Raw genomic sequence first — 57,671 nt, forward strand, 5'->3', positions numbered from 1 at the left:
CCTCTTCCCCTTCCTCTTCTTCCTCCCGCTCCGCTTCCCCGCCTGGGTGGTGCTGCTCTTCTGGTTCGCCCTCCAGTGGCTGGCCGCCCAACGCGACCCGGCCGGCCCCGGCGTCGCCTACCTCGCCCACGTCATCGGCTTCGCCCTCGGCTTCCTCTACGCATGGGCCCGCCACCGGCCCGCTACTGTGGAGTCCACCAGGGGGAATGCACCGGCGACCGAGGGAGAGAGCCAGCCGTGATCACGTCGATCGTGCTCATCAGGACCAGCGTGGACCAGATCCCGGAGATCGCCGAGCAGATCGCCGCGCTCGAAGGGGTCAGCGAGGTGTACTCGGTCACCGGCGCCCACGACCTCATCGCGATGGTCCGCGTCGCCGCCCACGACGACCTCGCCGACGTCATCCCCGGCCGCATCAGCAAGGTCCCCGGCGTGGCCTCCACCGAGACGCATATTGCGTTCCGCACGTATTCGCAGCATGACCTGGAGGCGGCGTTCGCGATCGGTTTGGACGCCTAGCGCCTGCGGCGGGCCTGCCGTTGTCTTTCGGCTTTCCCGCCGTTGGGGTTGTTCGCGGTTCGCCTGCGGCGGGCCAGTCGCTATGTCTTTCGGCTTTCCCACCGTCGGGGTTGTTCGCCGTTGCGCCTGCGGCGGGCGTGGGCTGTCGGGAGCGGGGGCCCTCCTGCGGACTCCGTCCTCCGGAGGGCCCCCTCCCGTGAGTGGGTGGAAAGAGGCCGGTGGGGGCGCGCCACCGTCTTTTCCCCACCCACAAACGGAAGGGGCCGGACCGCAGGACGGAGTCCGGAGGTCCGGCACCGCAGCCGAACAGCGCCGCAGGCGAACCACACTCCGCAGGCGAATCCGGTGCGCCGCCCAGCAGCGCGCGGACCAGCGGGTGCGCGCAGAAGAGCCCATCGCGTACGCCGATGCCGTACCGCGCGGACAGCGCCCCCGCGAGGTCCCCGCTGTCCCAGCCGTCGACGACGAAGGACAGCACGCCCACGCGGTGCGCGTCGTCGCCGAAGAGGGAGAGGACGCGGACCTCGGGGATCTCCGCGAGGCCGGTCCGGACGCGGGCGATGAGTTCCTGTTCGCGGGCGACGACCGTGTCGAAGCCCGCGTCCGTGAGCGCCCGGCACGCGGAGGCGATCGCGTAGGCGCCGATGACGTTGGGCGAACCGGCCTCGTGCCGGGCGGCGGTGGTGTGCCAGGCGACATCGACGCCGCCGTCGGGACGGCGCGCGACGGTACGGCTGGCGCCGCCCCCGGCCAGGTACGGGTCGGCCGCCTGCAACCAGTCGGCGCGACCGGCCAGCACACCGGAGCCGAACGGCGCGTACAGCTTGTGGCCGGAGAACGCGACCCAGTCCACGTCGAGCGCGGCGAGGTGGACGGGCTGGTGCGGCACCAGTTGGGCGGCGTCCAGCACGATCCGCGCCCCGTGGGCGTGGGCCGCCGCGGCCAGCTCCTTGACCGGCCAGATCTCGCCGGTGACGTTGGACGCGCCGGTCACACAGACCAGGGCGGGCCCGTAGGGGTCGCGGGCGGCGAGCGCCTTCTCCAGGGTGTCGACGGCCTGGCGGGGGGTGCGCGGCGCGTCGAGGTAGGTGACGTCGACGCCGTCGCGCTGCTCCCACGGCAGCAGCGCGGCGTGGTGCTCGGTCTCGAAGACGAAGACCCGGGTGGCCTCCGGCAGCGCGGCGGCCAGCAGGTTGAGCGAGTCGGTGGTGGAGCGGGTGAAGATCACCTGGTCGTCGTCGCGGCAGCCGAGGAAGTCGGCGACGGTGGCGCGGGCGTTCTCGAAGAGGTCGGTGGAGAGCTGCGAGAGGTACCCGGCGCCGCGGTGCACGCTGCCGTAGTACGGCGCGTAGGCGGCCACGTCGTCCCAGACCCGCTGGAGCGCGGGGGCGCTCGCCGCGTAGTCGAGGGCCGCGTAACCGATCTCGCCGCCGGCGGCCAGCGGCACCTGGACATCCCGCCCCAGAACGTTCAACTCATCACAAAGGGGGCGGTCAGCGGCAACGGTGGAGACAGACATGGCGAACTCCCGTGAGAGAAAGGCGAATTCACCGCACGCGGGCAGCCAGAAGCGCGGAGGGGCGCGGCGGAATTCGGCAGGAAAAAGCAGCGGCGGAGCGCTGTATTACTTCAGAAAGCGAAAAGCTGGAGAGGGGGCCGGAAGAGCCCTATCGCATTCGCTGGTTCACGGAAGTTCTCCCTCTGAGGACCAGGATCCCTGGCGAGGGATCCGCGCTTGCCGCAGACCTCGCTGCCTGCGGCCTGGTCATCACCCGGGGCACCCCGCCACGGAAGGAGGGTTGCCGGACAGCGGGCCGGGGCCTGTGTCGCTGTCACTCGTGACCTGCGCAGCATCATGCCATATGCACGGAACGGCGCAAGCCCGGTCCGGTTGATGAGATCAAAAGGACCGGGCCTGCCCGGAATTCCGCCGTAACGGCCCTGCGACGCCCGGACGTTACCGACCGCCGCCCCACCGTTCAGGCGTTGCTGGCCGCCGCCCAGCGCTCCAGCGCCCGCTTGGCCGCGCCGGAGTCGATGGACTCCGCCGCCCGCTCCATACCGGCCCGGATCTGCTCGGTCAGCGGCGCCCCGGTCGGCGCGAGCGCGGCGAGCGCCGCCGCGGAGTTCAGCAGCACCGCCTCACGGACCGGACCCTGCTCCCCGTCCAGCAGCCGCCGCGCCACCTCGGCGTTGTACGCCGCGTCGGCGCCGCGCAGCGCCTCCACCGGGACCAGCGGGATTCCGACGTCCCGCGGGTCGAAGGTCTCCTCCCGCACCGCGCCGTCCCGCACGATCCACACCCGCGACGTCGCCGTCGTCGTCAGCTCGTCCAGCCCGTCGTCGCCGCGGAAGACCAGCGCGGACGAGCCGCGCTCGGCGAGCACCCCGGCGAGGATCGGCGCCATCCGCGCATCGGCGACACCGGTCGCCTGCGCCTGCACCCGCGCCGGGTTGGTGAGCGGCCCCAGCACGTTGAACGTGGTCCGGATGCCGAGCTGCCCGCGCGCGGTGGCGACATGGCGCAGCGCCGGGTGGAAGGTGACCGCGAAGCAGAACGTGATGCCCGCCTCCTCGGCGACCTCCACCACCCGCCGCGGCGAGAGGTTCAGCCGGACGCCGAGCTTCTCCAGGACGTCGGAGGAGCCGCTCGCCGAGGACGCGGCGCGGTTGCCGTGCTTGATCACCTTCGCGCCCGTACCGGCCACCACGATCGAGGACATCGTGGAGATGTTGACGGTCTTGGCGCCGTCGCCGCCGGTGCCGACGATGTCCACACCGGGGCCCGGCACCTCGATCAGCCGGGCGTGCGCGTACATCGCGCGGACCAGCCCGGAGATCTCCGCGACGGTCTCGCCCTTGGCCCGCAGCGCCACCGCGAACCCGGCGATCTGCGCGTCGGTCGCCTCACCCCGCATGATCCGGTCCATCGCCCAGGCGGTGTCGTCCGCGGCGAGGTCCCGGCCGTCCAGCAGGGCGTTCAGGACGCCCGGCCAGGTGTGGGCCGCCACGCTGTCGCCGCCTGCCGGGGTCGCAACGTTCATGGTCCACACTCCTGGTTCGTGCCTGCGTATGGGGCAAACCCTATCGAGCCCCGGACATGCCGGAGGGCCCCGTCCGGGATGGGGCATCCCCTGCTCGACCGGAGTCGAGAGCTCGGGGAAGGACGGGGCCCTCTGGGTGGCGTCACCACCGCCGTGCGCACACGGCGGCTCGGTGATCAGTGGTGGCCGTGGCCGCTGCTGATCTCCTTGTACTCCTCGACGGTCGGCTTCGGGATGACGTTGTCCTCACCGTCGTACGCCTTCGAGAGCTTGGCACGCAGCTTCTGCGACCGCGTGGCCTTGCGCTCGACGCCGTTCTCGTCGACCTCGGCCGCCAGCTCCAGCGGAGCGGGCTGCTCGTGCTGGGTGAGGACGTGCAGCTGCTCCTGCGAGAGCGGCTCGTGGACCTCGACGAACTCACCGTGCGGCAGGCGCTTGATGATGCCCGACTCGCGGCCGTGCAGCACCTTGTCCTTGTCGCGGCGCTGCAGACCCAGGCAGATCCGCTTGGTGGCGATGAACGCCAGCACCGGACCGACGAAGAACGCGATCCGCACGAACCAGGTGATCGAGTTGATCGACAGGTGGAAGTGGGTCGCCCACAGGTCGTTACCGCCACCGATCAGCATCACGAAGTACGCGACCAGCCAGGCCACACCGAAGCCGGTACGGGTCGGGGCGTTGCGCGGACGGTCCAGGATGTGGTGCTCGCGCTTGTCACCCCGCACCCAGGACTCGATGAACGGGTAGACCGCGATGGCCACCAGCACCAGCGGGAAGATCAGGATCGGGATGAGCACACCGAAGTTGATGGTGTGACCCCAGAAGTCCCACTCCCAGCCCGGCATCACTCGGACGAGACCCTCGGCGAAGCCCATGTACCAGTCGGGCTGGGCGCCGGTGGACACCTGGTCCGGGCGGTACGGGCCGATGGCCCACACCGGGTTGATGCTCGCGACGGCCGCGATGACCGAGATGACACCGAAGACCAGGAAGAAGAAGCCTCCGGCCTTGGCCATGTAGACCGGCAGCAGCGGCATGCCGACGACGTTCTTGTTGGTCTTACCGGCACCCGGGAACTGCGTGTGCTTGTGGTAGAAGACCAGGATCAGGTGGGCCACCAGCAGACCGAGCATGATGCCCGGCAGCAGCAGCACGTGCACCGTGAAGAACCTCGGGATGATGTCGTGCCCCGGGAACTCCCCGCCGAAGATGAACATCTGCAGGTACGAGCCGACCAGCGGCATCGCCAGGATGACACCCTCGATGAACCGCACACCGGTACCGGAGAGCAGGTCGTCGGGGAGGGAGTAGCCGGTGAAGCCGGTGAACATGCCCAGCACCAGCAGCAGGAAGCCGAACAGCCAGTTGACCTCGCGCGGCTTGCGGAAGGCGCCGGTGAAGAACACCCGCATCATGTGGACCATCATGCCGGCGAGGAAGATCAGCGCCGCCCAGTGGTGGATCTGCCGGATCAGCAGACCACCGCGGACGTCGAAGCTGATGTTCAGCGTCGACTCGAACGCCTGGGTCATCCGGATCCCGTGCATCGGCACGTAGGTGCCGTGGTAGACGACCTCGGCCATGCTCGGGTGGAAGAACAGCGTCAGATAGACACCGGTCAGGATGATGATGATGAAGCTGTAGAGGCAGATCTCACCCAGCATGAAGGACCAGTGGTCCGGGAAGATCTTGCGCATGTTGGACTTGGCGAGGCTGTAGATGCCCAGCCGGCCGTCCGCCCAGTCGGCGATCCGCTCGCCCCGCGGCGCCTGGCCGCGGCGCGCGGTGGTCGCGCTCGTCTCGTTACTCATCCGCGCTCCCAGAAGCTCGGGCCGACGGGCTCCGCGAAGTCGCTGACGGCTTCGAGGTAGCCGTCCTTCACCGTGATGTGCAGCTGCGGAAGCGCGTGGCCCGCGGGGCCGAAGATCACGCGACCGCCGTCGGACAGGTCGAAGGTGGACTGGTGACACGGGCAGAGCACGTGGTGCGTCTGCTGCTCGTACAGGCTGATCGGGCAACCGACGTGGGTGCAGATCTTCGAGTACGCCACGATGCCCTCGTGCGACCACTCAAGTTCCTGCTTGTCCTTGATGTTCTGCGGCTGGATCCGCACGAGCATCAGGGCGTCCTTGGCGATCTTGGTGTTGAACTCCTCGTCGTCCTCCTCCAGGCCCTCGGGCTTGGCGAACGTCAGGGAGCCGACCGCGATGTCCTCGGGACGCAGCGGGAGGTTGGTGGACTGGTTGACCAGGCGGATGCCCTTCTTCCAGCCCGTGCCGCGCAGCTTCTTCTCGGGCAGCGGCCCGAGGTCACGCAGCAGGACGACGCCGGAGAGCGGCACCAGGGCCAGCGCGCCGAACATCGTGTTACGGATCAGCTTGCGGCGGCCGAAGCCGGACTCCTTCGCACCCTGCGCGAAGTCGGCGAGCACCTTGGCCTTGACCTCGGGCTCCGCCTCGATCGGGTGCCGGTCGTCGGCGATCTCCTCGTCCGACATCAGCGTGCGGGCCCAGTGGACCGCACCGGCGCCGATGGCGAAGAGGGCGATACCCAGGGTCAGACCCAGGGAGAAGTTCAGCGCGCTGATGTGCCCGATCGGCCAGATAAAGACGATCTTGTCGATCGGGAAGATCACATACGACGCGATGAACGCGACCGTCGCGAGCATCGACAGGAGGAAGAAGTACGCCACCACGCGCTCGGAGCGCCGGGCGGCCTTCTCGTCGATGTCCTGGATGCGGTGCTCGTGCGCGGGCAGACCCGGGTCGGCGAAGGGGTTGTCCGCCTTCACCGGCGCACTGTCGTGAGCGGTGCGCTCACTCGGAAGGGATTCTTCTGGCACGTCTGCGTGTCGTCCAGTCTCACTCATGACTTCTTGGCCTTCGTAGTCCGGGCAGCGACCCAGATGGCGACCGCGACCAGCGCGCCCAGGCCGAAGATGTAGCCGAAGAGACCCTCACTGACCGGACCGAGACCACCGAGGTCCAGGCCACCGGGGCTCGCGGTGTCATCGCCGTTGACGGCGCCGAGGTACGCGACGATGTCCTTCTTGTTCTCCGAGGACAGCGTGCCGTCACCGAAGGAGGGCATGTTCTGCGGGCCGGTCTGCATGGCCTCGTAGATGTGCTTCGGGTCCACGCCCTCGAGCGTCGGTGCGAACTTGCCGTTGGTCAGGGCGCCGCCCTTGCCGGTGAAGTTGTGGCACTGCGCGCAGTTGGTGCGGAACAGCTCGCCACCCTTGCCGACGTCGGCACCGTCCGGGCTGTACTGGTCCTTGCCGGGCACGGCGGGGCCGGCGCCCAGCGACGCGACGTACGCCGCCAGCTGGTCGGTCTGCGCCTGGTTGTAGATGGGCGTCTTCCGCGGCACCTGGGCGCCGGGCTGCTGGGCCGGCATACGGCCGGTGCCCACCTGGAAGTCGACGGCTGCGGCGCCGACACCGACCAGGCTCGGGCCGTCGGACGAGCCCTGACCGCCGGTGCCGTGGCAGCTGGCGCAGCCGACGGCGTAGAGCTTCTTGCCCTCCTTGATGGCAAGAGACTGGGCGGTGTCATCGGCCTGAGCCTTGTCCGCCGGCGCGAACGCGGCGTACAGCCCCCCAGTGACCGCCAGCGCGAAGAGTAGGACGACGAGCGCCGCCAGCGGATGGCGCCGTCGTGCGGAGAGCTTTTTCACGGATTACCCCGGTGTCAGGATCTTCTGCGTCGATGCTTTGGCTATGTCTGTCTGAACTGCGGTTTCCCGGTCGGGACCGGTTACCGGATCAGGTAGATCGTGGCGAAGAGGCCGATCCAGACGACATCGACGAAGTGCCAGTAGTAGGACACGACGATGGCCGCGGTGGCCTGTTCGTGGGTGAACCTCTTGGCCGCGTACGTCCTGCCCAGAACCAGCAGGAAGGCGATCAGACCGCCCGTCACGTGCAAGCCGTGGAAGCCGGTGGTCAGGTAGAACACCGAGCCGTAGGGGCCGGACGAGAGCGAGAGGCCCTCTTCCTTGACCAGTTCGGTGTACTCGAAGACCTGACCGCCGATGAAGATCGCGCCCATGATGAACGTGATCACGAACCACGTGCGGAGCTTCTTGACGTCGCCGCGCTCCGCCGCGAAAACACCGAGCTGGCAGGTCAGCGAGCTGAGCACCAGGATCGTCGTGTTCGTCGCGGAGAACGGAAGGTTCAGCGCATCGGAGGTTTCCTTCCAATACTCGGCACCGGTCACCGATCGAAGGGTGAAGTACATCGCGAAGAGGGCCGCGAAGAACATCAGCTCGGAACTCAGCCAGATGATGGTTCCGACGCTGGTGAGATTCGGTCGATTGACCGACGGGTGCGCGTGCCCGGTTTCTACTGTCGTTGCTGTCGCCACGACCGACATTATGTCGGTCGCTTATCCCGCCCTCACTCCGGGGGGTGCCGTTCGGTGTGTCAAGGCCGTATGCCCTGCTCGTACGGGGCTCTTCCGGCTTCGCCCGAAGGGGGGAAACGCGGGGGTCGGGAGCGGCTCGGTGCCGTACCGTGGCCAGTCCTGACGGGCCGTCGGACGGATCTTGGTGGCGTCCGCACCCTCCTGTCCGCGGGCCCTGCGGGAGTAGCATCCGAGCCCTACCTACGGTGGGGGCGTTCCCTGCACAGGTGCCCGTCCCGGTCCGTACCGCTTCGAAGCGTGGAGGAACGATGCAGGCGACTGCCACGGTGCTGGTCTACAGCGACAACGCCACCACCCGCGAGCAGGTGAGGCTGGCCGCCGGGCGCCGTCCCGCGGCCGATGTCCCGCCGGTGGAGATCCTGGAGTGCGCGACCCTGCCCGCCGTCCTGGAGGCGCTGGAGCAGGGCGGTGTCGACGTCTGCGTCCTGGACGGCGAGACCGCACCGGCCGGCGGGATGGGCGTGTGCCGGCAGATCAAGGACGAGATCTACGACTGCCCGCCGGTGCTGCTGCTCATCGGGCGCCCGCAGGACGCCTGGCTGGCCACCTGGAGCCGCGCGGACGCGGCGGTGACGCATCCGGTGGACCCGGTGGCGTTCGCCGACTCACTCGCCGCCCTGCTGCGCGGACGGGTGCTCGCACGCAGCTGAGCGGCCCGCTGAGGCGTCCTCAGACCTCGGGGCGCAGCCGGGCCGCGTCGGCGGGCTCCCGCTGCCGCTCGGCCGCCCCTGTGGTGGCGGCGCCGTTCTTGAGGGCGCTGCCCTCGCGCCACTCCTGCCAGGGCATGTTCCAGTCCCCGAAGCCGTTGCCGAAGGGCGCCATGGTGTCGCCGCCGCTGTTGACGACCTTCACGATGTCGCCGACGCGCACGGTGTTGAAGAACCACTGGGCGTCGCCGGTGGACATGCCCGTGCAGCCGTGGCTGACGTTGGCCGCGCCCTGGGATCCCACGGACCAGGGCGCGGCGTGCACGTACTCGCCGCTGGTGGTGACCCGGGTCGCCCAGTAGACGGGCAGGTCGTAGGAGTCCGAACTGCCCTCGGGGATGCCGATGCTGCCGCTGGTCATCCGGACGAAGCTCTCCTTGGCGAGGACGACCTTGACGCCGTTGCGGGTGTCGAAGCCGGGCTTGCCGGTGGTGACGGGCAGTGTGTTGACCCGTCGGCCGTTGCGCAGCACCGTCATGGTGTGCGAGGAGGCGTCGGTGACGGCGACGACCTCGTCGCCGGTGGTGAGCTTCACGGGCTTGGCGGGGCCGCCGTAGAGGCCCTTGGAGATCTTCAGGCCCTCCAGGTTGCTGTGCACCTCGATGGCGGCGTGCGCGGGCCAGTACTCCTTGGGGCGGAAGTGCAGGGTCTTGCCGTCGACCCAGTACCAGGAGCCCTGGACGCGGGGCGTGGAGTCGACCTTGAGGGCGCTCTCGACGACCGCGCGTGCCTGTGGGTCCTTGACGTCCCGGCTGAGCTTGGCGGTGACCGGCTGGCCGACGCCGTACTCGCCGCTGTCCGGGCCGAAGGTGACCTGGAGGCGGTCGCCGCCGCCCTTGGTGGCGACGTGGAGCGTCTTGCTGCCGGGGTTGCCGTCCTCGTCCTCGGTGCTGATCTGCACCGTGTAGCGGACACCGGCGGCGAGCGGCACGGTGGTCCGCCAGTGCTTGCCGTCGGCGGTCAGTTCGCCGCGGATGGAACGGCCGGAGGCGTCGGTCGCGGTCACGTCGGTGAGGCGCGCCTCGTCGTCCTTGACGGACACTTCGAGCGGCTTGTTGGGGTCCGCCGTCCGTGTCCCGTCCGGAGTGTTGGACGTGATCTGGTCGGCCGCGTCGTAGGGGTTTGCGGAGAGCGCTTCCGACGACGAGCCCCCGCACGCGGTGGCGGACACCGCGAGGGGCACGAGCAGGAGGCCGCAGCTCAGCACCGTCCGGGTTCGGGGTCTGGGACTCATGTACCAAAAATATGGAGAAATCCCGGGAGCGGCGCGCTGGAGGACTGCAAACGGGGCGGGCCCGGACACCAGTTGAGGTGTCCGGGCCCGCCCTTCACGGCGTGAGGGCCGTGGTCACTGCGTGCGGTTCTCGCCGCGGTAGTACTCGAAGACCCAACCGAACAGGCCGATGAGGATGACCGGTGCCGAGAAGTAGATCAGCCACCAGCCGAAGCAGACGCCCAGGAAGGTGAGGGCGCCACCGACGGCCAGCGAGAGCGGCTGCCAGCTGTGCGGGCTGAAGAAGCCCAGTTCGCCCGCGTCGTCCGCGACCTCGGCGTTCTCGTTGTCCTGCGCACCCGCGTCGACCCGCCGGGCCGTGAAGGCCAGGTAGTAGCCGATCATGATGCAGAGGCCGAACGCGAGGAACAGCGCGGTGGTGCCCGCCGGCTCCTTCGACCAGACGCCATAGACGATCGCGATGGCGAGGACGAAGACGGAGAGCCAGATGAACATCTTGCCCTGGATCTTCACTTGCCAGCCTCCTTGCCGCCGGCGAGGGCCTTGTCATCCGCCGAACCGTGGCCGTTCTGGAGGGCGTCCAGCGCGGCGATCTCCGGGTGGTGCAGGTCGAACGCCGGGGATTCGGACCGGATACGCGGCAGCGTGAGGAAGTTGTGCCGCGGCGGCGGGCAGGAGGTCGCCCACTCCAGGGAGCGGCCGTAGCCCCACGGGTCGTCGACCTCGACCTTCTTGCCGTACTTGGCGGTCTTCCAGACGTTGTAGAAGAACGGCAGGATCGACAGGCCGAGCAGGAAGGACGCGATCGTCGAGATCGTGTTCAGCGTCGTGAAGCCGTCGGCCGCGAGGTAGTCCGCGTAACGACGCGGCATGCCCTCGACACCCAGCCAGTGCTGCACGAGGAACGTGCCGTGGAAGCCCACGAACAGCGTCCAGAACGTGATCTTGCCGAGGCGCTCGTCCAGCATCTTGCCGGTGAACTTCGGCCACCAGAAGTGGAATCCGGAGAACATCGCGAAGACGACCGTACCGAAGATGACGTAGTGGCGAAGGAGAGCGAGCCCTTCCACATCGTGCCGATCCAGTTGAAGAACTTCACACCGGTCGGGACCGCGATGAGGAATGTCATGAAGGAGAAGAACGGCAATAGCACGCCGCCCGTCACATACATGTGGTGCGCCCAGACCGTCACCGAAAGACCGGCGATGGAAATCGTCGCGGCGATCAGACCGATGTAACCGAACATCGGCTTCCGGGAGAAGACCGGAATGACCTCGGAAATGATGCCGAAGAACGGCAACGCGATGATGTACACCTCGGGATGCACCGGTCAGCAGGACGTTCCAGGTGAAGATCGGCATGCGGAACATCGTCATGCCGGGGGCGCGCATGCAGATGATCGTGGTGATGAAGTTGACCGAACCGAGGATCGTGCCGAAGCCGGAGAAGGCCAGACCCATGATCCACATGTCGGCGCCGACACCCGGCGACCGGACGACACCGGAGAGCGGGGAGTAGGCGAACCAGCCGAAGTCGGCCGCACCCTGCGGGGTGAGGAACCCGGCCACCGCGATCAGCGAGCCGAAGAGGTACAGCCAGTACGCGAACATGTTCAGCCGCGGGAACGCCACGTCGGGCGCGCCGATCTGCAGCGGCATGATCCAGTTGGCGAATCCGGCGAACAGCGGCGTCGCGAACATCAGCAGCATGATCGTGCCGTGCATCGTGAACGCCTGGTCGTGCCGATCGTCTTGTGGTCGGTGGTGGTGAGCCACTTGACCACGGCGATGCCTGGTTGCTTCTTGCGTACGGGCGGTGCTGCCGGAGCCGAATCGGCGGCGGCACCCTGGGATTCGTTGAGGATGCTCACTTGGTCTTGGTCTCCGCGTTCCTGGCGTGATCCGTCTGGTCCTCGCCTGACGGCAGGTAGCCGGTCTGGCCCTTCTTCGCCAGGTCCTTCAGGTGCTCCCGGTACTTGTCGGGGGAGACGACCTTGACGTTGAAGAGCATCCGGGAGTGGTCGACGCCGCAGAGCTCGGCGCACTTGCCCAGGAAGGTGCCCTCCTTGTTGGGGGTCACCTCGAAGGCGTTGGTGTGGCCCGGGATGACGTCCATCTTCATCAGGAAGGGCACCACCCAGAAGGAGTGGCTGACGTCACGCGAGGTCAGGATGAACTGGACCTTCTCGCCCTTGGGGAGCCAGAGCGTCGGGCCCGGGTTACCGGTCTCGGGGTCCCGGCTGGCGGGGGTGCCCGAGTCGTGGACGCCGTCGGCGCCCGCCGGGAAGCCCTTCTTCATCCGGTCAGGAATCGCCTTGAGCTGTTCCTGGTCGCTCTTGCTCGCGACGGTGGACTTGTTGCCGTCCACGTCCTCGATGTAGTTGAACGCCCAGCTCCACTGGAAGCCCACCACGTTGATGACGTGCTGGGGCTTCTTGGACGTCTTGAGGAGTTCACTCTCATCGCGCGCGGTGAAGTAGAAGAGCACCGCGATGATGATGAACGGAACGATCGTGTACAACGCCTCGATCGGCATGTTGTACCGGGTCTGTGCGGGGACCTCCACCTTGGTCCGGCTGCGGCGGTGGAAGATCACGCTCCAAATGATCAGACCCCAGACCAGCACGCCCGTTGCGAGGGCGGCGGCCCAGGAGCCTTGCCAAAGAGAGAGGATCCGCGGCGCCTCGTCCGTGACGGGCGTCGGCATACCGAGGCGGGGGAAGTCCTTTGATGTGCAACCAGTCGCGGTCGCCAGGACCAGGCCCGCAGCAAGCACCTGCGGCAGCTTCCGCCGCATCGGGCGCCGCGACGAGCGGTCGGAGCCGTTGGGACTCACGTAGCGCCTTCCCGAGAGTCTCGCCCGCGAGACCGGCTGCGGCCGTCTCGCTGGTCGGTCGCCGGCCCTGGCGCGGGCAGGGGTTTGGATGTTTATGCGGACCAAACCCTACTGGACGCTATTTGAGGGTGCGCGGGGAGGGTGCCCAACGCGGCGCGTCACTCCCCGAAGGGGTGGTTCCCGCAGGTCCGCGGCCTCCGTTCCGCCCCCGAATACCCGCCTTTCCGCGGCTTCTGACGCCTCGCCCGGGGCGGGCCGCCGGGAGCCGTGCGGCCGCCCGCCGGGGCGCCCCGGCGGTCCTCTACCGTCTCGTACGTGCCCTACTTCGACGCCGCCTCCGCCGCCCCGCTGCATCCCGTCGCCCGGGAGGCGCTGCTCGCCTCGCTGGACGAGGGCTGGGCCGATCCGGCCCGGCTGCACCGGGAGGGGCGGCGGGCGCGGCTGCTGCTGGACGCCGCGCGGGAGGCGGCGGCGGAGGCGGTGGGGTGCCGGGCCGACGAGCTGGTTTTCACCCCTTCGGGTACGCATGCGGTGCATTCGGGGATCTCCGGCGTGCTGGCGGGGCGGCGGCGGGCCGGGCGGCGGCTGGTGCACTCCGCCGTGGAGCACTCCTGTGTCCTGCATGCGGCGGAGGTCCATGCGGCGGACGGCGGGTCGGTGGCGGCGGTGGGGTGCGACCGGGGCGGGCGGGTCGCGGCGGACGGGTTCGCGGCGGCGCTGACGCCGGACACCGCGCTGGCGGCGTTGCAGTCCGCCAACCACGAGGTGGGGACGGAGCAGCCGGTGGCCGAGGTGGCCGAGGCGTGTGCGGCGGCGGGGGTGCCGCTGCTGGTGGATGCGGCGCAGTCGCTGCCGTGGGGGCCGGTGGCGGGTCCGTGGTCGGTGCTGGCGGGCAGTGCGCACAAGTGGGGCGGGCCGCCCGGGGTGGGGCTGCTGGTGGTGCGGAAGGGGACGCGGTTCGCGCCGCGGGGTCCGGTCGACGAGCGGGAGGCGGGCCGCTCCCCCGGTTTCGAGAACATCCCGGCGATCGTGGCGGCGGCCGCGTCGCTGCGGGCGGTGCGGGCGGAGGCGGCGGCGGAGTCCGGGCGGTTGCGGGGGCTGGTGGCGCGGATCCGGGAGCGGGTGGCGGCGGTGGTGCCGGATGTGGAGGTGGTGGGCGATCCGGAGCGGCGGCTGCCGCATCTGGTGACGTTCTCCTGTCTGTACGTGGACGGCGAGTCGCTGTTGTACGCGCTGGACCGGGCCGGGTTCTCGGTGTCGTCCGGTTCGTCGTGCACCTCCAGCACGTTGACGCCGAGCCATGTGCTCAAGGCGATGGGGGTGCTGTCGGAGGGGAACGTGCGGGTGTCGCTGCCGCCCGGGACCGGGGCGGACGCGGTGGAGCGGTTCCTGGAGGTGCTGCCGGGGGCGGTGCGCGAGGTCCGGGCGGCGCTCGGTGCGCCGGGGGCGGGCGCGGCGGCGCCTGCGGGCGGGGCGACCGGGGCGCTGGTGGTGGACGCGCTGGGCGAGCGGTGTCCGGTGCCGGTGATCGAGCTGGCGAAGGCGGTCGAACGGGTGCCGGTGGGCGCCACGGTGACGGTCCGGTCGGACGACGAGGTGGCGGCGCTGGACATCCCCGCCTGGTGCTGGACGCAGGGTCAGGAGTACGTCGGTGAGCGTCCGCTGGAAGGGGAACGCGGCGCCGCGTACGTGGTGCGGCGCCGCGTCTAGGCGGACGGGCCGGGCGGCCGTGCCCTGCGCCGGGGGCGGGGCACGGACCGCGGGCGGGTCCCGGTGCGGGGTCTCCCCCAGGCCGGTCAGGCCAGGTGCTGCTGGATCTCGGCGGCGGCCTCGTGGCCGTACGCCTTGGTGAAGCGGTCCATGAAGTGGCTGCGGTGCAGCTCGTACTCCTGGGTGCCGACGGTCTCGATGACGAGGGTGGCGAGCATGCAGCCGACCTGGGCGGCGCGCTCCGGGCCGACGCCCCAGGAGAGGCCGGAGAGGAAACCGGCGCGGAAGGCGTCGCCGACGCCGGTCGGGTCGGCCTTGGTGTTCTCCTCGGGCGTGCCGACCTCGATGACGGGCTCGCCGACGCGCTCGATGCGGACGCCGTTGGCGCCGAGGGTGGTGACGCGGGTGCCGACCTTGGCGAGGATCTCCTCGTCGCTCCAGCCGGTCTTGGACTCGATGAGGCCCTTCTCGTACTTGTTGGAGAAGAGGTAGGCGGCGCCCTCCATGAGGGTGCGGATGGCCTCGCCGTCCATGCGGGCGATCTGCTGGGAGAAGTCCGCGCCGAACGGGATCCCGCGGGTACGGCACTCCTCGGTGTGGCGGATCATCGCCTCGGGGTCGTCCGCGCCGATGACGACGAGGTCGAGGCCGCCGACGCGCTCGGCGACGGTGTGCAGCTCGATGAGGCGGGCCTCGCTCATGGCGCCGGTGTAGAAGGAGCCGATCTGGTTGTGGTCGGCGTCGGTGGTGCAGACGAAGCGGGCGGTGTGCAGCACCTCGGAGATGCGGACCGAGCGGGTGTCGACGCCGTGGCGGTCGAGCCAGGCGCGGTAGTCGTCGAAGTCGTTGCCCGCGGCGCCGACCAGGATCGGCGCGGTGCCGAGCTGGCCCATGCCGAAGCAGATGTTGGCGGCGACCCCGCCGCGCCGGACGTCGAGCTCGTCGACGAGGAAGGAGAGGGAGACCGTGTGCAGCTGATCGGCGACCAGCTGGTCGGCGAAGCGGCCGGGGAAGGTCATCAGGTGGTCGGTGGCGATGGAGCCGGTGACTGCGATACGCACGGCTGCTACTCCTGCGGAGGCGTAGGGAGGGGCGGGCGTTGCACCACGCTACCCGGTTCCCCGGGACCTCTCCCACCTGCCGAAACTACCGCATAGTAGGGCTTTCCCGACTGACACCGGATGCGTACGGTTCCCCTATGACCAAGCATGTGAACCGCCTCACACCCCCGGCCCGGCCCGCGGGCGCCGCCGAGCCCGAATCGCTGGACCAGCTGCGCGGTGACTGCGCGCGGATGGCGCCGCGCTGGCGGTCGGCGCACCGCACTCCCCCGGCGCCGGACCGCGCCGCCGAGCTGCACGGCGTTCGGGTGTCCCCGGCGTCGGCGGCGCTGGTGGACGGGATGTCGGAGTACAGCGACTGAGACCGGGTAGGGCCGGGCCTGGACGGCCGGGCGCCCGCCGCGGGCCGGTGGGCCCCGGGCGCCTTGGCGTGTGCGGTCGGCACCGCCCGCCGCACCGGCCCCGGGGGAACCGCCCGTGCGCCCGTGCCGTCCCAAGGGTGTCCTCCGTGCGGAGGGCGGCACGACGGACGGATGGCGGAGCCGAAGGAGCGATGCGGTGAACAGCGAGGACACCACCCCCGAGGCGGTAGCAGCCACGCGGTCGCGGCGGAGCCGGGTCGCGGTCGTCTCGGTGGCCGCGGCGGTGCTGCTGGCCGGTGGCGGGGCCGCGTACTGGGCCTCGGCCGCCGGTGACGACGGGGGGCACGGCAGTGCGGGCGGGCCGCCGCCGCTGGTGCTCGACGGGTACCAGGGGCGCGGGCAGATCGCCGCCGGTGAGCCCAATCCGCAGGGCGCGGCGTACCGCGCGGTGAAGGCGCTGCCGGACGGGCCCGGTTCGGCGCCGGTGTACCGGCCGCACGGCACGGTCACGCCGGAGGCGGTGAAGCGGCTGGCGAAGGCGTTGGATGTGGCCGGAAAGGTCCGGTCGGAGGGCACCAGTTGGAAGGTGGGCGGGCCGACGCGGGACGGCCGGGGCCCGGTGCTCCAGGTGACCAAGACCGGTTCCGGCGCCTGGACGTACTCCGCGTACGGCACCCCCGGCGGCACCAACTGCGCACTGCCCGCCTCCCCCAAGAGCGGGGCGGACGGCGCGTCGGAGCAGCCGGGGTGTCCGTCGTACCGGGGTGGGCCGGACGCGGCGACGCGGGACGACGGCAGCGGTGCGGGCGCGGTGTCGCAGCAGCGGGCGGAGCGGGCGGTGCGGCCGGTGCTGGTGGCGCTGGGCCAGTCCGACGCCCGGTTGGACGCGCACGGGCTGTCGGGGGCGGTGCGGACGGTGCGGGCCGATCCGGTGCTCGGCGGGTTGCCGACGTACGGCTGGCAGAGCGATCTCCAGGTCGGTGCGGACGGCCGGGTGGTCGGTGGCAGCGGGCAGTTGGCGCGGCCGGTGAAGGGGGCGGAGTATCCGGTGCTGAGCGCGGACCGGACGCTGACGCGGCTCAACTCCCGCGACGGGAGCCACACCCCGGGCGACTGCCGGTCGTCGGAGGCGGCGCCGGGGAAGTCCGGCGGGATCGCGCCGTGCGAGCCCGCGCCGACGCGGGCGCAGCAGCCGGCCGAGGTGACCGGCGCGGTCTTCGGGCTGTCGGTGCAGTACGTCTCGGGCGGTCAGGCGCTGGTGCCGTCGTGGCTGTTCACGGTGGTGCAGCCGGGTGCGGGTGACGGTCCGGACGCGACGGCGACGGTGGCGCACCCGGCGGTGCAGCCGCAGTATCTGACGCATCCCGGCGACGGTCCGGCGAAGGGGTCCGGCTCGCCGTCCGGGGAGCCGGGCGCGATGGCGCTGGAGTCGTACGCGGTCTCCGACGGTGGCCGGAAGGTGACGCTGCACTTCTGGGGCGGGGTGTGCAGCACCTACACGGTGCGGGCGCACGAGTCGGCGAAGGCGGTGCGGACGGAGATCACCGGCAGGGAGAAGAAGCCGGGCCAGGTCTGCGTGAAGAGCGCGAAGGAGTTCACCCGGACCGTGACGCTGGAGAAGCCACTGGACGGCCGGAAGGTGATCGACGCCTCTACGGGTGAGCCGGTACCGGCGCGGTAGGGCGCGGCGGTCCGGACCCGGAGACGCCGGAGGGCGGCACCCGTGTGGGGTGCCGCCCTCCGGCGTCTGTCGTCCCGCAGCCGGTCAGCTGAAGGAGTCGCCGCAGGCGCAGGAGCCGGTGGCGTTGGGGTTGTCGATCGTGAAGCCCTGCTTCTCGATGGTGTCGACGAAGTCGATCGAGGCGCCGCCCAGGTACGGGGCGCTCATCCGGTCGGTGACGACCTTGACGCCGTCGAAGTCCTTGACCACGTCGCCGTCGAGCGAGCGCTCGTCGAAGAAGAGCTGGTAGCGCAGACCGGAGCAACCGCCGGGCTGCACGGCGACCCGCAGCGCGAGGTCGTCGCGGCCCTCCTGGTCCAGCAGGGCCTTCACCTTCGACGCGGCCGCGTCGGACAGGATGATGCCGTCACTGACGGCGGCCTTCTCGTCCTGAACGCTCATCTACATCTCTCCCGGGTTGTACGGACCGCTTGTCAACGGATGCAACCAACTGCAACCGGCGTCGTCCCGGATTAATTCCGGCTGCACGCGTGGTGGGTCGGGCCCCTCCGGGCCGTCCCGGCCGGGCTCCGCTGACCTTCCTCTCCTCATGCTCGCACACCTGAGCACGGGGCCGCTGTGACGCCCGGGGAACGGCGGGTACGGATGCGTCACATCGACACTATGGCCATCGTCAAAGTGACGTGAAGCGGATATGATAGATAACGTCAAATAGACGAAAAGGGTCCCGGCGGCACCTCCGCCGAGGCCCCCGGTGCGGCCCCGCCGCGCCCGCCGAGGAGAAGAGAGGGTGCGTGTCGTGACCACCGCCCAGCCCCTGGACGTAACGCCGACCCCGCTGGCGCTGCTGCTGCTCGGCCGCGAGGCCGACCCGAAGAGCGAGCGCGGCGTGGAGTGTCCCGGCGATCTGCCGGCCCCCTCCGACCCGGATCTGGTCGCCCGGGCCCGCGCGGCCAAGGAGGCGCTCGGGGACAAGGTGTTCGTGCTGGGCCACCATTACCAGCGCGACGAGGTCATCGAGTTCGCCGATGTCACCGGCGACTCCTTCAAGCTCGCGCGGGATGCCGCCGCCCGGCCGGACGCCGAGTACATCGTCTTCTGCGGTGTGCACTTCATGGCGGAGTCCGCCGACATCCTCACCGGCGACGACCAGCGGGTGATCCTGCCGGACCTGGCGGCCGGGTGCTCGATGGCCGACATGGCCACCGCCGAGCAGGTCGCGGAGTGCTGGGACGTCCTGACCGAGGCGGGCGTGGCCGAGCGGACCGTGCCGGTGTCGTACATGAACTCCTCCGCCGACATCAAGGCGTTCACCGGGAAGCACGGCGGGACGATCTGCACCTCGTCCAACGCGCGGCGGGCCCTGGAGTGGGCCTTCGGCCAGGGGCAGCAGGTGCTCTTCCTCCCCGATCAGCACCTCGGCCGGAACACCGCCGTCCGTGACCTCGGCATGTCCCTGGAGGACTGCGTCGTCTACAACCCGCACAGGCCGAACGGCGGGCTGACCGCCGAGGAGCTGCGGACGGCGAAGATGATCCTGTGGCGCGGCCACTGCTCGGTGCACGGGCGGTTCTCGCTGGAGTCGGTGAACGACGTCCGCGCCCGCATACCCGGCGTGAACGTCCTGGTCCACCCCGAGTGCAAGCACGAGGTGGTGGCCGCCGCGGACCAGGTCGGGTCGACGGAGTACATCATCAAGGCGCTGGAGGCGGCCCCGGCCGGTTCGAAGTGGGCGATCGGCACCGAGCTGAACCTCGTCCGCCGCCTCGCGAACCGCTTCGCCCCCGAGGGCAAGGAGATCGTCTTCCTCGACCGGACGGTGTGCTTCTGCTCGACGATGAACCGCATCGACCTGCCGCACCTCGTCTGGGCGCTGGAGTCGCTGGTCGCCGGGAAGACCGTCAACCGCATCGAGGTCGACAAGGAGACCGAGCACTTCGCCAAGCTGGCGCTGGAGCGGATGCTGGCGCTGCCGTAGCCGCCACCGCGCCCGACGGGGCCGCGTCCGCCCGGATCCCGGGTGGGCGCGGCCCCGTCCGCCGTCGGGCCCCGCCCGTCCGGGGCGCGCTCCGGGTCACCCGCCTCCGTCCGGGCCCCCGGTGAGAGCGCCGGGCGCCGGGAGGGGCAAGGGCCTGTCCCTCTTCCTCTTTCGCGGCGGGGTACGGGAGGCTCGTGGCCCGGGCAGGTCGGGGCCGACGGGGCATCGGGGCGAGGAGGCGGACGTGGACGGTACGGCGGACGGCGGGGACTGGTATGTGGACGGCCGGTGCACCAACTGCGATGTGGCGCGGCAGCTCGCGCCGGAGCTGATCGAGGAGATCGGCCGCCGGTCGGAGGTGGTGCGCCAGCCGCGCGACGCGGCGGAGGAACGGCAGCTGCACGCGGTGGCGTTCGCCTGTCCGACGCGGTCGGTGCGGCGGCGCGGCGGGCGGGTGGCGGCGGAGCGGGACCCGTTCCCGCTGCGGCTGGACGACACGGTGAGCCTGTGCGGGCACAACTCGCCGCACACCGCGGGCGCCAACGCCTATCTGCTGCGGCGGCCCGGCGGGACCCAGCTGATGATCGACACCCCGCGGTTCGCCGAGCCGCTGGCCGCCCGCTTCGAGGCGGACGGGCCGGTGACCGATGTCCTGCTCACCCACCGGGACCACGCCGCGCACGGCCGCCGCTACGCCGACCGGTTCGGGGCCCGGCTCTGGATCCACGAGGGCGATCTGGACGCCTCGCCCGACGCGGACCGGGTGCTGCGCGGCACCGACCCGGTGACGGTCGCCGACGGGGTGGTCGCCCATCCGCTGCCCGGCCACACCCGCGGCAGCGTCCTCTACGTCGCGGACGAGCGGTACTGCTTCAGCGGCGACAGCTTCTTCTGGTCGCGGACCACCCGCGATCTCGAAATCGCCGAGAGCGTCACCTGGTACTCCGTCACGGAGCTGGCCGCCTCGCTGGCCCGCACCGCCGGGCGGCTGCGGTTCTCCTGGCTGCTCCCCGGGCACGGCGACCGCAGGCATCTGCCGGAGGCGGAGATGGCCCGGCGGCTGCGGGAGCTGACCGACCGGGCGCAGCGGATGGAGCCGCGACCGGTGGACTTCACGGCGCTGCGCTGGTGAGCGCGGACGCGTGGGGGCGCGCCGCCCGTCCGCCGGGCGCCGCCTGACAGGCCGCGGCCCCCGCGACCGCCGGATGCGGTCGCGGGGGCTGCGGTGTGTCGGACCGTGCGGTGGCCGTCAGACCCCCGCGGGCTCCGGCTCCCGGTCCGCCTCCGGGGTCGCGGTCGGGTTCCCGCCCTTGCGGGCCCGCTTGTCCGCCTTCTTCTGCGCCCGGCGCTCCTTGCGCAGCTCGATGATCGCGTAGAGCGTCGGGACGAGGAGGAGGGTGAGCAGGGTGGAGGTGATCAGACCGCCGATCACGACCACCGCGAGCGGCTGCGAGATGAAGCCGCCGTCGCCGGTGAGCGAGAGCGCCATCGGCAGCAGCGCCATGATCGTGGCGAGCGCGGTCATCAGGATCGGGCGGAGGCGGTGGCGGCCACCCTCGATGACCGCCTCGACGACGCCGTAGCCCTGTGCCCGGTACTGGTTGATCAGGTCGATCAGCACGATCGCGTTGGTGACGACGATGCCGATGAGCATCAGCATGCCGATCATCGCCGGGACGCCCATCGGGGTGCCGGTGATCACCAGCAGACCGAGCGCGCCGGTGGCGGCGAACGGGATCGAGATCAGCAGGATCAGCGGCTGGACGATCGAACGGAACGTCCCCACCAGCAGCAGGAAGACGATCGCGACGGCCGCCAGCATGGCCAGGCCCAGCTTGCCGAACGCGTCCGACTGGTCCTGGGAGACGCCGCCGACGGTCGCGGTGGCGCCGGACGGCAGCTTCAGCCCGTTGATCTCGCTCTGCAGCTTCGCGGAGACCGCGCCGGTGTTGTCGCCGGTGGGCTTGGCGGTGACGGTCGCCGAGCGGGCGCCGTCGATCCGGGTCATCTGCACCGGACCGGCCACCGTCCTGACGGTGGCGAGGTCGCCGAGGCGGGCCGTCCCGGACGGGGTCGGCAGCGGCAGGTCCTTCAGCTCGGCCTCGGTGGTCGCCGGGTGGGCCGACCTGATGACCACGTCGCGCTCGGTGTCGTCGAGCACCGCCTTGCCGCTGGGGGTGCCGCTCACGGCCTGGGCGACGGCCTGGCCGAGGGTGGCCTGGGTGTAACCGGCCGCGGCGGCCTTGTCGTTGGGCGTCACGGAGATCCGCGGCACCGACTGCGAGAGGTCGCTGCGGACGTCGGTGACGTCGTCGAGCCCCGCGACCGCCTTACGGACCTGCTCGCTCGCCTTCGCCAGGACATCGGCGTCACCGGCCTTGACGACCACGCTGAGGTCCTGGTTGCCGAAGCCGCCGCCGCCCGCGCTGACCGAGGTGGTACCGGCGGCCCGGCCCAGCTTCGCCAGATCGGCGCGGAGGTCCTCGGTGACCTTGTCGGAGTCGGCCGCGTCCTCCAGCTTCACCTGGTAATTGGCCTGGTTGGCGCCGGAGCCGCCGCCGAAGGCCGCCATCATGCCGGAGGAGCCGACGGTGACCTGGTAGTCCGCCACCCGCTCGTCGGCGGCGAGGATCTTCTCGACCCGCTTCGCCTGGGCGTCGGTCGCGCCGAGGCTGGTGCCCGGCTTCAGCTCCTGCTTGATGCTCAGGGTGTCCTGCTGGCCCTGGTCGAAGAAGGTGGTCTTGAGCAGCGGGGCCATGCCGAAGGTGGCGATCAGGACCGCCACGGCGATGAGCAGGCTGACCGCGCGGCGGCGGGTGGCGAAGCGCAGCACCGGCACATACATCCGCTGCAGCGCGCTCCTCGCCTCCTTCTCCTCGGCCTCGCGGCGCAGCTGCTCGACGTCGGTGCCCTCGGGGAGTTCGGGGGCGCGCAGGAACCAGAACGACAGGACCGGCACCACGGTCAGCGAGACCAGCAGCGAGGCGAGCAGCGCGACGGTGACGGTGAGCGAGAAGGAGCCGAAGAGGGCGCCGACCATGCCGCCGACCACACCGATCGGGAGGAAGACCGCGACGGTGGTCAGGGTGGAGGCGGTGATCGCGCCGGAGACCTCCTTGACCGCGTTGATGATCGCGTCGCGCCGCTCCTCGCCGTAGCCGAGGTGGCGCTTGATGTTCTCCAGGACGACGATCGAGTCGTCGACGACCCGGCCGATGGCGATGGTCAGACCGCCCAGGGTCAGCATGTTCAAGGAGAGGTCGCCGGTCCACAGCACGATCAGGGTGAGGACCACGGACAGCGGGATGGAGACCGCGGTGACCAGCGTGGAGCGCAGGCTCAGCAGGAAGACCAGGATCACGATCACGGCCATGACCAGGCCGAGCAGACCCTCGGTGGTCAGCGACTCGATGGACTTGGAGACCTGCGGGCCCTGGTCCGAGGCGATGGTGACGTCGGCTCCGGCGCCCAGGTCCTTGCGGATGGTGTCGAGCTTGTCCTTGACCGCGTCGGAGATGGCGACGGCGCTGCCGTCCTGGCTCATCGTCACGGTGACGGAGAGGCTGGGCTTCCCGTCGGTGCGGGTGATCGACGTCGGGGTGGCCGAGGTCTCCGCGACGGTGGCGAGGTCACCGAGGCGGGCCGGCTTGCCGCCCTGGCCGCCGCCCGCCGCACCGGGTGCCGGGGCCACCATCAGGTCCTTGATCTGCTGCACGGAGGTGAAGCCGGTGCCGACCTGCACGGTCCTGCTGCGGCCGTCCTCGGCGAAGGAACCGGCGGGCACCGAGGCGCCGCCCGCCTGCAGCGCCTGACCGAGCGCCGCGCCGTTGAGGCCCGCGGCGGCCATCTTCTTGTCGTCCGGGGTGATCGCCACGATCCGGTCCTGGACGCCGCCGACGTTGACCTGGCCGACGCCGTCGATGTTCTTCAGGTCCGGGACGACCGTGCGGTTGAGCTGGTCGGCGAGGCTCTGCTGGTCCTTCTTGGTGGAGGAGACGGCGAGGACGACCGTGGGCAGGTCGTCGGTGCCGCCGGAGACCACCTGCGGGTCCACGTCCTTGGGCAGCTTCGCCCGGGCCCGGTTGACGGCCTGCTGGACGTCGGCGACGAGGGTCTTGGAGTCGTTGCCGTAGTCGAACGACGCCATGATCACACCGGCGCCCTCGCTCGACGTGGAGGTGACGCTCTTGATGCCGTTGACCGCCTGGATGCCGTTCTCCAGCGGCTCGACGACCTGCTTCTCGACGACATCGGGCGAGGCGCCCTGGTACGGCGCGACCACCGAGACCATCGGCAGGTCGATGGAGGGCAGAAGCTGCTGTTTGAGCTGCGGGATCGCGATGACGCCGAAGGCGACCGCGACAAGGGATATCAGCGCTATCAGGCCGCGTTGCACGAGGCTGATGCGGGACAGCCAGGACATGGGTGAGGGTCCTTCTTCTGTTCTGGGGGCGGCGGTGACGGATCGGGTGACGGCCGGGCGGCGGCCCCGGGTCAGCGGGGCCACGGCTCCCGGCCGTTCGGGCGTCGGCGGGCACACACGGAAAGCGGCCCGGTTACACCTTCGGCCACCCGGCGGCCGATTTTCCTCGCTCCCAGGTCGGTTTCCGCAGGCGGGGCGTACCGCGATCGGAGTACGCCCCCCGCGGGCTCACTGCACCCGTGGGCGTACGAGCCCGGTTTCGTACGCGGTGACCACCAACTGGGCCCGGTCGCGGGCGCCGAGCTTGGCCATCGCACGGTTCACATGCGTCTTCACCGTCAACGGACTGACCTGCAGCCGGGCGCCGATCTCGTCGTTGGACAGGCCCCCGGCGACATGCACCAGGACCTCCCGCTCGCGCCCGGTGAGGGTGGCCAGCCGCCGGACGTCGTCGGAGCGGTCGCCGAGGACGGGGGCGTCCTCCCCCTGGGCGAGGAACTTCGCGATCAGCCCCTTGGTCGCGGCCGGGGAGAGCAGCGCCTCACCGGCGGCGGCGATCCGGATCGCGGCGATCAGCTCGTCCGGCTCGGCGCCCTTGCCGAGGAAGCCACCGGCCCCCGCGCGCAGCGCCTGCACCACGTAGTCGTCGACCTCGAAGGTCGTCAGGATCACCACGCGGACGCCGGAGAGCTGCGGGTCCTCGCTGATCAGCCGGGTCGCGGCGAGGCCGTCGGTGCCGGGCATCCGGATGTCCATCAAGACCACGTCGGGCACGGTGGCGCGGGCCAGTTCGTACGCCTGGGCGCCGTCGGACGCCTCGCCGACGACCGCCATGTCCGGTTCCGAGTCGACCAGCACCCGGAAGGCGCTGCGCAGCAGTGCCTGGTCGTCGGCGAGCAGCACCTTGATGGTCACAGCGGGGTCCCTTCCGTACGGGCGGGGTGCAGAGGAAGGGTGGCACGCACCCGGAAGCCACCGGTCGGCCGGGTCCCGGTGGCGACGGTGCCGCCCAGCGCCTGGACCCGCTCGCGCATCCCGATCAGCCCGTGACCGCCGCCGGGCACCCCGCCGTCGGAGCCGGTCCGGCCGCGTGGCACCGGGGGCCGTCCGGCGCCGTCGTCCAGCACCGTGACGGTCAGCTCGGCCTCGGTGCGGACGATGCGGACCGTCGCCCGGGCGCCGTCGCCCGCGTGTTTGCGGACGTTGGTCAGCGCCTCCTGGACGACGCGGTAGACGGTGAGGTCGGCGGAGGCGGGCAGCCCCTGGGCGGACGCCGGGGCCTGGAGGTCTACGGGGAGCCCGGCGCGGACGAAGCCGTCGACGAGCTGGTCGAGGACGCCGAGGCCGGGCGCGGGCTCGGTGGGGGCGGTCGGGTCGTCGGACTGCCGCAGCAGCCCGACGGTGGCCCGCAGCTCCCCGAGCGCCGAGCGGGACGCCTCCCGGACGTGTGCCAGGGCCTGTTTCGCCTGGTCGGGCCGGGTGTCCATGACATGTGAGGCGACGCCTGCCTGGACGTTGACGAGCGCGATGTGGTGAGCGACGACGTCGTGCAGCTCCCGGGCGATACGCATCCGCTCCTCGGCGACGCGGCGACCGGCCTCCTCCTCGCGGGTGCGTTCGGCACGTTCGGCGCGTTCGTGGATGGCGTCGATGTAGGCGCGGCGGCTGCGGACCGCGTCGCCGGTCGCGGCGGCGAGCCCCGTCCAGGCGGTGATCGCGAGGTTCTCCTGCGCGTACCAGGGCCCGGTCCCGAAGAGCATCGCGGCACCGGTCAGCACGACGACGGTGAGGGCGCCGACCCGCCAGGTGGTGTGGCGGTCGGTGCGGGCGGCGAGGGTGAAGAGCGCGACGAAGGCGGCCGCGGCGACCGGCGCGCGGGACTCGCCCGTCTCGGTGACCAGCTCGACGAGGGTGAGCGCGCCGGTGACGGCGAGCACGGTACGCGGGGCGCGGCGGCGCGCCACCAGCGCGGCGCAGGCCAGGGTGGCGAGGACGGCGACGACGGGCGACGGCGGGTGGCCGATGAGGCGCGGGCTGTGCGGGCCGTGCCGGTCGACGACCGCAGCGAGCATGATCGCGGTGAGGACGCAGACCGCGACGGCGACGTCGGCCGCCAGGGGGTGCTTCCGGTGCCACTGGAAGCGGCCGGGGCGCGGGGCTTCCCGGCCGGTGTCGGGAGGGGTCACGGGAGCACACGGTAGCGCCCCGGACCCGGAAGGGGCCGGGGCGCTGTCCGTCTGCGCTGGAGGGGACGCCCGGGGGCGGGCGCCGACCGGTGTCAGCCGGGGATGAGCCCGTCGTCGCTGAGCATCTCGCGGACCTCGTCGAGCGTGGCGTCCTGCCCGGGCAGGATCAGCTCGGACGGTTCGAGGGCGTCGTCGGGCAGCGGCTCGCCGAGTCGGCGCACCGCGTCGAGCAGGGCGCCCAGCGTTCTGCGGAAGCCCTGCTCGTCACCGCTCTCCATCTCGGCGAGCAGTTCGTCGTCCAACGCGTTGAGCTCGGTGAAGTGGACGTCGTCCAGCTTCACCTGGCCCTCCCCCATGATCCGTACGATCACGACGGTCTCCCTCGTGTGCGGTCGGCGATCCCTGTGAGGCTATCCGCCGGCGTGGGTCACTGCTTGTCGAAACGCGGCTGGTCCTGGGGGGCGGAGGGCTGTGCCTGACCGCCCTGACCGCCCTCGATGGCCTGCTGCCCGGCGGAGGAACCACCGGCCAGTTCGGCCTTCATCCGCTGCAGCTCCAGCTCGACGTCGCTGCCGCCGGAGAGGCGGTCCAGCTCGGCCGTGATGTCGTCCTTGGCCATACCGGTCGGGTCGTCGAGGGCGCCGGAGGCGAGCAGCTCGTCGATGGCACCGGCACGCGCCTGCATCTGCGCGGTCTTGTCCTCGGCCCGCTCGATGGCGAGACCGACGTCGCCCATCTCCTCGGAGATGCCGGAGAACGCCTCCCCGATCTGGGTCTGCGCCTGGGCGGCGGTGTACGTCGCCTTGATCGTCTCCTTCTTGGTGCGGAAGGCGTCGACCTTGGCCTGCAGCCGCTGGGCGGCGAGGGTCAGCTTCTCCTCCTCACCCTGGAGGTTCTGGTGCTGCGACTGCAGGTCGGTGACCTGCTGCTGCAGCGCGCTGCGGCGCGAGAGCGCCTCACGGGCCAGGTCCTCACGGCCCAGCGCCAGCGCCTTGCGGCCCTGGTCCTCCAGCTTGGCGGACTGGCCCTGGAGCTGGTTGAGCTGCAGCTCCAGCCGCTTGCGGGAGGTCGCCACGTCGGCGACCCCGCGACGCACCTTCTGGAGCAGCTCCAGCTGCTTCTGGTACGAGTAGTCGAGGGTCTCGCGCGGGTCCTCGGCCCGGTCCAGGGCCTTGTTGGCCTTCGCGCGGAAGATCATCCCCATCCGCTTCATGACACCGCTCATGGGCCTCGCGCGCCCCCTTCTGACCGAATTACCTCGGGCTTGGACTCCAGCACACCTACAGACCCCACAGTACGGGCCCTGGTTCCATTACCGCACTGTTCGGGGCCGGATGTGCTCCTCCTCCAGGACGAGGATTTCTCCGGCGCAGGGTGGAGGTGGCGTCACGGGGCGTCGTCACCGTGTCCGGTTGGTCCCGTTACGGCAGGTACGGCCGGTCCGTACCGTTGCCGGATCGTGCCCCCTCGCGCCGCCGCTCACCGCCGCCGACCCCGTACCCTTGGGTGTTGTGTTCCGAAGCCGTTCGAAGGATGAGCAGGCCGCGACCGCCAAGGTGACCGCGGACCAGCCCCAGCAGCCCCGCGACCCGCAGGCCCCCAAGGGCCGCCCGACGCCGAAGCGCAGCGACGCGCAGGCCAACCGCCGCACGCGCGCCCAGACGCCGACCAACCGCAAGGAGGCGTCGAAGGCGCAGCGCGAGGCGCGCCGCGCCGACATGGCCAAGCAGCGCGAGGCCATGGCCAACGGCGATGAGCGCTATCTGCCCGTGCGGGACAAGGGTCCGGTGCGCCGTTTCGCCCGTGACTACGTCGACTCGCGCTGGTGTGTCGCCGAGTTCTTCCTGCCGATGGCCGTGATCATCCTGGTGCTCACCATGATCCGGGTGCCGCAGATCCAGAACGTCGCGCTGCTGCTCTGGCTCGTGATCATCGTGCTGATCGTGCTGGACTCCGTCGGCATCTGGTTCCGTATGGGCAAGCAGCTCAAGGAGCGCTTCCCGAACGAGAGCCACCGGGGCGTCAAGGCGTACGCGGTGATGCGCACGCTCCAGATGCGCCGACTGCGGCTGCCGAAGCCGCAGGTCAAGCGCGGAGAGCGGCCCTGACCGCGAGCGACGCCGCCACGGCGCCCGTTCCGGGGACGGCCGCCGTGGTGCCCGTTCCCGAGGCACCCGCGGTGTCCGTGCCCGCCCAGCCGGTCGGCCCCGCGGAGCCCGTCGCCCCGGCCCCCGCGGCCGTGGCCGCCGCGCCCGTGGTGCGGCCGTCGGTGCGGCAGGAGCTGCTGGGGCGGCAGATCGAGGAGCAGATCGCCGGGCGGTTCCCCGTCGGGCAGCGGCTGCGGGTGCTCGACGCCGGGACGGGTGACGGTGTGCAGGCGCTGCGGCTGGCGCGCGCCGGGCACCATGTCACCGCACTGGAGCAGGACCCGGGCGCCCTGGAGGGCGTCCGCGCGGCGCTGGCGGCCGAGCCGGACGGCATCCGGGAGCGGGTGCGGCTGGTCGAGGGCGACGGCCGGGACACCGGTGCGCACTTCCTGCCGGGCTCGTTCGACGTGGTGCTCTGTCACGGGCTGCTCAGCGGCGCCCGGGACCCGGACGCGCATCTGGCGGGCCTCGCGCGGGTGCTGGCCCCCGGTGGTCTGCTCTCCCTCGTCGTCCGCAACACCGGCGCCGCCGCGATGCGGCCCGGGCTCGCCGGGGACTGGCACGGCGTGCTCGCCGCGTTCGAGGCGCCGGACGGTGAGCGGGGCGCGGGTCGGTCCGGTCTGGACGCGCTGACCGCGTCGCTGGCCGGGATCGGTGCGCCGCTCCAGGAGTGGTACGGCGTCGGCGTCTTCACGGACGCCTCGGCCGACGCGGCGCCGCAGGTGCCCGCCCAGGGCGGGGCGGACGGTGCGCGGCGGCGGGAGCTGCTGCTGAGCGCCGAGGAGCGGGCCGGGCGGACCGATCCGTACCGTACGGTCGCCGGGCTGCTGCATCTGTGCGGCGTGCGGGGCGGCTGACGCCCCCGGTAAGTACGTCACGAGGCCCGCGGCCCCCGGTGGAGGGGGCCGCGGGCCTCGTCGGGTGCGGGGCGGCACTCAGTCGTCGTCGGCGTGGAGGCTCATCGGGCCCGCGTAGATCTCGGTGCCGTCCTCGAAGAGGCGGACCTGGTCGACGCCGCCGTCGCGCAGCGCCCGCCACTCCTCGCCGATCCAGGATTCGGCGTCCCCCTGGGTCGTGAATTCCTCCGGCTGCACCGACGGCGCCGTCTCCGTACCGTCCGCCGTCTCGAACCGCCACGTCCACGCCATGTCCGCCTCCTGGGTGCCTGGGTGCGGCGGGAGGTGCCGGGGCCCCGTCCGCCGTGCCGTGATGTGCTGCTGAGCGTGTTGTCCTGCTGGTCGTGCGTGGTGCCGGTCAGAGCCTATCGGCCGTGTCGAGAGGTCCCCGGCGCGCTGTGGGGCCGGGCCCGGGGGAAAATCGCCGGGTGGAACTGACACTGCTCGGCACCGGAGCCCCTCAGGGGCTGCCGCGCCCCGGCTGCCCGTGCGCGGCCTGCGCCACCGCCGTCGGCGACGAGGCGCGGGCGGCGACCGCGCTGCTCATCGACGGCGCGCTGCTCATCGATCTCACCCCCGGCCCGGCGTTCGCCGCCGCCCGCGCGGGGCAGTCGCTGGCGGGGGTGCGGCAGGTGCTGCTGTCGCATCCGCACGACGGTCCGGCGCTGGAGGTCCCGGCGGGGCTGCCGCAGCCGGGCCGGGTCGCGGACGGGCGGGAGCTGGCGCTGCTGGACGGGCACCGGGTGCGGGCCATCGCGGTGGACATCCCCGGTACCGGCTACGAGATCGGCGGCGGGGGCGGTGAGCGGCTGCTGTACCTGCCGCCGGGCGCCGCGCCCGCGGGGCCGGTCAACGGCGCGGCGGCGGGCGGCGGCTACGAGGCGATGGGCGGCACCGGTCCGTACGACCTGGTGCTGCTGGACGTCGTCGGGCGGCCGGACGCGCTGGCGCGGCTGCGGGCGAGCGGTGCGGTGGACGCGGCGACCGATGTGATCGCCGTCCATCTCGACCACGCGGTGCCGCCCGGCCCCGAGCTGCACCGCAGGCTGGCGGCGGCGGGGGCGCGGGCGGTGCCGGACGGGACGACGCTGGTGGCCGGGGAGTTCCCGGTCGGGGCGCCGCCGGAGCTGCCGCGGCGGACGCTGGTGCTGGGCGGGGCGCGCAGCGGCAAGTCGGCGGAGGCGGAGCGGCGGCTGGCGGCCTTCCCGGACGTGCTCTACGTCGCGACCGGCGGCACCCGGGAGGGCGACACGGAGTGGGCGCACCGGGTGGCGCTCCACCGCGAGCGGCGGCCCCCGGGCTGGCGTACCGCCGAGACCTGTGACCTGGTGCCGCTGCTGACGGGTGAGGAGCGGGACGCCGGGGGCGGGCCGCTGCTCGGTCCGGCGCGGGAGCCGGGGGCCGGGCGGCGGGCCGGGCCGGGCGGCGACGACGCGGCCGACCGGGTCTTCGACGCGTCGCCGCTGCTGATCGACTGTCTGTCGCTGTGGCTGACGCAGGTCATGGACGAGGTCGGGGCGTGGGACGACGCGGCGTGGGAGGCCGGGGGGCGGCGGGCGCTGCGGGAGCGGACGGACGCGCTGGTGGCGGCCGTCCGGGCGACGCGCAGGCAGGTGGTGGCGGTGAGCAACGAGGTCGGGTCCGGGGTGGTGCCGGCGACCCCGGCCGGGCGGCGGTTCCGGGACGAACTGGGGCGGCTGAACGCGGCGTTCGGCGCCGAGTGCGAGCAGGTGCTGCTGGTCGTCGCCGGGCAGCCGCTTGCGCTGCGTGGATGACACGGGGCCGGTGGGGCACGTGTCCGCTTGCCCGGCGGCCCGGCGGCGGGTGCTCTTGAACGGTGACCGATTCCGAGCTGACGGAGCCGACCGGACGGACCGGGCCGGGTCCCGCCGCCCCCGTCGGGGCCTGCCACCGGGGCACGCCGCGGGCCCACGCGCGTACCGCGGGGGCTGAGGTGCGGCAGGCGCCGCGGGATCCCGGGGCGGTCGATCCGCCCGGGGTGCGGGCGGCGGGGCGGCGCGGGCGGTGCGTGGACGCGGCGGTGCGGGCATATGTGGCGCGGCACCCGGAGGCGACGGTGGTGGCGCTCGGCGAGGGGCTGGGCACCGGCTACTGGCGGTTGGACAACGGGCGGTTGCACTGGCTGTCGGTGCTGTCGCCGGAGACCGCGGCGGTGCGGCGGATGCTGCTGCCGGACGGGGCGCGGCGCCGCACGCTGGTGCGTCCGGCGGACGGCACCGGCTGGCTGGACGCGGTCGGGGAGCCGTCCCGCGGGGTGATCGTGACGGCGCCGGGGCTGCTGATGCGGCAGCCGCCCGGGGAGGTGCGGGCGCTGCTGGCGGCGTGCGCGGAGCGGCTGCCCGGCGGGGCGCTGGTCTTCGACGCGCTGCCGCGGCGGGCGGCGGCGGTGGCCCGCCGCTGTCCGGCACCGGCCGCCGGGCCGCTGCCGGGCCCGGTGCGCTGGTGCCTGGAGCGCGGCCAGCTGGCGGCGCTCGCCGCGGTCCATCCGGCCATCGCCTCGGTACGTGAACTGCCGCTGCCGGTCGGCCGGTTGGCGCTGCCGGGGGCCGCGGGCGGGTACGGGCAGCGGTTCCCGGTGCTGCGTTCGTGGGCGCCGGTGGTGTGCGAGGTGCGGTTCGCGCGGTAGGGCGGGGGCGCGCCTCCGGGGCGGGGCGGGCCGTCCGGGGTCCGCGTACGCGGTCGGGCCGTGGCCGTGGCACCGCTCCGGCCTGCGGTGGGGGTGGTGGCGGCGGGTGGTGTGCCGCCGGTGGTACGGGGTGCGCTCCGGGCGCGTCGGCGGGGCGCGGTTGCCGGTAATCTGCGCCCAATGAGCGCCCTGAATCTCGATGACTTCGCCCACCTGATCGAGCGCCCCGACGGCGGCGCGCGCCGTGACGCCGAGGAGCGGCGGGCGCGGCTGGCCCTGCCGCCCGGTGCGCTGGGCCGCCTGGACGAGCTGGGCGAGTGGCTGGCCGCCGCCCAGCGGCAGGTGCCGGTGCGGCCGTTGGAGCGCGCCCGGGTGCTGCTCTTCGCCGGTGACCACGGGGTGGCCGATCTGGACGTCTCCGGACGTCCGGCCAAGGGCACGAAGGACCTCGTACGGGCCGCGCTGGACGGCAGCAGCCCGGCGGCGGTGCTGGCCCGCGGCGCCGGGGCCGGGCTGCGGGTGGTCGACATGGCGGTGGACTGCGACCCCGAGGAGCTGCCCGCCGAGGTCACCCGGCACCGGGTGCGGCGCGGTTCGGGGCGGATCGACATCGAGGACGCGCTGACCGCCGAGGAGGCCGAGGCGGCGTTCCGCACCGGGATGGCGGTCGCCGACGAGGAGGCCGACGCCGGGACGGACCTGGTGGTGCTGGGCGATCTGAGCGTCGGTGGGACGACCGCGGCGTCGACGTTGATCGCCGCGCTCTGCGGGACCGACGCGTCGGTGGTGACCGGGCGTGGTGGCGCCGGGATCGACGATCTGGCGTGGATGCGCAAGTGCGCGGCGATCCGCGACGCGCTGCGCCGGGCCCGTCCGGTCCTCGGCGACCAGCTGGCGCTGCTGGCCACGTCCGGGGGCGCCGATCTGGCGGCGATCACCGGGTTCCTGCTGCAGAGCGCGGTGCGCCGGACGCCGGTGATTCTCGACGGTGTGGTGTCGGCGGCGTGTGCGCTGGTGGCGCAGCGGGTGGCGTTCCGCGCGCCCGACTGGTGGCTGGCCGGGCAGCTCAGCGGCGAACCGGCGCAGGCGAAGGCGCTGGACCGGATCGCGCTCAACCCGCTGCTCGACCACGGCGTCACAGCCGGCGAGGGAACGGGCGCCCTGTTGGCGTTGCCGCTGGTCCGGGCGGCCGCCGACCTGGCGGCGCAGCTCCCGGTCCGCGACTGACCGCGGGCGCCCGGACCTCTCCCGCGAGGGCCGTCACCGCGTCGATTCGCCCGTCCGCGCCCCGGTGAAATCCCGGCGGTCGCCGGTCGGCCGGGCCATGCTCGGGGCGGTGCGGCCGCACGGTGGCCTCCGGACGGGAGAGGCGGTACGGGCGCGCCGCGCCGTGAGCAGCAGGGGAGCAACCGATGAGCGAGCCGGTCCGGGCCGGTGTGGTGCGCCGTGCCGTGGCGGCCGAGTGGGGTCCGCTGTGGCGGGCCGTGCGGGGGCCGTTGGCGGCGCGCGGGCTGCGGGCGATCCCGCTGACGCTGGCGTCGGTGACGCTGACGCTGGTGCTCCAGATCGTGCAGAACCAGCCGTGGGGGCAGGGCCCGGTGCAGGCGGCCGGGGCGCCGACGGCCGGGGCGCCGCTCTGGCTGGCGCTGCTGCGTACCCCGCTGTCGCTCTTCGTCCCGGCGCTCGACCTGCCGGTGTGGGGCGCGTTGGCGCAGGTCCTGGTGGTGTTCGGGATCGCGGAGGTGACGCTGGGCCGGTGGCGGACGCTGGCGATGGCGTACACCGCGACGCTCGCCGGGACGCTCTACGCGCGGCTGGGCATCCGGCTCGGTCCGGGCACGCCGGTGGGGCTGCCGCCCGGGGACGCCTGGGTGGTGGACACCGGGCCGTCGGCCGCGGTGGTGGGCCTGGCGGTGTTCGTGTGCTGGCGGCTGCGGGCGCGGGTGACATGTGCGCTGGTGGTGGCGGCGATGGTCGGCGAGGTGGTGTTCGTCAAGAACAACCTGGCGGGCAAGGAGCACATCGCGGCCGTCGCGGCGACGCTGCTGGTCTGTCTGGGCTGGGAGGTGGCGGCGCGGCGGCGCCGGACGGCCGGGGCGCCCGGTGCCGGTGCGGCGGAGCGGTTGCGGTGAGGGCGGCGCGCCGGGCGCCCCGGCCGCCGGGTTAGCCTGCCGCGATGACCGATGCGCCCGATTCCGCCGCCCCCTCCCCCGCACCGACGCCGCCGGGCGGCCGGGCCGGTGCCGGGGACGCGCTGCGGTTCGCCTTCGGGACGCTGACCGTGTTGCCGGTGCGGGTGCGCCGCTGGGACCGGGCGGCGGCGCGCGGCGGGATGCTCTGCGCCCCGCTGGCCGGGCTGGTCGTCGGGGCGGTGGCGGCGGCGGTCGGTACGGCGCTGCTCGCGCTGGGCGGCTCCCCGTTGCTCGCCGCGACCGGCTCCGCCGCGGTGCCCGCCGCGCTCACCCGCGGTCTCCATCTGGACGGCCTCGCGGACACCGCCGACGGTCTGGGCAGCGCCCGGCCGCCCGAGGACGCGCTGCGCATCATGAAGCAGTCCGACATCGGCCCGTTCGGTGTGATCACCCTGCTGTTCGCGCTGGTGGCGCAGGTGGCGGCGCTGTCCGGGCTGTACGCCGACGGCTGGGTCCGCGGCGCGGTGGCCGCCGTGGTCTCGGCGACCGTGGCGCGCTGTGCGCTGACCCTCGCCTGCCGCCGGGGGGTGCCCGCCGCGCGGCCCGAGGGGCTGGGCGCCGCGGTCGCCGGGGCGGTGCCGCGCGGTGCGGCGGCCGGGTGCGCGGCGCTGGTCTGCGCGGCGGCTGCCGGGCTGGGCGCGATCGGCGGGCCGTCCGGTGCGGTGCACACCGCGGTGGCGGTGGCGCTGGCGGTGGCCGTCGCCGAGGGGTTGCTGCGCCACTGCCGTCGGCGGTTCGGCGGGGTGACGGGCGATGTGTTCGGGGCGCTCGCGGAGGCGGCGGCGCTCACCGCGCTGGTGGTTCTGGCGCTGGGCTGACCCGCCGCACGGAGGGGCGGCCCGCCGGTCCGTGGCGTCCGCGGTCCGCCGCGCGAGGGCCGGGAGGACGCCCTCCGGGGGCGCCGTTCAGGGCCGTTGGTGCCGCCACGCCGGGCGGCGTCACTGTGGCGCCGCTCTCATTCCGTGTGCGGAACAAGCCGTTCGCCCGCTTTGCACCGGCACCCCGTACCGGCCGGAAATCCCTCAACTCCCCTGCCACAACAGGGTCGTTGGGTCGCACGGGCATCTGCCGTACGGGCGGTGGGGATCGGCCCTCCGCCGTCGCTCCCCGTTCCGTGCGGGCGCCCCGAGCGTAGGCTCGGCCGCACGCCGCTCCCTGAGCGCGAACGGATTCCCGGACGGAACAGGACTTTCATCACCGTGACTGCACTGACCCTCAGTACTTCTTCCGCCGCAACGGCGCGCGCGGATGCCGTCGTCGTGGGCGTGGCCAAGGGCGCCAAGGGCCCTGTGCCCGCCACCGGCGCCGAAGCCGTGGACGAGGCGTTCGGCGGCAAGCTCGCCGCCGTCCTGGAGACTCTCGGCGCGACGGGTGCCGAGGGCGAGGTGACCAAGCTGCCCGCCGCCGACGGCCTCAAGGCGCCGGTCGTGCTGGCGGTCGGCCTCGGCGCCGCTCCGGCCAAGGGCGAGACGTACGACAACGAGACGCTGCGCCGCGCCGCGGGCAGCGCCGCCCGCGCGCTGAACGGCACGAAGAAGGCGGCCTTCGCGCTGCCGCTGGAGGACGCCGAGGCGGCCGCCGCGGTCTCCGAGGGCGCGCTGTTCGGCGCGTACGCCTTCACCGCGTTCCGCAGCGACGCCGCCCCGGCCAAGGGCAAGAAGGGCGCGAAGGGCGGCAACGGCTCCTCGGACCCGCTCGCGGAGGTCACCCTGGTCGGCGGCAAGCCGCGGGACAAGGAGTTCAAGGCGGCGACCGAGCGTGCCCAGGTGCTGGCGGCGGAGCTCCACCGCGCCCGCGACCTGGTCAACACCCCGTCCAACGCGCTGAACCCGAAGACCTTCGCCGCCGAGGCGCAGGCCGCGGCCAAGGAGTTCGGCCTCAAGGTCGAGGTGCTGGACGAGAAGGCGCTGAAGAAGGGCGGCTTCGGCGGTCTGCTCGGCGTCGGCCAGGGCTCGGACGCCCCGCCGCGTCTGGTGCGCATCGCGCACACCCACCCCAAGGCGGAGAAGACGCTCGCGCTGGTCGGCAAGGGCATCACGTACGACTCGGGCGGCATCTCGCTGAAGCCGGCCGGGCACAACGAGACGATGAAGTGCGACATGGCCGGTGCCGCCGCGGTGTTCGCCACCGTCGTCGCCGCCGCGCGCCTGGGCCTGGCGGTGAACGTCACCGGCTGGCTGGCGCTCGCCGAGAACATGCCGTCGGGCAACGCCACCCGCCCCGGTGACGTGCTGACGATGTACAGCGGCAAGACGGTCGAGGTGCTCAACACCGACGCCGAGGGCCGCCTGGTGCTCGCCGACGCGCTGACCCGCGCGTCGGAGGAGGAGCCGGACGCCATCGTCGACGTCGCGACGCTGACCGGCGCGATGATGCTGGCGCTGGGCAACCGCACCTTCGGGATCATGGCCAACGACGACGCCTTCCGCACCACGGTCCACGAGATCTCGGAGGAGGTCGGCGAGCAGTCCTGGCCGATGCCGATGCCCGCCGAGCTGCGCAAGGGCATGGACTCCCCGGTGGCGGACATCGCCAACATGGGCGAGCGGATGGGCGGCGGCCTGGTCGCCGGTCTGTTCCTGAAGGAGTTCGTCGGCGAGGGCATCACCTGGGCCCACCTCGACATCGCGGGCCCGGCGTTCCACGAGAGCGCGCCGTACGGCTACACGCACAAGGGCGGCACCGGCTCCTCGGTCCGCACCCTGCTGCGGCTGGCCGAGCGCACCGCCTCGGGCGACCTGGGCTGAGTCCGCCCGCTCCGCGCGCCGACGGCCCCGGGCCTCACCGTCCGGGGCCGTCGGTGTGCCGCGGGTGACCGCACTCCGGGCGCCCCTCGGGGACGGCGTTCGCCCTCGACGAAATCCGCAGGCCGTCCCGCCGCCCTCCCCAGGTGGTGCTTCGCGCCACGACGCCGCCGCCTACGCCCGGGTAACCCGTGTGCGACGGCGGATGTGCCGCCGCCAGGCCCGGCCCGCCGTCCCAGCTTCACCGAACAAGTGCGAAGATGGGTTCTCGGCAGGACAGGGCCCCCCTTACCCAGGGCCGACGTGAAGAGCGGCCGAACCACAGCCGCCGACCGGTCATCGGAGACCGGTTCCGGCGTACCCATGCATGGAGGACGTGACGTGGCGAACGACGCCAGCACCGTTTTCGACCTAGTGATCCTCGGTGGCGGCAGTGGCGGTTACGCCGCGGCCCTGCGCGGGGCGCAGCTGGGCCTGGACGTCGCCCTGATCGAGAAGGGCAAGGTCGGCGGTACCTGCCTGCACAACGGCTGCATCCCCACCAAGGCGCTGCTGCACGCCGGTGAGATCGCCGACCAGGCTCGTGAGAGCGAGCAGTTCGGTGTCAAGGCCACCTTCGAGGGCATCGACATCGACGCCGTCCACAAGTACAAGGACGACGTCATCTCCGGCCTCTACAAGGGCCTGCAGGGGCTGATCGCCTCCCGCAAGGTGACCTACATCGAGGGTGAGGGCAAGCTCTCCTCCCCGACCTCCGTCGACGTGGGCGGCCAGCGCGTGACCGGCCGCCATGTCCTGCTGGCGACCGGCTCCGTGCCGAAGTCGCTGCCGGGCCTGACCATCGACGGCGACCGCATCATCTCCTCGGACCACGCGCTGAAGCTGAACCGCGTGCCGAAGTCCGCGATCGTCCTGGGCGGCGGCGTCATCGGCGTCGAGTTCGCCTCGGCGTGGAAGTCCTTCGGCACCGACGTCACCATCGTCGAGGGCCTCAAGCACCTCGTCCCGGTCGAGGACGAGAACAGCTCCAAGCTGCTGGAGCGCGCCTTCCGCAAGCGCGGCATCAAGTTCAACCTCGGCACCTTCTTCGACAAGGCCGAGTACACCGCCGACGGCGTCAAGGTGACCCTGGCCGACGGCAAGAGCTTCGAGGCCGAGGTCCTCCTGGTCGCGATCGGCCGCGGGCCGGTCTCGGCGGGCCTGGGCTACGAGGAGCAGGGCGTCGCCATGGACCGTGGCTACGTCCTGGTCGACGAGTACATGCAGACCAACGTTCCGACGATCTCGGCCGTCGGCGACCTCGTCCCCACCCTCCAGCTCGCGCACGTCGGCTTCGCCGAGGGCATGCTGGTGGCGGAGCGGCTGGCGGGTCTGAAGACCGTGCCGATCGACTACGACGGCGTGCCGCGCGTGACGTACTGCCACCCCGAGGTCGCCTCGGTGGGCATCTCCGAGGCGAAGGCCAAGGAGCTGTACGGCGCCGACAAGGTCGTCACGCTGAAGTACAACCTCGCGGGCAACGGCAAGAGCAAGATCCTGAAGACCACGGGCGAGATCAAGCTCGTCCAGGTCAAGGACGGTGCCGTGGTCGGCGTCCACATGGTCGGTGACCGTATGGGCGAGCAGGTCGGTGAGGCCCAGCTGGTCTACAACTGGGAAGCCCTGCCGGCCGAGGTTGCGCAGCTCGTTCACGCGCACCCCACGCAGAACGAAGCTCTCGGGGAGGCCCACCTGGCGCTGGCCGGCAAGCCCCTCCACTCCCACGACTGACCCTCAGTCCCGGGCGCGACCACATCCGCACCTCCCCGCGCGACACCGTGCGCGCAGGGAAACCATCCGTTAGGAGCAACAGAAACCATGGCGGTTTCCGTATCCCTTCCGGCGCTCGGCGAGAGCGTCACCGAGGGCACCGTCACCCGCTGGCTCAAGGCCGAGGGTGAGCGCGTCGAGGCCGACGAGCCCCTGCTGGAGGTGTCGACCGACAAGGTCGACACCGAGATCCCCGCCCCCGCGTCGGGCATCCTGGCGTCCATCAAGGTCGCCGAGGACGAGACCGTCGAGGTCGGCTCCGAGCTGGCCGTCATCGACGACGGCTCCGGTGCCCCCGCCGCGGCTCCGGCCCCGGCCGCCGCCGAGGCGCCCGCCGCACAGCCCGAGCCCGCGGCCGCCCCGGTGGCCGAGGCCCCGGCGCCCGCCGCCGCCCCGGCGGCCGGTGGCGCCTCCGGTACCGACGTCACGCTGCCCGCGCTGGGCGAGTCGGTCACCGAGGGCACCGTCACCCGTTGGCTGAAGGAGGTCGGCGAGGAGGTCTCGGAGGACGAGCCCCTGCTGGAGGTCTCCACCGACAAGGTCGACACCGAGATCCCGGCGCCGGTCTCCGGCACCCTGCTGGAGATCCTGGTGGCCGAGGACGAGACCGCCGAGGTCGGCGCCAAGCTCGCCGTCATCGGCTCGGCCGCCGCGGCGCCCGCCGCCGCCCCGGCCGCTCCGGCCCCGGCCCCGGCTCCGGCCGCTCCGGCCCCGGCCGCCCCCGCGGCTCCGGCGCCCGCGCCCGCCGCCCCGGCTCCGGCTCCGGCCGCCGCTCCGGCTCCGGCCGCGCCCGCCGCTCCGGCTCCGGCCCCCGCGGCGCCCGTCACCCCGGCTCCGGCCGCCGGTGAGGGCGACGGCGCGTACGTCACCCCGCTGGTGCGCAAGCTCGCCGCGGAGAACGGCGTCAACCTCGCCACGGTCAAGGGCACCGGCGTCGGTGGCCGCGTCCGCAAGCAGGACGTCATCGCCGCCGCGGAGGCCGCCAAGGCCGCCGCCCCGGCTCCGGCCGCCCCGGCCGCCGCTGCCGCGTCGAAGCCCGCCGCCCCCGTCATCGAGGCGTCGCCGCTGCGCGGTCAGACCGTCAAGATGCCGCGGATGCGCAAGGTCATCGGCGACAACATGATGAAGGCCCTGCACAGCCAGGCGCAGCTCACCAGCGTGGTCGAGGTGGACGTCACCAAGATCATGCGGATGCGCAACAAGGCCAAGGACGCCTTCGCGCAGCGTGAGGGCGTCAAGCTCTCCCCGATGCCGTTCTTCGTCAAGGCCGCTGTCCAGGCGCTGAAGGCCCACCCGGTCGTCAACGCCCGGATCAACGAGGACGAGGGCACGATCACCTACTTCGACACCGAGAACGTCGGTATCGCGGTGGACGCGGAGAAGGGCCTGATGACCCCGGTCATCAAGGACGCCGGTGACCTCAACATCACCGGTATCGCCAAGAAGACCGCCGACCTCGCCGGCAAGGTCCGCTCCAACAAGATCACCCCGGACGACCTCGCCGGAGCCACGTTCACCATCTCGAACACCGGCTCCCGTGGCGCGCTCTTCGACACCGTGATCGTGCCGCCGAACCAGGTCGGCATCCTCGGTATCGGCGCCACCGTCAAGCGCCCCGTGGTCATCAACCACCCCGACCTCGGCGAGACCATCGCCGTCCGGGACATGACCTACCTGGCGCTCTCCTACGACCACCGTCTGGTGGACGGCGCGGATGCCGCCCGTTACCTGACCACGGTCAAGCAGATCCTGGAAGCCGCCGAGTTCGAGACCGAGATCGGTCTCTGAGCGAGGCGCCGACCAGCGCGTGCAACGGCCCCGTCCGGGTTCTCCCGGGCGGGGCCGCTCGCGTTCCCGGCCGCGTTCTCCCAGGTGGGCGCCGCACCGGAAGCGGGCGGCCGTGAGCAGCACCACGTGTGATCCAGGTCCCGCGGCCCCGCCCGACGATGACCACGCCCCGTATCGTCTCCGTCACCACCCCACCCGCGAGGAGCACCGTCATGACCCCGCCCGTCGTCCATTCGCTGCGCGAGCAGATCCGCGAGCACATCCTTGAGGGGATCGTCCGCGGCAGGTGGCAGCCCGGCGAACGGATCGTGGAGCGGCGGATCGCGGCCGAGCTGGAGGTCAGCCAGACGCCGGTGCGGGAGGCGCTGCGGGAGCTGGAGTCGCTGCGGCTGATCGAGTCGGCGCCGAACAAGGGCGTCCGGGTGCGGGACCTGACCCCCGCCGACCTCAAGGAGAGCTACCCCGTACGGGCCGGTCTGGAGCAGGTCGCGGCGGAGTTGGCGGCCGGTCAGCTGGCGGAGGGCACCGAGGCGCTGGAGCGCGAGGTGGAGCGGCTGCGGGAGGCGGACCGGGCGGGCGACGGCGAGGCGCAGGTGCGGCACACGGTGGCGTTCCACCGGGAGATCGTGCGGGCGGCGGGGAACGGCGTGCTGCTGCACACCTGGGAGTCGCTGGGGGTGGAGGTGTGGACGACGCTGTCGATCCGCTGGTTCAGCCCCGAGCCGCGTTCGCACGCCCAGGACCACCAGGAGATCGTGGACGCGTTCCGGCGCCGTGATCCGCGGATCGGCCCGCTGCTCAAGGCCCATGTGCTGAGCTGCGCGCCGCGGGTCTGAGCGGCGGGGTCCGGCGGGGCGGGGGCGGCCGTACGGCGGCGCTTCCGCCCCGTTTTTCGTCTGGCACGCGGTGCCCGGGTATGCGGCACCCCGTGCCGACCTGCGACGATTCTCCCGGGCAGCGTTGATCGATCATCGATCAGGGGCGTATGGTCGCCCGCGGGGCGCGACACCCCTGCCTGCCGAATGCCTGCCGAAAGCATTCCCCTCTGTTCCCCCACTGTCCGGAAAGGGGCCACCCATGCCCGATCCCGTGCGCCTGCCGTACAGCCAGCTCGACCAGCTCCCGGACCGGGATCCGGAGGAGACGGCCGAGTGGCGCGAGTCGCTCGACGCCGTCACCGCGGCGGCGGGCCCCCACCGCGCGGCGTACCTGATGCGCCGCGCGGTGGAACACACCGCCGATCCGGCGCTCGCGCCCCTGGAGACGGACTACGTCAACACCATCCCGACCTCCGCCGAGCCGGAATTCCCCGGCGACGAGGCGATGGAGGCCCGGATCACGGCGTGGAACCGCTGGAACGCGGCCGCCATGGTCACGCGCGGTTCCCAGCTCGGCCTCGGCGGCCACATCGCCACCTTCGCGTCGGCGGCGTGGCTCTACGAGACCGGCTTCCAGCACTTCTTCCGCGGCAAGGAGGGCACGGGCAGCGGCGACCAGCTCTACATCCAGGGCCACGCCTCCCCCGGCATCTACGCCCGCGCCTTCCTCGACGGACGGCTGAGCGAGGAGCAGCTCGACCGCTTCCGCCAGGAGGCCGGTGGCGACGGTCTGCCGTCCTACCCGCACCCGCGGCGCCTGCCCTGGCTGTGGGAGTTCCCCACCGTCTCGATGGGCCTGGGCCCGCTCTCCGCCATCTACCAGGCGCGCTTCAACCGCTACCTGGAGCACCGCGGCATCAAGGACACCGCGGACAGCCATGTCTGGGCGTTCCTCGGCGACGGTGAGATGGACGAGCCCGAGTCGACCGCCGCCCTGGCGCTGGCCGGTCGTGAGGGCCTGGACAACCTCACCTTCGTCATCAACTGCAACCTGCAGCGGCTGGACGGCCCGGTCCGCCCGAACTTCAAGATCGTTCAGGAGCTGGAGGCGCAGTTCCGCGCCGCCGGCTGGAACGTCGTCAAGTCGCTGTGGGGCCGGGCGTGGGACGAGGTCTTCGCGCTCGACACCGACGGCGCGCTGGTGCGCCGCCTGCGCGAGACGCCGGACGCACAGTTCCAGACGTACGCCACGCGGGACGCCGCCTACATCCGTGAGCACTTCTTCGGTGCCACGCCGGGGCTGCGCGCGCTGGGCGACTCGCTCGACGACGCCAAGCTGCTGGAGCTGTTCCAGACCTCCCGCGCGGGCCACGAGCCGCGCAAGGTGTACGCGGCGTACCAGGCGGCCCTGGCGCACAAGGGCGCGCCGACCGTCATCCTGGCGCAGACCGTCAAGGGCTACACGCTCGGCGCCGGTTTCGAGTCGCGCAACGCCAACCACCAGATGAAGAAGCTCACCGGGCAGGAGTTCCGCGTCATGCGCGACCTGCTGGAGCTGCCGATCCCGGACAGCGCCCTGGAGGGCGACACCGTTCCGTACTGGCGGCCCGCCGAGGACTCCCCGGAGATGGTCTACCTCCGTGAGCGCCGCGCGGCCCTGGACGGCCCGGCGCCCGCCCGCAAGGTGACGCCGAAGCCGCTGCCGATGCCGTCGGAGAAGGCGTTCGACGCGCTGAAGAAGGGTTCGGGCAGCCAGGAGATCGCCACCACCATGGCGTTCGTCCGGCTGGTCAAGGACCTGATGCGGGACAAGGAGACCGGCAAGCGCTGGGTTCCGATCGTCCCCGACGAGGCCCGCACCTTCGGCATGGAGTCGCTGTTCCCGTCGGCCGGTCTGTACTCGCCGGTGGGCCAGACCTACGACCCGGTCGACCGCGACCAGCTCCTGTACTACAAGGAGGCGAAGAACGGCCAGATCCTCAACGAGGGCATCACCGAGGCCGGTTCGCTCGCGGACTTCACCGCCGCCGCCACGTCGTACGCGACGCACGGCGAGCCGATGATCCCGTTCTACATCTTCTACTCGATGTTCGGCTGGCAGCGGACCGCCGACCAGTTCTGGGCGCTCGCCGACCAGCTGGGCCGCGGCTTCGTCATCGGCGCGACCGCGGGCCGCACCACCATGACCGGTGAGGGCCTCCAGCACGCCGACGGCCACTCGCACCTGATCGCCTCCACCAACCCGGCGGCGCTCTCGTACGACCCGGCGTTCGCGTACGAGGTCGCGGTGATCGTCAAGGAGGGGCTGCGCCGGATGTACGGCCCCGACGCCGAGGACGTCTTCTACTACCTGACGGTCTACAACGAGACCAAGGTGCAGCCGGCCATGCCCGCCGGGCTGGACGAGGCGGCGATCCTGCGGGGTCTGTACCGCTTCCAGGAGGCGGCGGCCCCGGCCACGGACGCGCCGCGGCTCCAGCTGCTGGCGTCCGGTACCGCCATCCACTGGGCGCTGGACGCGCAGCGGCTGCTCGCCGAGGACTGGGGCGTGGCCGCGGACGTGTGGTCGGCGCCGTCCTGGACGGAGCTGCGCCGCGAGGCGCTGGAGTGCGACGCCGCCCGGCTCGACGGCGCGGACCGCGTCCCGTACGTGACCCGTGCGCTTCAGGGCGCGCCCGGTCCCGTGGTGGCGGTCAGCGACTGGATGCGGGCGGTGCCCGACCAGATCGCGCCCTGGGTCGAGCAGGACTGGACCTCCATCGGTACCGACGGGTTCGGCCTCTCCGACACCCGTGACGCGGCCCGCCGCCACTTCGGGGTGGACCCGCAGTCGGTGACCGTCCAGGCGCTGGCCGCGCTGGCCCGCCGGGGCGACGTCGCGCCGGAGACGGTCAAGGAGGCCAAGGCGCGCTACGGCCTGTGATCGGGGGCCGTACCGGCCCGTGATCGGGAGCGGGGCGTCCGGCTCCGCTCCCGGGCGGTCCGTGGTGCGCCATCCGGCGCCGCGGACCGCTCCCCCTCGCTCCCGTGCGGAGATCACCCACCGCGCCCGGGGTCTTCGCACGGGAAACCCTTCCGGCCCGGTCGGCCGCGTCTTCGGGCGCGGCGGGCCGGGCCGTTCGTGGTCGCGGGGGCGTTGTCGGTGGTGCCCGGCAGGATGGGGTCATGCGTGCTGCCCGGCTGATCAAGATGGTGCTGCTGCTCCAGTCCCGGCCGTCGATGACCGCCGGTGAGCTGGCCCGGGAGCTGGAGGTCAGCGAGCGCACGGTCGGCCGGGACGTCCTCTCGCTCTCCGAGGCGGGCGTGCCGGTCTACGCCGACCGTGGCCGGGCGGGCGGCTACCGCCTCCTCGGCGGGTACCGCACCCGGCTGACGGGGCTGGGCCGCAGTGAGGCGGAGACGCTGTTCCTGTCCGGGGTGCCGTCCGCGCTGCGGGAGCTGGGGCTGGCGGATGCGGCGTCCGCGGCGCGGCTGAAGGTCTCGGCGGCGCTCCTGCCGGAGCTGCGGGAGGCCGCCGCCGGCGCCGCCCAGCGCTTCCACCTCGACGCCCCGGCCTGGTACCGCAGTCCGCAGACCCCCGCCGAGCTGCCGTCCCTCGCCGAGGCGGTCTGGGACGACCGCCCGGTACGCGCCCGCTACCGCCGCAAGGACCGCGACGTCGAGCGGGAGTTGGAGCCGTACGGGCTGATCCTGAAGGCGGGCGTCTGGTACGTCGCGGCGTGCGCCCGGCGGGAGGGGCAGGGGGCGACGGGGGAAGCGGAGGCGGGCGGCGGTGCGCCCGGGCCGCCGGGTTCCCGGGGTGCCTTTGGCACCGCACCGGGGCCGGGGGACGCCGCGCCGGTCCCCCCGTTCCGTATCTACCGCGTCGACCGTTTCGCCTCCGTGACGGTGGCGGAGGACGGGCACTTCGTGCGGGATCCCGGGTTCGATCTGCCCGCGTTCTGGGCGGAGCGGGCCGCGCAGTTCGCCAGATCGCTGCTGCGCGAGGAGGTGGTGCTCCGGCTCACGGAGCCCGGGATACGCCGGTTGCCGCACGTCACCGAGGCCACCGCGGCACAGGAGGCGGTGGCGGGCGCCCGGGGCCCGGACCCCGGCGGCCGCTGGACGCTCACCCTCGCGGTGGAGAACGCCGAGGTCGCCTACGCGCAGTTGCTCGGGTTGGGCCCGGAGTGCGAGGTGCTGGCGCCCGGCCCGCTCCGCGACCGCTTCGCGGCGGCGGCCCGCCGGACGGCCGAGCTGTACGGCGGGTGAGCGGCGGGCGGCCACCCCTCCGGGCCACGCCCCTCGGCCCCGGTCGTCCGGCCCCGCCCCTCGGCCGCGGTCGTCCGGCCGCCCGCCGCCCCGCCGCCCGGCCGCCCCGGCCGCCTACCGGTAGTCCTCCGCCGTCCCCGCCTTCCCGCCGAGGACGACGTCCTCGAAGTAGCCGAAGCCGTCGGGGCGGGAGCCGTCCGTGTCGGTGAAGCCGTAGACCTTGGCGAGGTGGCCGCTGGAGAGGGAGTGGCCGCTGAAGCGGGCGCGGTCGGGGTCGGCGGCGAGGGCGGCGACGGCGCGGCCGACCAGGGCCGGGGATTCGGCCACCGCGAAGTGCGGTTCCTGGGCGACGGCGTCGCGCCAGTTCTCCTCGGTGACGCCGAAGTGGTCCAGCATCTCCTCGGAGCGCAGGAAGCCGGGGGTGAGCGAGACGACCGTCGCGCCGTACGGGGCCACCTCGGCGGCGAGGCCGAACGCCATGCGGTGCGGGGCGTTCTTGGCGAGGTCGAAGCAGAGGTTGCCGCGGTAGGCGCGGTTGAAGGCGGCGGTGCCGTCGGTCATGTCGACCAGCAGGCCACCGGGGGCGCGCAGCAGCAGCGGCAGGGCGTAGTGGCTGGTGATCAGGTGGGTCTCCACGCCGAGGCGGAGCATCCGCAGGCCGTCGGCGAGGTCCAGCTCCCACAGCGGGGTGTCGAAGCGGAGGAGGTGGTCGCCGCCCCACACGCTGTTGACCAGGACGTCCAACCGGCCCCGCTCCCGGTCGATGCGGGCGACGAGGGCGGCGACCCGCTCCGGTTCGAGGTGGTCGCAGGGGACCGCGATGCCGGTGCCGCCCGCGGCGGTGACCCGTTCCGCGGTGCCCTCGATCGTCTCGCCGGGGCGGCCCACCTCGCTGACGTGGTCCCGGGTGGTGCGGCCGGTGACGTAGACGACCGCCCCCGCCCGGCCCAGCTCCACGGCCATCGCCCGGCCCGCGCCCCGGGTCGCCCCGGCCACCAGCGCCACCCGGCCCGCCAGGCTTCCCGCGTCCGCCGTGCCGCTTCGTTCCGTCGTCATCCGTGCCACTCCTCGCCGTGTGCGTGTCCGTACACGGCGACCGTGCCAGCGATACCGGACATCTTCTGTCAGGTATCGGATCGGATCTGCCGGAGTACCGGCGGGACGGGCCTGGGGGCGGGCGGCGGCCGGTGCGGGAGGGCCGCCGCCCGCCGCGGATCAGCGCCGCATCGCGTGCAGCAGCCCCCCGGAGGGCAGCACCCCGGCGACCTTCACCGGCGCGTTCGCGGGGACGGCGACGGCGAGGGTGGTGTCGTGCGTGGTGCGGCGCACCGCGCCGGTGACGTCGAGACCGCGCACCGCGGAACTGCCCGCCGCGAGCAGGTACCAGTGGCCGGAACCGGCGCGCCAGCGGGTCTCCCCGACGACCTCCGGACCGTACGGGCTGCACGCCGCGGTGTCCCGGGCGCGGCCGACGGTCCGGGCGGGCCGCGCGGGCCCGGCGGCGGCCTGGTGGAACTGCACGGTGACCCGGCCCGGGCCGCGCCAGGTGTCGGCGCGGCTGCACGTCCAGGTGGCGGCGGCGCCGCCCTCCGGCAGCCGCTGGCGGGCGTAGACCCAGTTGTTGACCGAGCGGACGCCCGCGCCCCGCTCCTGGCGCAGCGAGCAGGCGGTGCGGGCCCAGCTCAGCAGCGCCGTGGGGGTGGTCGCCTCGGCCGGGGGCGCGGCGGTGGGCCCGCCGCCGGTGGCCGGGCCGTAGGTGAGGTGGACGGGCGTGAGGTCGCCGAGGTCGGTCAGCAGGAAGCTGTGCCGGGCGGTGACCCGCGCCGAGGAGTGCAGCCGCGTCACCGGCCACCGTCCGCAGGCGGCGCCCGGCGCGGGCGGTTCGGCGATGCGGTCGGTGACGCCGTCCGGGGCGACGTGCAGCACCTTCTCGGGGGTGCCGGGCCGCAGCAGGTCGCGGGTGGTGGTGTCGGTGATCCACGGGGCGATGAGGTAGCGCATCCAGCCGGTGCCGCGCCCGATGACCAACGCCCCGGCGGTCGTCAGATCGGCGTTGTCGACCCGGGCGAACTCCAGCTCCGCGGGCCGCCCTTCGGGCTCGGCGTACCGCACCAGCCGGTCGCCGTCGTGGAGGACGACCACCGTCACCCCGTCGATCACCCCGCCGTAGAGCAGCCGGGGCGGCTGGTCCGGCGGCCGGGTGGAGGTGCCGTCGGCGGCGGTGACCCGGACGTCGGGGCCGGGTGCGCCCCAGACCCGCAGGGCGCGCCCGAGGAGCGCGGTGTCCCCGGCGTACTCGCCCCGCGGCGACCAGGCGGTGAAGTCCACCCGGGAGGTGTCGGCCCAGGCGTCGTCGGGGGCGCGCACCAGCCGCTGCGGGTCCAGCGCCTGCCGCGCCCGGACGGTGGCCGGATCCGGGCGGGCGGGCGGCGGGGGGCCGTCCGGACCGCCGACCGCGGCGAGCAGCGCCGCACCGGCCGTCAGCACCGCGGCACCGGCGATCGCCACCCGTCGGCCCTGGCGGCGCCGGAGCAGATCGGTGGGGCGCGCCTGGACGGTGCAGGGGTCGAACTCGCCGGAGTTCAGCAGCGCGGCGGTCCCCGGGCCGAGGGCGACGGCGGCGCGCTGCGCGGCGCCCGGGTCGGCGACCCCGGCCGCACCGAGGACCGCGACGACCTCGTCCTCGTCCAGCTCCTCCAGGTGCCACAGGGCGACGGCGGCGCGGGCGGGCGCGTCGAGCGCGGACAGCGCCTGGTCCAGGGCGAGTTCGTCGGCGCCACCGGCCCGCGGGAAGAGCCGCAGCCCCCACACGACGGGCAGCGGTGAGCGCCAGCGCGGCGGCTTCGCCTGGGCGAGCGCCAGCTCCAGCACCCGCGCGCGGACGAGCGGATAGCCCGGCTCGGGCCGCGGACCGCGCTGACCGGGCAGGACGGCGCGGGCCCGCTCACGGCTGGTGGACGGCAGCGCGCGCTGGACGATCCCGTGCGCGGTCAGCACCCGGCGGTGGCGGCCCATCGCGGGCGGCAGGACGAGATGGGCGAGGCGCACCAGGCGCGGGTAGTGCTCGACGATGGCCGCCTCGGCCCGCTCGACATCGGCGCGGGTTCGTTCGTCCATGGGCATGGCGTGGAAGCGCCCTTCAGGAATGGGGTCTGCCGATCGGGTAGGGGAAGGTACCGCCATCGGGTGCCCCTCCGCTCCCCGTGGCCCACGGAGAGCGGGAGGACCCCCTGGGGCCAGCCTTCCAACGAGTGATTCTTGCACCGGTCACCCGGTCGTTGATCAACAACTCCGGTGCCCGTACGGCGCGTACACCGCATCCGGGGGCATTCCGCCTGTGCGCGCCCGGGCGCCGCCGCGCGGGTGGCGGCGGGCCGCTCCACATGCGTACGGCCCCGCCAGGCCCGATGCTGGAGCGGTGATGGACGAGACGGAGTTCTGGGAGCTGATCGACGCCTCCCGCACGGCCGCCGACGGCGATCCGGAGGATCAGGCCGACGAGCTGACCGAGCGGCTGCTGGGCCGCGACCCGGAATCCGTCCTGGACTTCGCCCGCCACTTCGAGGCCCGCTACCACCGCGCGTACACCTGGGACCTGTGGGCCGCGGCGGCGGTGCTGCTGGACGGCGCGAGCGACGACGTCTTCGACGCGTTCCGCTGCTGGCTGATCGGCCAGGGCCGGGAGGTCTTCGAGGGCGCCCTGCACGACCCCGACCAACTCGCCGAGCTGCTGGGCGAGTTCGACGAGGAGGCGGACGGTGACGGCGAGGAGCTGGGGTACGCCGCCGACGACGCCCACGAGCAGCTGACCGGCGCCGAACTGCCCGACCTCGGCCTGCCGCCGCAGCCCGCCGAACCGCTCGGCGGCTATGTCGACGTCGACGACGACACGGCCCTGGAGGCCCGGCTGCCCCGGCTGTGGGAGCGCTTTCGCGTGTAGACCGCCCGCGGGCCCGCCCGGCGGGCAGTATGGCGCCATGCGGATCGCGATCACCGGCTCGACCGGTCTCATCGGCTCAGCTCTCGTCCGGTCGCTGCGGGCGGACGGGCACTCCCCCGTCCGGCTGGTGCGGCGGCCGCCCGCGGCACCGGACGAGGTGCGCTGGGATCCGCGCCGTCAGGAGGCGGACCCCCGCGCGCTCGCCGGGTGCGAGGCGGTGGTGCACCTGGCGGGCGCGGGCGTCGGCGACCACCGCTGGACCGCCGCGTACAAGCGCGAGATCCACGACAGCCGGGTCCACGGCACCGCCGCCCTCGCCGCCGCGCTGGCGTCGCTGGACACCCCGCCGCGGGTCTTCGTCTGCGGCAGCGCTATCGGCTACTACGGCGACACCGGCAGCCGCCGCACCGACGAGACGGCACCGGCCGGTACGGGGTTCCTGCCGGAGCTCTGCGTCGACTGGGAGGGCGCGGCGGCGCCCGCCGAGGCGGCCGGGATCCGGACGGCGTTCGCCCGCACCGGCCTGGTGGTGGCCCGCTCCGGCGGCGCCTGGGGGCGGCTGTTCCCGCTGTTCCGGCTGGGGCTCGGCGGCCGTCTGGGCGACGGCAGCCAGTACTGGAGCTTCATCGCCCTCCACGACCACGTCGCCGCGCTCCGCCATCTGATCGACGGTGACCTCGCCGGGCCGGTCAACCTCACCGCCCCGGAGCCGGTGACCAACCGTGAGGTGACCGCCGCGATGGGCCGGGTGCTGCACCGCCCGACGCCGTTCCCGGTTCCGGCGGTGGCCCTGAAGGCGGCGCTGGGCGAGTTCGCCGGGGACGTCCTCGGCAGCCAGCGGGTGATCCCGCGGCGGCTGCTGGCGAGCGGCTTCACCTTCGCGTACCCGGGCATCGAGGCGGCCGTCCGGGCGGCGTGAGGGCGCCCCCGGCCACCGCCCACCGGCCGCCGCCCGGCGGGGACCGGCGCCCGTCCCGCTCCGACGCGCCCCGCGCGATCCCTGGCCGCCCACCGCGGCCCGTCCCTAGCGTGCCCCCACACATCATCCGGCGTCCCGCGCACCGCCCGGTGCGGGCGGGCGGGACCGATCTGAGGAGGGGCACGTGCAGCGCACCTCATCGGCCGTGGACGCGGTCATCGTGGGGGCCGGCCCTGCGGGGCTGGCCGCCGCCCGTCAACTGACCACCGCCGGGCTGACGGTCACCGTGCTGGAGGCCGCCGAGCGGATCGGCGGCCGGTCGGCCACCGACGACGTCGACGGCTTCCTGCTGGACCACGGCGGCAGGCCGCTCGTCGCCACGCCCGGTCTGCTGCGGATGCCCGGCCTGGAGACGCTGAAGCTCTGCCGGTTCGCGCCGTGGATCGGGCTGCACAACGGGCGGCGCGCACAGCGGGTCAGCGCCCTGAGGAGCACAAGGGGCGCACTCGCCGCCGCGCGCGCCCTTTCGCGCGCCGACCGGCATCCGGAGCGCCCCCAGGACCGGCGGATGGACCGCCTCGGCGACCGTACGGCCCCCGACCGTCCGGCGGCCGACGCGCTGTCCGCCCGCCCGGTCTTCGCCCCGCGTGCCCACGACGCGTTCCTCCGCCCGCTGCTCGGCGTGCTGCTGGGCGATCCGCGGCTGGCCGGGTCCAGCCGCGGCGCCGCGCTGACCCTGCGGGCGTTCGCGGAGGGGCGGCTCTGTCTGCCCGCCGGGGGCGCCGCCGCGCTGCCCGCCGCGCTCGCCGCGGACCTGCCGCCCGGCACCGTCCGCACCGGCGTCCGCGTCACCTCCGTCGCCACCACCTCCGTCACCACCGCGGACCACGGCGAGCTGACCTGCCGCGCGGTGATCGTCGCGACCGGCGCGCAGGACGCGGCGGCGCTCCTGCCCGGCCTGCGGGTGCCGCCGTTCCACCCGGCGACGGTGCTCCACCACACCACCCCGCCCGGCCACGGCCCGCACCCGGCCGGACCGCGCGAGACACCACTGCAGCTCACCACCCAGTCCCCGCTGGCCTGCAGCTACGCGGCCGGGGCCATCGACCCCTCGCGCGTCCCGGCGGGCCGGACGCTGCTGACGACGGTGGTGCTGGGCGCCCCCGCGGCGCTCCCGGCCGCCACCCTGGACGCGGCGGTCCGCCCGCAGCTGGCCCGGGTCCACGGCACCGCCACCACCGAGTGGGAGCTGCTCTCGGCGCGGCACACCCCGGCGGCGATCCCGGCGATGCCCGCCCCGCACGACCCGGAGCGCCCGGTCCGGCTGCTCTCCGGGCTGTACGTGTGCGGCGACCACCGCGGCATCAGCACCGTCCAGGGGGCGCTGGACTCCGGCCGCCGGGCCGCCCGCGCCCTCCTGAGCGACCTCGGGCTGCCCACCGCCACACCGACCGCCCTGCACACGGCCGCCTGAACGCCGACCGGCCCGCACCACCCGGGAGGCGGTGCGGGCCGGTCGGCGCGGGGCCCGGCGACTCACCCCAGGGCGGCCACCCGGTCCCGGTACCCGCGCACCGGCGCCGCGTCGCGGTACGGCTCCAGCCGCCGCTCGAACTCGGTGACGTACTCATGGGCGCGCACCGACCGCATGTCGGCCGCCTGGAGCGCCGCCTCCGCGCCCAGCGAGCACGCCTGCTCCAGCTCGCCCAGGGCGAGCCGGGAGGTGGCCAGCACCACCCGGCAGAACAGACGGCTGCGGGCGAAGCCGGGCGCCCGCAGCTCCAGGGAGCGTTCGGCGTGCTGGGCGGCGGCGCGGAACTGCCGCAGATCGCGGTGGCAGTGCGCCAGCTCGTCGGCGAGCTGCGCCTCGTCGAAGAAGCGCGCCCAGTGCGGCGTCTCGTCACCGGGCCGGGCGACCTCCAGCGCCCGCTCGGAACGCGACAGCGCCGCCGTGCAGGCCCGCACCTCGCCCAGCAGGCCGTGGCCGCGCGCCTCCGCCGCGTGCAGCAGCGCCAGCACGGCGGGCGGCGCCGCGGCCCCGACGCCCTGCTGCGCCACCCGCGCCAGCTGCACCGCCTCCCGGCCGTGCCCGAGGTAGACCGCCTGCCGACTCATCGTGACCAGCACGTACGAGCCGTAGGCGCGGTCACCCGCCGCCTGCGCCAGCCGCAGCGCCTGGACGAAGTACCGCTGCGCCAGCCCGTGCGCCACGATGTCGTACGAGGTCCACCCGGCCAGCCGGGTCAGATCGGCGGCTGCGGCGAAGAGCTTGCGGCCGGTCGCCTCGCCGTAGGTGCCGCGGAGCATCGGCTCGGCCTCGTGCTCCAGATAGCGCACCAGCGCCTGGCGGGCGTGGCCGCCGCCGTAGGCGTGGTCCAGCGCCCGGAACAGCTCGCCGACGGAGCGCAGCGCCGCGATGTCCCCGGTGGTGACGCGGGCGCCGCCGACCCGGTCGAGGTGGTCGGTACGGCGCTGGCGGGGCACCGCGATGCGGCCCTGGAGCGGGACCCGGCCGGTGCCGTCGGGGCCCAGCTCGCCGCGGGCGACCCGTTCGTCGGGGCGGCCGATGAGCCAGTCCCGGCTGGGCACCACCAGCCCCGCCGGGGTGAAGGCGATCTTGCGCAGTTCGACATGGCTGCCGGAGTCCTTGCGCCACAGACCGCTGACGATGTCGACCGCCTCGGTGGGCGTCGCGGCGAACTCCAGACCGGCGTAGACCGGTGCGCAGGCGTCCAGGCCGAGGTCCTGGGCCGACAGGCGGCGGCCCAGTTTGCGGGTGAAGACCTCGGCGATCAGCGCCGGGGTGGTGCCGCGGGGCTGCTGGCCGCGCAGCCAGCGGGTCACGGATGTCTTGTCGTAGCGCAGGTCGAGGCCGTGCTCGATGCCGAGCTGGTCGACGCGCCTGGCGAGTCCGGCGTTGGAGAACCCTGCCTCGGCGATGAGGGCGGCCAGCCGGCGATTGGGCGTGCGGTGCGGGGGTCGTTCCGTCATCAGCTTTACCGGTCTCCTGCCTTCCGGGCCGGGCCGCCGGGCCCGGCCCGGCACGCTCGTCGCCCTTGTGGAACGGCGCGAATGTAACGGCCTTCGGGGCTCTTCTGGCCGCCTGAGCACCGCGTTCATCCGATCGTGTGAGCAGGGCGCATGCACTCCACACCGAGGTTCACCCGGCTCACGCCCCCGCCTTCCCTACCCGGCGGCCGGTTTTCCGGGCGGTGCGCGCGGGTCCCCCGGCCACCGGCCGCCCGGCCCCCCGGCCGTACAGTGGCCTGGGCGCGAAGTGGCATCGGACCTGCAGGAGTCCCGTATCCCAACGGATACGGAGGTACTGCACCAAACGTCGCAGCCCGCTGCGACAGAAGTGCGAAGAGGAGCTGCCGTGACTGCGATCTCTCGGGGGGACACCCCCGTACCCGAGGGGCTGCGCTTTGTGCATCTGGGCTTCGGCGCCGACGCCGTGCCGTACGAGACGGCATGGCAGGAGCAGCGGCAGGTCCACGCCGCCCGCTTCGCCGACGAGGTCCCCGACACCTGCCTGCTGCTGGAGCACCCGCCCGTCTACACCGCGGGCCGCCGCACCGCCGACGACGAACGCCCGCTGGACGGCACCCCCGTCATCGACGTGGACCGCGGCGGGAAGATCACCTGGCACGGCCCGGGCCAGCTGGTGGGCTATCCGATCCAGAAGCTGCCGCGCCCGGTCGACGTCGTCGCGCACGTCCGCCGTCTGGAGGAGGCGCTGATCCGGGTCTGCACCGACTTCGGCATCGCGGCCACCCGTATCGAGGGACGCAGCGGCGTCTGGATCCTCGGCGACCCGGTCGCGGAACGCCCCTCGCTCGGCGGTCTCCAACTCGACCTCGCCCCGCACTCCGGCGAGGACGCGGACGAGATGTACGACGCACGGCTGCGCGGTCCCGAGTACGCGCCGTCCAACGCCGGTCAGCGCGGTGAGGACCGCAAGCTCGCCGCGATCGGCATCCGCGTCGCCAAGGGCGTCACGATGCACGGCTTCGCGCTGAACGTGAACCCGGACAACACCTCGTTCGACAAGATCGTCCCGTGCGGTATCCGGGACGCCGGGGTCGCCTCGCTCTCCGCCGAGCTGGGACGCGAGATCACCATCGCCGAGGTGCTGCCCTCGGTCGAGAAGCATCTGCGGGACGTCCTGGAGGGTGCGGAACTCCTCCCCCGCGCGGTCTGAGCACCGTCAGGAATGCCGGCCTCGTATCGGGGGTTGGCGAGCACGTAAAGACGTGCGAATTACCGGGCGTACCCTGGTGTACGCCGCTGAATCGAATGCCGCGATAGCAGAAAGGGGCGCCGACGTGTCCGCTGTCGCACCCGACGGACGCAAGATGCTGCGCCTGGAGGTCCGGAACAGCCAGACCCCCATCGAGCGCAAGCCCGAGTGGATCAAGACCCGGGCGAAGATGGGCCCCGAATACAACCATCTGCAGGGCCTGGTGAAGAGCGAGGGCCTGCACACGGTCTGCCAGGAGGCGGGCTGCCCCAACATCTTCGAGTGCTGGGAGGACCGCGAGGCGACCTTCCTCATCGGCGGCGACCAGTGCACCCGGCGCTGTGACTTCTGCCAGATCGACACCGGCAAGCCGCAGGCGCTCGACCGCGACGAGCCGCGCCGGGTCGCCGAGTCCGTGCAGACGATGGAGCTGCGCTACGCCACCATCACCGGCGTCGCCCGCGACGACCTGGAGGACGGCGGCGCCTGGCTCTACGCCGAGACGGTCCGCCAGATCCACGCCGCGATGCCGGACACCGGCGTCGAGCTGCTGATCCCCGACTTCAACGCCGACCCCGACCAGCTGGCCGAGGTCTTCTCGTCCCGCCCCGAGGTGCTGGCGCACAACGTCGAGACGGTCCCGCGGATCTTCAAGCGCATCCGCCCCGGCTTCCGCTACGAGCGCTCCCTCAAGGTCATCACCGAGGCCCGCGCGGCCGGGCTGGTCACCAAGTCCAACCTGATCCTGGGCATGGGCGAGACCCGCGAGGAGATCAGCGAGGCGCTCCAGGACCTGTACGACGCGGGCTGCGAGCTGATCACGATCACGCAGTACCTGCGCCCGTCGGTCCGCCACCACCCCATCGAGCGATGGGTCAAGCCCGCGGAGTTCGTGGAGCTGAAGGAGGAGGCCGAGGAGATCGGCTACGCCGGTGTCATGTCCGGCCCGCTGGTCCGCTCCTCGTACCGCGCCGGACGTCTCTACCAGCAGGCGATCGAGCGGCGCGAGGTCGAGGCCTCCAGTCAGGCGGTCTGAGCCGCCCCGGCGCGCTGATCGGCGCTTCCTGGCACATGCTGGGAGAACGCGGCCCGCACTCCCCCAGGCCGGGGGTTGCGCGGGCCGCTTCGTCGTCGCGCCCGGGTGTGACCGCGGGGTCATCCGCCGGAAACACCCACCGGTGACGATGGACTCACGCACCCCGTCCACCCGCCCCGCCGACCTCCCCGAGGGGGACCCCCACCATGCAGGCCGTGCCGCTCCGCGCCACCGCACGCCCCGTCCCGTCCGTCACCGGAGCGCTGCGCGCCGTCGAGGCGCTGCTGCTCGGCGGCGGACAGCGCACCGCCCGCCGCAACGCCTGGGACTCGGTCCTGGAGGACCGCCGCCGGGCCGGTGAACGGCAGGAGGCGCAGGACGTACTGGAGGCCGCGGCGACCCGCCGCCCGCGGGCCACGTAAACTTCTTGGTATGGCGAGGAAGGCAAACACAGACGGCGCTGCCGGCGCCGGCACCACCGGGCGGCTGAAGCAGATCGCCCAGACCTACAAGATGACCCGTCGGGTCGACTCCAAGGTCGGTCTTGTCGTCGCTGGCGTGGGCATCGTCGTGTTCGGCGTACTCCTCGGCATCGGCTTCGCGATCGGCCACCCCGTCTACGGGGGCATCCTGGGCTTCGTCCTGGCCTTCCTGGCGATGGCGATCGTCTTCGGGCGCCGCGCGGAGCGGGCGGCCTTCGGGCAGATGGAGGGCCAGCCGGGCGCGGCCGCCGCGGTGCTGGAGAACGTCCGCGGCTGGACGGTCACGCCCGCGGTGGCGATGAACCGCAGCCAGGACGTGGTGCACCGCGCCGTCGGCAAGGCGGGCATCGTCCTGGTCGGCGAGGGCAACCCGAACCGGCTGCGCGGCCTGCTGGCCGCCGAGAAGAAGCGGATGGCGCGTACGGTCGCCGACGCCCCGGTCCACGACTTCGTGATCGGCGAGGGCGAGGGCGAGGTGCCGCTGAAGAAGCTCCGCACCCGGCTGATGAAGCTGCCCCGGGTGCTGCCCGGCGCGCAGGTCACCGCCGTCAACGACCGGCTGCGCGCGCTCGGCGACCTGATGAGCAACATGCCGGTGCCGAAGGGCCCCATGAACATGCGGCCGCCGCGCGGCAAGATGCGCTGACGCGTCCCGGCCCGCCTCCCCACCGACCACGACGCCCCGGAGCCCGCGAAGGCTCCGGGGCGTTCCGTATGGGGCGGGCGGTCACCCAGCGTGCGGACACCGCCGCCGTTTCGTATACGCGTGCGGGCCGTACGCCGTCCGCCGCGGGCTCAGATGCGGACCTGCACCGCGCGGCTGAGGCGGTCGTGGAGTCCGCGTCCGTCGCGGTCCCAGATGACGGCGGGGATCACGATCACCAGCAGCACGGTGCGGAGCACCACCCGCGGCAGCGAGAGGCGGCCACCGCCCTCGGCGACCACCCGCAGCCCCAGCAGCCGCTTGCCGGGGGTGAACCCGACGGTGCCGACGGTCAGGATGCTCAGGACGGCGAAGACGACCAGCGCCCAGTTGCTCGCCGACTGCGCGCGACCGCCGCTGAGCAGCCCGTACGCGATGAGCATGCAGAGCGCCCAGTCGATGAAGAGGGCGGCGAAGCGGCGGCCCGGACGGGCGATGGAGCCCGGTCCCTCCTCCGGCAGACCGAGCTGCGCCCCGCGGTGCCCGAACTCGACACCCATGTCCTCGGCGGCCGCGCGGGGGCCGGAGATCCACGATCCGATTGCTTGCCTGTTGTCCACCCGACCACGGTACTGCGCGCGTGTCCGTTTCCCGGCCGAGGGGCGCCGCCGAGGGGCCGGATACGCCATGACCAGGCATGATCGAAGGTGAGACAGGCCGCTTCCCGGTTAACCGCGACGAAACAAATGGGTCATGCCCGGGAAATCACGGCTGCCTATGGTCGGGCAAGCGCGCCACTGAAGAGGGTCGCGCTCCGTGCATCAGCCCCGCGTCCGCCGACCGGTGACCGGGCCAGAAGGAGTAGGGATGTTCCAGAACGCCGACGACGCGAAGAAATACCTCGCCGATGAGGACGTCAAGTTCATCGACGTGCGGTTCTGCGACCTGC

Annotated in this window: 49 protein-coding genes, 2 pseudogenes and 1 riboswitch (2 of these 52 only partly in view); of the genes and pseudogenes, 29 read left to right on the plus strand and 22 right to left on the minus strand. The window is 73.0% G+C overall.

All coding sequences use genetic code 11. From position 1 onward, the window contains the following. Both IF23_RS0109395 and IF23_RS0109400 read left to right on the plus strand, forming a co-directional pair. Positions 1-241 carry the end of a rhomboid family intramembrane serine protease gene (locus tag IF23_RS0109395; protein WP_078653881.1) on the plus strand. 551 nt of this gene lie to the left of the window's left edge, so 241 of the gene's 792 nt are visible here — the last part of the coding sequence; the start codon falls outside the window, past its left edge; its stop codon occupies positions 239-241. Beyond that, complete coding sequence (locus tag IF23_RS0109400) at positions 238-519, plus strand: Lrp/AsnC family transcriptional regulator (RefSeq protein ID WP_030281831.1); 282 nt, start codon at positions 238-240, stop codon at positions 517-519. The genes IF23_RS0109395 and IF23_RS0109400 overlap by 4 nt, the downstream gene beginning before the upstream one ends. Before the next feature lie 280 nt (positions 520-799). On the opposite strand, the pseudogene IF23_RS0109405 reads toward IF23_RS0109400, so the two are convergent. From IF23_RS0109405 to ctaE, 6 genes and pseudogenes are all read right to left on the minus strand, one after another. Beyond that, positions 800-2,038 (minus strand): annotated as a pseudogene (locus IF23_RS0109405) (aminotransferase class V-fold PLP-dependent enzyme); the annotation flags it as partial. A 207-nt stretch (positions 2,039-2,245) separates the two neighbouring features. Next, positions 2,246-2,363: riboswitch (SAM riboswitch) on the minus strand. A 135-nt stretch (positions 2,364-2,498) separates the two neighbouring features. Continuing rightward, entirely contained in the window at positions 2,499-3,563 is a 1,065-nt protein-coding gene (gene trpD / locus IF23_RS0109410; protein WP_030281834.1) for an anthranilate phosphoribosyltransferase, read from the minus strand. 176 nt (positions 3,564-3,739) lie between these two features. Then, a complete protein-coding gene (qcrB, locus tag IF23_RS0109415) occupies positions 3,740-5,377 on the minus strand; it encodes a cytochrome bc1 complex cytochrome b subunit (protein ID WP_030281836.1) in 1,638 nt (545 codons plus the stop codon). After that, complete coding sequence (gene qcrA / locus IF23_RS0109420; RefSeq protein ID WP_051739445.1) at positions 5,374-6,435, minus strand: cytochrome bc1 complex Rieske iron-sulfur subunit; 1,062 nt, start codon at positions 6,433-6,435, stop codon at positions 5,374-5,376. The genes qcrB and qcrA overlap by 4 nt, the downstream gene beginning before the upstream one ends. Further along, positions 6,432-7,241 (minus strand): cytochrome bc1 complex diheme cytochrome c subunit, encoded by an 810-nt coding sequence (gene qcrC / locus IF23_RS0109425; protein WP_030281839.1) that lies wholly within the window; start codon positions 7,239-7,241, stop codon positions 6,432-6,434. The genes qcrA and qcrC overlap by 4 nt, the downstream gene beginning before the upstream one ends. Positions 7,242-7,321: 80 nt before the next feature. Beyond that, positions 7,322-7,942, minus strand: coding sequence for an aa3-type cytochrome oxidase subunit III (gene ctaE, locus IF23_RS0109430; RefSeq protein WP_030281841.1), 621 nt, complete (start codon positions 7,940-7,942; stop codon positions 7,322-7,324). 299 nt (positions 7,943-8,241) lie between these two features. Here ctaE and IF23_RS0109435 point away from each other — a divergent pair, with 299 nt between their 5' ends. Next, a complete protein-coding gene (locus IF23_RS0109435) occupies positions 8,242-8,643 on the plus strand; it encodes a response regulator transcription factor (RefSeq protein ID WP_030281842.1) in 402 nt (133 codons plus the stop codon). A gap of 19 nt (positions 8,644-8,662) precedes the next feature. Here IF23_RS0109435 and IF23_RS0109440 read toward each other — a convergent pair whose 3' ends face one another. From IF23_RS0109440 to ctaC, 4 genes and pseudogenes are all read right to left on the minus strand, one after another. Then, complete coding sequence (locus IF23_RS0109440) at positions 8,663-9,934, minus strand: L,D-transpeptidase (protein WP_030281844.1); 1,272 nt, start codon at positions 9,932-9,934, stop codon at positions 8,663-8,665. Between the two features lie 114 nt (positions 9,935-10,048). After that, positions 10,049-10,447, minus strand: a complete 399-nt coding sequence (locus tag IF23_RS0109445; RefSeq protein ID WP_030281845.1) for a cytochrome c oxidase subunit 4 — start codon at positions 10,445-10,447, stop codon at positions 10,049-10,051. After that, a pseudogene (locus tag IF23_RS33460) lies at positions 10,444-11,804 on the minus strand (cytochrome c oxidase subunit I). The gene IF23_RS0109445 and the pseudogene IF23_RS33460 overlap by 4 nt, the downstream one beginning before the upstream one ends. Next, complete coding sequence (ctaC, locus tag IF23_RS0109455) at positions 11,801-12,769, minus strand: aa3-type cytochrome oxidase subunit II (protein WP_030281847.1); 969 nt, start codon at positions 12,767-12,769, stop codon at positions 11,801-11,803. The pseudogene IF23_RS33460 and the gene ctaC overlap by 4 nt, the downstream one beginning before the upstream one ends. A gap of 315 nt (positions 12,770-13,084) precedes the next feature. On the opposite strand from ctaC, the gene IF23_RS0109460 reads away from it, so the two are divergent. After that, entirely contained in the window at positions 13,085-14,479 is a 1,395-nt protein-coding gene (locus IF23_RS0109460) for a cysteine desulfurase/sulfurtransferase TusA family protein (RefSeq protein WP_030281848.1), read from the plus strand. A gap of 86 nt (positions 14,480-14,565) precedes the next feature. Here IF23_RS0109460 and IF23_RS0109465 read toward each other — a convergent pair whose 3' ends face one another. Next, positions 14,566-15,540 (minus strand): carbohydrate kinase family protein, encoded by a 975-nt coding sequence (locus tag IF23_RS0109465; RefSeq protein WP_030281850.1) that lies wholly within the window; start codon positions 15,538-15,540, stop codon positions 14,566-14,568. A gap of 137 nt (positions 15,541-15,677) precedes the next feature. On the opposite strand from IF23_RS0109465, the gene IF23_RS0109470 reads away from it, so the two are divergent. Together IF23_RS0109470 and IF23_RS0109475 are read left to right on the plus strand one after the other, a co-directional pair. Beyond that, a complete protein-coding gene (locus tag IF23_RS0109470; RefSeq protein WP_030281852.1) occupies positions 15,678-15,902 on the plus strand; it encodes a hypothetical protein in 225 nt (74 codons plus the stop codon). Positions 15,903-16,098: 196 nt separating this feature from the next. Next, positions 16,099-17,583, plus strand: coding sequence for a hypothetical protein (locus tag IF23_RS0109475; protein WP_030281854.1), 1,485 nt, complete (start codon positions 16,099-16,101; stop codon positions 17,581-17,583). Between the two features lie 84 nt (positions 17,584-17,667). On the opposite strand, the gene IF23_RS0109480 is transcribed toward IF23_RS0109475, so the two are convergent. Continuing rightward, complete coding sequence (locus IF23_RS0109480; protein ID WP_030281855.1) at positions 17,668-18,024, minus strand: HesB/IscA family protein; 357 nt, start codon at positions 18,022-18,024, stop codon at positions 17,668-17,670. Between the two features lie 349 nt (positions 18,025-18,373). On the opposite strand from IF23_RS0109480, the gene nadA reads away from it, so the two are divergent. Together nadA and IF23_RS0109490 are read left to right on the plus strand one after the other, a co-directional pair. After that, positions 18,374-19,561, plus strand: coding sequence for a quinolinate synthase NadA (gene nadA, locus IF23_RS0109485; RefSeq protein ID WP_030281857.1), 1,188 nt, complete (start codon positions 18,374-18,376; stop codon positions 19,559-19,561). A gap of 244 nt (positions 19,562-19,805) precedes the next feature. Continuing rightward, positions 19,806-20,693: an MBL fold metallo-hydrolase gene (locus tag IF23_RS0109490; RefSeq protein ID WP_030281860.1), complete on the plus strand. Its 888-nt coding sequence runs from the start codon at positions 19,806-19,808 to the stop codon at positions 20,691-20,693. A 117-nt stretch (positions 20,694-20,810) separates the two neighbouring features. Here IF23_RS0109490 and IF23_RS0109495 read toward each other — a convergent pair whose 3' ends face one another. The 5 genes from IF23_RS0109495 to IF23_RS0109515 all read right to left on the minus strand — a co-directional run bounded on the left by IF23_RS0109495 (position 20,811) and on the right by IF23_RS0109515 (position 27,395). Further along, positions 20,811-23,984 carry an efflux RND transporter permease subunit gene (locus tag IF23_RS0109495; RefSeq protein ID WP_030281861.1) on the minus strand — a complete coding sequence of 1,058 codons (3,174 nt, stop codon included), beginning with the start codon at positions 23,982-23,984 and terminating at the stop codon, positions 20,811-20,813. 228 nt (positions 23,985-24,212) lie between these two features. Continuing rightward, positions 24,213-24,899, minus strand: a complete 687-nt coding sequence (locus IF23_RS0109500) for a response regulator (protein ID WP_030281862.1) — start codon at positions 24,897-24,899, stop codon at positions 24,213-24,215. Continuing rightward, positions 24,896-26,170: a sensor histidine kinase gene (locus IF23_RS0109505; protein ID WP_030281864.1), complete on the minus strand. Its 1,275-nt coding sequence runs from the start codon at positions 26,168-26,170 to the stop codon at positions 24,896-24,898. The genes IF23_RS0109500 and IF23_RS0109505 overlap by 4 nt, the downstream gene beginning before the upstream one ends. A gap of 92 nt (positions 26,171-26,262) precedes the next feature. Beyond that, positions 26,263-26,541 (minus strand): PspA-associated protein PspAA, encoded by a 279-nt coding sequence (gene pspAA / locus IF23_RS0109510; RefSeq protein ID WP_030281866.1) that lies wholly within the window; start codon positions 26,539-26,541, stop codon positions 26,263-26,265. 56 nt (positions 26,542-26,597) lie between these two features. Continuing rightward, positions 26,598-27,395, minus strand: a complete 798-nt coding sequence (locus tag IF23_RS0109515; RefSeq protein WP_030281868.1) for a PspA/IM30 family protein — start codon at positions 27,393-27,395, stop codon at positions 26,598-26,600. A gap of 286 nt (positions 27,396-27,681) precedes the next feature. Here IF23_RS0109515 and IF23_RS0109520 point away from each other — a divergent pair, with 286 nt between their 5' ends. Both IF23_RS0109520 and IF23_RS0109525 read left to right on the plus strand, forming a co-directional pair. Further along, positions 27,682-28,278 carry a DUF3043 domain-containing protein gene (locus tag IF23_RS0109520; protein ID WP_078653882.1) on the plus strand — a complete coding sequence of 199 codons (597 nt, stop codon included), beginning with the start codon at positions 27,682-27,684 and terminating at the stop codon, positions 28,276-28,278. A 176-nt stretch (positions 28,279-28,454) separates the two neighbouring features. Next, positions 28,455-29,174, plus strand: a complete 720-nt coding sequence (locus IF23_RS0109525) for a class I SAM-dependent methyltransferase (protein ID WP_030281872.1) — start codon at positions 28,455-28,457, stop codon at positions 29,172-29,174. Positions 29,175-29,252: 78 nt separating this feature from the next. On the opposite strand, the gene IF23_RS0109530 is transcribed toward IF23_RS0109525, so the two are convergent. After that, entirely contained in the window at positions 29,253-29,465 is a 213-nt protein-coding gene (locus IF23_RS0109530; protein ID WP_030281874.1) for a hypothetical protein, read from the minus strand. A gap of 176 nt (positions 29,466-29,641) precedes the next feature. Here IF23_RS0109530 and IF23_RS0109535 point away from each other — a divergent pair, with 176 nt between their 5' ends. The 11 genes from IF23_RS0109535 to IF23_RS0109585 all read left to right on the plus strand — a co-directional run bounded on the left by IF23_RS0109535 (position 29,642) and on the right by IF23_RS0109585 (position 45,462). Beyond that, on the plus strand, positions 29,642-30,988 hold the full coding sequence (locus IF23_RS0109535) for a bifunctional adenosylcobinamide kinase/adenosylcobinamide-phosphate guanylyltransferase (RefSeq protein ID WP_030281876.1): 1,347 nt from the start codon (positions 29,642-29,644) through the stop codon (positions 30,986-30,988). A 266-nt stretch (positions 30,989-31,254) separates the two neighbouring features. Continuing rightward, a complete protein-coding gene (locus IF23_RS0109540) occupies positions 31,255-31,860 on the plus strand; it encodes a class I SAM-dependent methyltransferase (RefSeq protein WP_157847988.1) in 606 nt (201 codons plus the stop codon). A 180-nt stretch (positions 31,861-32,040) separates the two neighbouring features. Further along, positions 32,041-33,087, plus strand: a complete 1,047-nt coding sequence (gene cobT, locus IF23_RS0109545; RefSeq protein ID WP_030281880.1) for a nicotinate-nucleotide--dimethylbenzimidazole phosphoribosyltransferase — start codon at positions 32,041-32,043, stop codon at positions 33,085-33,087. 185 nt (positions 33,088-33,272) lie between these two features. Beyond that, entirely contained in the window at positions 33,273-33,992 is a 720-nt protein-coding gene (locus IF23_RS34600) for a hypothetical protein (RefSeq protein WP_030281882.1), read from the plus strand. A gap of 44 nt (positions 33,993-34,036) precedes the next feature. Next, on the plus strand, positions 34,037-34,870 hold the full coding sequence (locus tag IF23_RS0109555; RefSeq protein ID WP_030281884.1) for an adenosylcobinamide-GDP ribazoletransferase: 834 nt from the start codon (positions 34,037-34,039) through the stop codon (positions 34,868-34,870). Positions 34,871-35,251: 381 nt separating this feature from the next. Beyond that, the gene (locus IF23_RS0109560; RefSeq protein ID WP_030281886.1) at positions 35,252-36,799 is read left to right on the plus strand and encodes a leucyl aminopeptidase; all 1,548 of its coding nucleotides are present in this window, start codon (positions 35,252-35,254) and stop codon (positions 36,797-36,799) included. Between the two features lie 378 nt (positions 36,800-37,177). Continuing rightward, complete coding sequence (lpdA, locus tag IF23_RS0109565) at positions 37,178-38,566, plus strand: dihydrolipoyl dehydrogenase (protein ID WP_030281888.1); 1,389 nt, start codon at positions 37,178-37,180, stop codon at positions 38,564-38,566. A gap of 87 nt (positions 38,567-38,653) precedes the next feature. Then, positions 38,654-40,393, plus strand: a complete 1,740-nt coding sequence (sucB, locus tag IF23_RS0109570) for a 2-oxoglutarate dehydrogenase, E2 component, dihydrolipoamide succinyltransferase (protein ID WP_030281890.1) — start codon at positions 38,654-38,656, stop codon at positions 40,391-40,393. A 212-nt stretch (positions 40,394-40,605) separates the two neighbouring features. Further along, complete coding sequence (locus tag IF23_RS0109575; RefSeq protein WP_030281891.1) at positions 40,606-41,229, plus strand: GntR family transcriptional regulator; 624 nt, start codon at positions 40,606-40,608, stop codon at positions 41,227-41,229. Positions 41,230-41,470: 241 nt separating this feature from the next. Next, entirely contained in the window at positions 41,471-44,134 is a 2,664-nt protein-coding gene (gene aceE, locus IF23_RS0109580; RefSeq protein WP_030281893.1) for a pyruvate dehydrogenase (acetyl-transferring), homodimeric type, read from the plus strand. A gap of 242 nt (positions 44,135-44,376) precedes the next feature. After that, the gene (locus IF23_RS0109585; protein ID WP_030281895.1) at positions 44,377-45,462 is read left to right on the plus strand and encodes a helix-turn-helix transcriptional regulator; all 1,086 of its coding nucleotides are present in this window, start codon (positions 44,377-44,379) and stop codon (positions 45,460-45,462) included. A 114-nt stretch (positions 45,463-45,576) separates the two neighbouring features. On the opposite strand, the gene IF23_RS0109590 is transcribed toward IF23_RS0109585, so the two are convergent. Together IF23_RS0109590 and IF23_RS0109595 are read right to left on the minus strand one after the other, a co-directional pair. Continuing rightward, positions 45,577-46,518: an SDR family oxidoreductase gene (locus IF23_RS0109590; protein WP_030281896.1), complete on the minus strand. Its 942-nt coding sequence runs from the start codon at positions 46,516-46,518 to the stop codon at positions 45,577-45,579. A gap of 159 nt (positions 46,519-46,677) precedes the next feature. After that, positions 46,678-48,579 carry a hypothetical protein gene (locus tag IF23_RS0109595; protein ID WP_030281898.1) on the minus strand — a complete coding sequence of 634 codons (1,902 nt, stop codon included), beginning with the start codon at positions 48,577-48,579 and terminating at the stop codon, positions 46,678-46,680. Between the two features lie 304 nt (positions 48,580-48,883). Here IF23_RS0109595 and IF23_RS0109600 point away from each other — a divergent pair, with 304 nt between their 5' ends. The 3 genes from IF23_RS0109600 to IF23_RS0109610 all read left to right on the plus strand — a co-directional run bounded on the left by IF23_RS0109600 (position 48,884) and on the right by IF23_RS0109610 (position 51,795). Next, positions 48,884-49,402, plus strand: coding sequence for a DUF4240 domain-containing protein (locus IF23_RS0109600; RefSeq protein WP_030281899.1), 519 nt, complete (start codon positions 48,884-48,886; stop codon positions 49,400-49,402). Between the two features lie 37 nt (positions 49,403-49,439). After that, positions 49,440-50,321, plus strand: a complete 882-nt coding sequence (locus IF23_RS0109605) for a TIGR01777 family oxidoreductase (protein WP_030281901.1) — start codon at positions 49,440-49,442, stop codon at positions 50,319-50,321. A gap of 184 nt (positions 50,322-50,505) precedes the next feature. After that, positions 50,506-51,795 (plus strand): FAD-dependent oxidoreductase, encoded by a 1,290-nt coding sequence (locus IF23_RS0109610; RefSeq protein WP_030281902.1) that lies wholly within the window; start codon positions 50,506-50,508, stop codon positions 51,793-51,795. A gap of 62 nt (positions 51,796-51,857) precedes the next feature. Here IF23_RS0109610 and IF23_RS0109615 read toward each other — a convergent pair whose 3' ends face one another. Next, positions 51,858-53,312 (minus strand): NsdA family TPR-like regulatory protein, encoded by a 1,455-nt coding sequence (locus IF23_RS0109615; RefSeq protein ID WP_030281904.1) that lies wholly within the window; start codon positions 53,310-53,312, stop codon positions 51,858-51,860. A gap of 385 nt (positions 53,313-53,697) precedes the next feature. Here IF23_RS0109615 and lipB point away from each other — a divergent pair, with 385 nt between their 5' ends. From lipB to IF23_RS0109635, 4 genes are all read left to right on the plus strand, one after another. Continuing rightward, the gene (gene lipB / locus IF23_RS0109620) at positions 53,698-54,522 is read left to right on the plus strand and encodes a lipoyl(octanoyl) transferase LipB (RefSeq protein WP_051739446.1); all 825 of its coding nucleotides are present in this window, start codon (positions 53,698-53,700) and stop codon (positions 54,520-54,522) included. A gap of 124 nt (positions 54,523-54,646) precedes the next feature. After that, entirely contained in the window at positions 54,647-55,597 is a 951-nt protein-coding gene (lipA, locus tag IF23_RS0109625; protein ID WP_030281907.1) for a lipoyl synthase, read from the plus strand. Between the two features lie 206 nt (positions 55,598-55,803). Further along, positions 55,804-56,019, plus strand: coding sequence for an SCO2195 family GlnR-regulated protein (locus IF23_RS0109630; RefSeq protein ID WP_030281909.1), 216 nt, complete (start codon positions 55,804-55,806; stop codon positions 56,017-56,019). A 10-nt stretch (positions 56,020-56,029) separates the two neighbouring features. Then, positions 56,030-56,725 (plus strand): DUF4191 domain-containing protein, encoded by a 696-nt coding sequence (locus IF23_RS0109635; RefSeq protein WP_030281913.1) that lies wholly within the window; start codon positions 56,030-56,032, stop codon positions 56,723-56,725. Positions 56,726-56,874: 149 nt separating this feature from the next. Here IF23_RS0109635 and IF23_RS0109640 read toward each other — a convergent pair whose 3' ends face one another. After that, positions 56,875-57,342 carry an RDD family protein gene (locus IF23_RS0109640; protein ID WP_211266141.1) on the minus strand — a complete coding sequence of 156 codons (468 nt, stop codon included), beginning with the start codon at positions 57,340-57,342 and terminating at the stop codon, positions 56,875-56,877. Between the two features lie 247 nt (positions 57,343-57,589). Between IF23_RS0109640 and glnA the strand changes: the two genes are divergently transcribed. After that, a protein-coding gene (glnA, locus tag IF23_RS0109645) for a type I glutamate--ammonia ligase (RefSeq protein ID WP_030281916.1) crosses the window boundary here: on the plus strand, positions 57,590-57,671 show its 5' end (the start). The gene runs 1,328 nt beyond the window's last position; the window shows 82 of its 1,410 coding nt (coding positions 1-82); its start codon is at positions 57,590-57,592; the stop codon falls past the right edge of the window.

The organism is Streptomyces catenulae (genome assembly GCF_000718015.1).
Taxonomy (GTDB): Bacteria; Actinomycetota; Actinomycetes; order Streptomycetales; family Streptomycetaceae; genus Streptomyces; species Streptomyces catenulae.

Coding starts and splice junctions, on each gene's coding strand:
- IF23_RS0109480 (WP_030281855.1), bottom strand. CDS start 18,024: ATGAGCGTTCAGGACGAGAAGGCCGCCGTCAGTGACGGCATCATCCTG.
- IF23_RS0109440 (WP_030281844.1), bottom strand. CDS start 9,934: ATGAGTCCCAGACCCCGAACCCGGACGGTGCTGAGCTGCGGCCTCCTG.
- IF23_RS0109595 (WP_030281898.1), bottom strand. CDS start 48,579: ATGGACGAACGAACCCGCGCCGATGTCGAGCGGGCCGAGGCGGCCATC.
- cobT (WP_030281880.1), top strand. CDS start 32,041: ATGAGCGCCCTGAATCTCGATGACTTCGCCCACCTGATCGAGCGCCCC.
- IF23_RS0109555 (WP_030281884.1), top strand. CDS start 34,037: ATGACCGATGCGCCCGATTCCGCCGCCCCCTCCCCCGCACCGACGCCG.
- sucB (WP_030281890.1), top strand. CDS start 38,654: ATGGCGGTTTCCGTATCCCTTCCGGCGCTCGGCGAGAGCGTCACCGAG.
- IF23_RS0109590 (WP_030281896.1), bottom strand. CDS start 46,518: ATGACGACGGAACGAAGCGGCACGGCGGACGCGGGAAGCCTGGCGGGC.
- IF23_RS0109575 (WP_030281891.1), top strand. CDS start 40,606: ATGACCCCGCCCGTCGTCCATTCGCTGCGCGAGCAGATCCGCGAGCAC.
- IF23_RS0109585 (WP_030281895.1), top strand. CDS start 44,377: ATGCGTGCTGCCCGGCTGATCAAGATGGTGCTGCTGCTCCAGTCCCGG.
- IF23_RS0109470 (WP_030281852.1), top strand. CDS start 15,678: ATGACCAAGCATGTGAACCGCCTCACACCCCCGGCCCGGCCCGCGGGC.
- trpD (WP_030281834.1), bottom strand. CDS start 3,563: ATGAACGTTGCGACCCCGGCAGGCGGCGACAGCGTGGCGGCCCACACC.
- IF23_RS0109605 (WP_030281901.1), top strand. CDS start 49,440: ATGCGGATCGCGATCACCGGCTCGACCGGTCTCATCGGCTCAGCTCTC.
- IF23_RS0109515 (WP_030281868.1), bottom strand. CDS start 27,395: ATGAGCGGTGTCATGAAGCGGATGGGGATGATCTTCCGCGCGAAGGCC.
- IF23_RS0109615 (WP_030281904.1), bottom strand. CDS start 53,312: ATGACGGAACGACCCCCGCACCGCACGCCCAATCGCCGGCTGGCCGCC.
- IF23_RS0109530 (WP_030281874.1), bottom strand. CDS start 29,465: ATGGCGTGGACGTGGCGGTTCGAGACGGCGGACGGTACGGAGACGGCG.
- ctaE (WP_030281841.1), bottom strand. CDS start 7,942: ATGTCGGTCGTGGCGACAGCAACGACAGTAGAAACCGGGCACGCGCAC.
- IF23_RS0109495 (WP_030281861.1), bottom strand. CDS start 23,984: ATGTCCTGGCTGTCCCGCATCAGCCTCGTGCAACGCGGCCTGATAGCG.
- IF23_RS0109630 (WP_030281909.1), top strand. CDS start 55,804: ATGCAGGCCGTGCCGCTCCGCGCCACCGCACGCCCCGTCCCGTCCGTC.
- qcrA (WP_051739445.1), bottom strand. CDS start 6,435: ATGAGTGAGACTGGACGACACGCAGACGTGCCAGAAGAATCCCTTCCG.
- IF23_RS0109435 (WP_030281842.1), top strand. CDS start 8,242: ATGCAGGCGACTGCCACGGTGCTGGTCTACAGCGACAACGCCACCACC.
- IF23_RS0109635 (WP_030281913.1), top strand. CDS start 56,030: ATGGCGAGGAAGGCAAACACAGACGGCGCTGCCGGCGCCGGCACCACC.
- qcrB (WP_030281836.1), bottom strand. CDS start 5,377: ATGAGTAACGAGACGAGCGCGACCACCGCGCGCCGCGGCCAGGCGCCG.
- aceE (WP_030281893.1), top strand. CDS start 41,471: ATGCCCGATCCCGTGCGCCTGCCGTACAGCCAGCTCGACCAGCTCCCG.
- IF23_RS34600 (WP_030281882.1), top strand. CDS start 33,273: ATGAGCGAGCCGGTCCGGGCCGGTGTGGTGCGCCGTGCCGTGGCGGCC.
- IF23_RS0109600 (WP_030281899.1), top strand. CDS start 48,884: ATGGACGAGACGGAGTTCTGGGAGCTGATCGACGCCTCCCGCACGGCC.